The organism is Bradyrhizobium sp. Gha, assembly GCF_900113735.1.
Classification (GTDB): Bacteria; Pseudomonadota; Alphaproteobacteria; order Rhizobiales; family Xanthobacteraceae; genus Bradyrhizobium.
On sequence record NZ_FOQM01000042.1, the window covers coordinates 1 to 56,545 of the forward strand.

Consider the following 56,545-nt stretch of genomic DNA (forward strand, 5'->3'; position numbering starts at 1 on the left):
CGGCGCTGCGCCGAGGTGGTAAAGCCGCGACCCATGGCTCGAAAGAGCCGTCACAATCTCTCGCAGCCCCGAGGCTCCAGAAAGTTGGCCGTACAGCATCGCCACGAATTGCGACTTGGTCGGCAGCCGCCGTACCCGCGCATCCGCATCATGTTCTTCCACAAGCCCTTCAAACTGACGCCACGGCATCAGCTTCAGGACGTCGCGAAATACTGTATTGTGGTGCGGCATGGCGCTGATCTCCTGTCGTGTCCCGGAACGCTTGCAGACGTCCAGAACCGACTAGAATCAACGCCATGCGCCTTGTCCACAAAATCTAAACCGGACAGCCGTGGGTCAAGCCCGGCAATGACAATCGGTTCCCAATGCCGCTCCGCCTGTTTCTGACCTCCGGCGATCTCATGGCCGACCGCCGTTTCGAGTTCGCGCGCGACCTCCAGCTCAAGGGCGATCTGCCCGCTGCCGCCGACCTGATCGAGCAGGCGATCGAGCTCGCGCCGAACTTCACCTCGGCCTGGTTCACGCTCGGCGAGATCCGTCAGCAGCTCGGCGAGCGCGACAAGGCGATCGCGGCGTTCCGCAAAGCGCGTGAGTCCGATCCGGAGGATCAGCACGGCGCCGGCCTGCATCTGATCCGGCTCGGCGACGCCGAGATGGCGGAGATGCCGAAGGCCTATGTCCAGGCGCTGTTCGACCAATATGCGCCGCGCTTCGAGCACGCACTGATCAACGATCTCGGCTATCGCGCGCCCGCGCTGATCTTCAAGGCGGTGCTGGCTGCCCGCGTCGCGGCGAAGAAGCCGGCGTTCTTCAAGTGCACCATCGATCTCGGCTGCGGCACCGGGCTTGCGGCGGCGGCCTTCGCCAGACAAGTCGACCATTTCATCGGTATCGACCTGTCATCAGGCATGATCAAGGAGGCGCGCGCCACGGAGCTCTATGCCGAGCTCGAAGTCGCCGACATGATCGAGGGCCTGCGGGCCAGGGCAGACGGATGCGCGAACCTCGTCGTCGCCGCGGACGCGTTCGTCTATCTCTCGGAGCTCGGCCCCGTTCTCACCGAGGCGAGGCGCGTGCTCGTGTCGGGCGGCGTGCTCGCCTTCACGCTGGAGACGCATGACGGCGATGGCATCGTGCTCGGCGAAGGCCTGCGCTATGCCCACTCGGCGGAATATGTGCGCGGCGCAATCGCGAAGGCCGGGCTCAAGCTGCTGACGATGGAGCCGGCCTCGCCGCGCAACGAGAACAACGAGCCGGTGCGCGGTCTCGTCGTCGTCGCCGAGAAAACTTGAGTCCAGGCGCTAAACCGCCTGCAATCTAGCCGTCATTGCGTCGCAAAGCGACGACTTCCCACTTGCGAGCCGCTGCGCAGCCAGCACAATGGGCGCGTTAGGGAGAGAGACAACAATGACCAAGAATCCATCGCGGCGCGATGTCAGCGCCGCCGCGCTCGCCACCATTGCCGCGTCCGTTCTGCCCGCGCCCTATGTCCGGGCCGCGGAAAAGAAATACGATCCCGGCGCCAGCGACACCGAGATCAAGATCGGGCAGACCGTGCCGCATTCCGGTCCGGGCTCGCTGTACGGCGTGCTGGGCCGCGTCGGCGAGGCCTATTTCCAGATGCTCAACGAAGGCGGCGGCATCAACGGACGCAAGATCACATTCCTCACGCTCGACGACGCCTACAGCGCGCCGAAATGCGTCGAGGCGACGCGGCGCCTGGTCGAGCAGGAGGAGGTGCTGGCGCTCTACGGCTCGCTCGGCACTGCGCCGCAGACCGCCGTGCACAAATATCTGAACGCCAAGGGCGTGCCGCAACTGCTGCTCAACACCGGCGCCTCGAAGTGGAATAACCCGAAGGAGTTCAAGTGGACGATGGCTGGCCTGCCGCTTTATCCGACCGAAGCGCGCATCCTGGCCAAGCATGTCTTGGCTGTGAAGCCGAACGCCAGGATCGGCATTCTCTATCAGAACGATGATTTCGGCCGCGACTTCCTCGCTCCGTTCAAGAAGGTGCTGGCGGATGCCGGCGGCACCGCACAGGTGATCATGGAGCAGACCTACGATCTCACCGATCCCACGGTCGATTCCCAGCTGATCAATCTGTCGAAATCGGGCGCGGATGTTTTCTACAACATCTCAACCGGCAAGGCGTCGTCGCAGTCGATCCGGAAAGTGGCCGAGCTCGGCTGGAAGCCGCTGCAGCTGCTCTCGGCCGGCTCGACCGGCAAATCGATCCTCAGCGCCGCCGGCTTCGAGAATGCCAAGGACATCGTCTCGATCAGCTATGCGAAGGATGCCGGGCCGGGCCGTTGGGAAAAGGATCCGGGCCCCACGGCATTCGAGGAGCTGCGCAAGAAATATTTGCCGACCATCACTCCCGACAACACGATCGCCTATGCCGGCTACGGCCAGGCCGTCACCATGGGCGAGATCCTGCGCCGCTGCGGCGATGAGCTGACCCGCGCCAACGTGCTGAAGCAGGCATCTAATCTCAACGGCTTCCACTCGCCCTTCTTCCTCGATGGTGTCAGTTACAGCTACACCCCCGACGACTACACGCCGATGAAGACGCTGTTCACCCAGGTGTTCAACGGCAAGGACTGGGACGTCTCGGACAAGCCGGTGGTGGAATAGGTGCTCCTGTCTCTTCCCCTCTCCCCGCCTGCGGGGAGAGGGTCGCGGTGAGGGGCTCTCTCCGCGAGGGATGCGCTGGTTGGATTCTCGCTGACTCCTCAAACTCGTCATGCCCGGGACAAGCCCGGACAAGCCCGGCCATGACGCCGGAGATGCATCGCGCCCTTCACCCCTCGACGAACCCTGTCCCACGGCTTACCTGTGATGCCGTGCCGCCCCGCATCCGCAAAATTCCGGCCGAGCCGGCCTCCCTGCTGCCCGACCGCTTCGAAAAGTGGTTCGCGGCGCGCGGCTGGACGCCGCGCGAACATCAGCTCGCGCTGCTGGAGAAGGCGCGAGAGGATCGATCGGCGCTTCTGATCGCGCCCACCGGCGCCGGCAAGACGCTCGCCGGATTCTTGCCGACGCTGGTGGAGCTGTCTTCTTCTCCCTCCCCCCTTGCGGGGGAGGGTCGGGGAGGGGGGCGGCCACAAGCACCGCTCGTGGAGCTTCCCCCCTCCCGCCAGCCTGCGGCCGCTGACCCCCGCACGGGCGGAGGCTACAACAAGCTCGTCTCCACCGGCCGCTCCGTGCAGCGCAGCGGCGGCCTGCATACGCTCTATATCTCGCCGCTGAAGGCACTCGCCGTCGATATCGCCCGCAATCTGGAGCGGCCGGTCGCCGAGATGGCGCTGCCGATCAGGATCGAGACGCGCACCGGCGACACGCCGGTGTCGCGGCGGCAGCGGCAGCGGCGCTATCCGCCCGACATTCTGCTGACGACGCCGGAGCAGCTTGCGCTTTTGCTCTCGTCCGACGACGCGCCGTTCCTGTTCTCCTCGCTCAAGCGCATCGTGCTCGACGAGTTGCATGCGTTGGTGACGTCGAAGCGCGGCGATCTGCTCTCGCTGGGCCTTGCGCGCTTGTGGCGGCTGGCGCCGCAAATCCGCGCCATCGGTCTGTCGGCCACGGTGGCCGAGCCGGATCAGCTCGCGCGCTTTCTGGTGCCGCAGCCCGAGGGCAAGGAGCGAGCTGCTGATATCGTCGTCGCCGGCGGCGCGGCGCCGCCGGAGGTCGAGATGCTCGACACGCGCGAACGGTTGCCCTGGGCGGGCCATAGCGCGCGGCACGCGCTTCCGGAAATCTACCAGCTGATCAAGGCGAACAAGACGACGCTCGTGTTCGTCAACACCCGCAGCCAGGCCGAGATGCTGTTCCAGAATCTCTGGAGCATGAACGACGACAACCTCGCCATCGCGCTGCATCACGGTTCGCTCGACGTCGCGCAACGGCGCAAGGTCGAGGACGCGATGTCGGCGGGCAAACTGCGCGGCGTGGTCTGCACCTCCTCGCTCGACCTCGGCGTCGATTGGGGCGACGTCGATCTCGTCGTCAATATCGGCGCGCCCAAGGGCTCGTCGCGGCTGATGCAGCGGATCGGCCGCGCCAACCATCGGCTCGACGAAGCCTCGCGCGCCGTGCTGGTGCCGGCCAACCGTTTCGAGGTGCTGGAATGCCGCGTCGCCATCGACGCCATCGCCGAGAATGCACAGGACACGCCGCCGCTTCGCACCGGCGCGCTCGACGTGCTGGCCCAGCATGTGCTCGGCTGCGCCTGCGGCGAGCCGTTTCTCCCGGATGAGCTCTATGCCGAGGTCCGCACCGCCGCGCCCTACGCGGGTTTGTCGCGTCAGGATTTCGACGATGTCGTCGATTTCGTCGCCTCGGGCGGCTACGCCTTGAAGACCTATGAGCGCTTCGCCCGCATCAAGCAGGACAAGGAAGGACGCTGGCGCGTCGCCAATCCGAAGGTGCGGCAGAGCTACCGGATGAATGTCGGCACCATCGTCGAGGACGACATGCTGAAGGTGCGGCTGGTGCGCTCGCGCGGTGGTGGTGCGGGATCGACCGGCGTCATTGCGCGCGGTGGTCGGTTGCTCGGCGAGATCGAGGAGGCCTTCATCGAAGGCCTCTCGCCCGGCGATACGTTCGTCTTCAGCGGCGAGGTGGTCCGCTACGAGACCCTGGTCGAGGACCAGGTCTATGTCTCGCGCGCCAATGACAAGGATCCGAAAGTGCCGTCCTATATGGGCGGCAAATTCCCGCTCTCGACCTATCTCGCCGAACGTGTCCGCCGGCTGCTCGACGATGGGCGCGCGTGGGGCGGGTTGCCGGAACAGGTGCGCGACTGGCTGTCGCTGCAAAAGGACGTGTCGCGCGTGCCTGCGGTTCGTGAATTGCTCGTCGAGAGCTTTCCGCGCGCCAACAAGCACTACATCGTCTGCTACCCCTTCGAAGGCCGCCTCGCGCACCAGACCCTCGGCATGCTGCTGACGCGCCGGCTGGAGCGGGCCCGCGCCCGGCCGCTCGGCTTCGTCGCCAACGAATATGCCGTGGCGATCTGGGCGCTCGGCGATCTCTCCTTCATGATCAGGGACGGCAGGATCGATCTCGACGCTTTGTTCGACCCCGATATGCTCGGCGATGACCTTGAAGCGTGGCTCGCCGAATCCGCGTTGATGAAGCGCACCTTCCGCAATTGCGCGATCATCTCCGGCCTGATCGCGCGCCGCCACACCGGCGAAGAGAAGAGCCGCCGCCAGGTGCTGTTCTCGACCGACCTCGTCTACGACGTCTTGCGCAAGCATCAGGCCGATCACGTCCTGCTGCGCGCCGCCCGCGCCGACGCCGCCACCGGCCTGCTCGATCTGCGCCGCCTCAGCGACATGCTGAAGCGCATCCAGGGCCGCATCACCCATCGGGAACTCGACCACGTCTCCCCGCTCGCGGTGCCCGTGATGCTGGAAATCGGCCGCGAGTCAGTTTATGGCGAAGCTGCAGACGAGCTGTTGGCGGAAGCCGCCGACGAGCTGGTCAAAGAGGCGATGGGATAGAGCAGGTTTTGACGTGACGTGGGGCGCGCTGGTTTCGGGGGATGACGAGGACATGCGCGTATCAAGGGTCAGCATCAGCGATGTGACCTTCACCGCCGATCTCTCCGGCGCCTTGTTCTGGGACGAGCAGCGCCTGCTCGTCGTCTCCGATCTGCATCTCGAAAAAGGCTCCAGCTTCGCCATGCGCGGCGTGCTGCTGCCGCCCTACGACACGCTGGCGACGCTCAGCCGCCTCGCTGCTGTCATCTCCCGCCATAATCCAAAAACGGTCATCGCGCTCGGCGACAGCTTTCACGACCGCTCCGCGCATGAGCGGCTCTCCGCGGACGATCGCGACGCCGTCGCCGCGCTCCAGAACGGTCGCGACTGGATCTGGATCTCGGGCAATCACGATCCGATGCTGCCGCGCGATCTCGGCGGCACCATCGCCGACGAAGTCGCTGTCGGACCGATCACCTTTCGCCACGAACCATCAGGCGCGGCTGGCGAGATCGCCGGGCATCTCCATCCCAAGGCCCGCGTCTCCGCGCGCGGCCGTTCGATGGAGCGGCGGTGTTTCGCAAGCGACGGCCTCCGCGCCGTGATGCCCGCCTTCGGCGCCTATGCCGGCGGCCTCAGCATCCGCGATGCGGCCTTTGCGAAGATCTTTCCGAAGACAGGTTTTGTCGCGCATTTGCTGGGTGATCGCCGCGTGCATGCGATCGCCGCGTCCAGGTGTCATTGAGGCCGCGCTCTCGTAGGGTGGGTGAGCCGAAGGCGTACCCCCCACTTCTGTCTCTGCGGAAACTGAAGAGGTGGGTTACGCTGCGCTAACCCACCCTACGAGAGCTTTCGTTTGGCAACGGCAAGCGATCGCAACGGCTCACGCCGCCTTCGCCTGCACGTCCTCGCAGAACTCCGCCAGCCGATCCGCGAGCCGCAGCGTCGCCGAGCTCGCGTTCGGCGCGGCCATCAGCGCCACCTCGGTGCGGTTGATCGGCGCAAATCCATCCTTCGCCGTCAGCACGCGGTGATCTGACTGGATCGACATCTCCGACAGAATGCTCAGGCCCATGCCGGCGGCAACGGCGGCCTGGATGCCGGCGAGGCTCGATGACGAATAGGACATGTGCCAGGCGCGGCCCGCGCTTTCCAGTGCATGGATCGCGCCGGCGCGGTAGAGGCAGCCGAGCGGAAATCCGATCAGCGGCAGCGACGAGGCGTTGACGTCGATGGGATGGCTCTTGCTGGTGACCCAGTGCACCTCCTCGGGCCACACGGCGATCGCGTCCTTGCCACCGGCCTCGCGCTTGTAGAGCGCGAGATCGAGCTCGCCGCGTTCGAGATCGCGGGCGAGGTTCTTGCTCTGGTCGGCGCGCACGTCGAGCCGCAGGTTCGGATGCGAGCGCGAGAAGGCGCCCAGCAGTTTCGCCAGGCGATACGCCGCAAAGTCCTCGGGAATGCCGAGCCGGACCGCGCCCCCGTCGGGCTCGCGCAGCACGTCGCGGGCCTCTTCGGCCAGCGTCAGCAGCCGCCGCGCATAGGAGAGCAGCCGCTCCCCGGCCTCGGTCGGGCGCACGTCCTTGCCGTCCCGGTGCAGCAGCACCTGCCCGACATCCTCCTCCAGCCGCTTGATCTGTTGGCTGACGGTCGATTGCGTGCGGTGAACGCGCTCGCTGGCGCGGGTGAAGCCGCCGGCCTCGACCACCGAGACGAAGCTGCGCAGGAGCTCCAGATCGAGCATCTCAGCCTCCATTCGAAAATCCACTGGTTTCGAGTTAATCATTTAATTTCCAAATGGCAACCCGCCTCCCTAGATCGAGGGCTCAGGAGAATGCCCGCCATGTCCCTCGCCACCTCGCTTCCCGCCCCCCGCAGCCGTTCCAACACGCTGCCGCTCGCGATCGGCCTGTTTTGCCTGCTCTGGAGCTATGCCTTCGTCGCCGGCAAGATCGGCGTCACCCATTGCCCGCCGCTGATCCTGCTCGCCGCGCGCTTCTCGCTCGCCGGCATCCTGATCCTGGGTGCCACTTCCATCCGCGGCGACTGGTCGCTGTCGTGGCGCGATGCCCTGATTTTCGCCGTGCTCGGCATCGCCAACAACGCACTCTATCTCGGGCTCGGCTACACCGGCCTGCAATCGGTCTCCGCCGGCCTCGGCGGCCTCATCGTCTCGGCCAATCCGGTGTTCACAGCCGCGCTCGCCGCACTCTTGCTTGGCGAGGGCATGACCTGGCGCAAGGCGAGCGGCCTGCTGCTGGGAATCATCGGTGTCACGCTGATCGTCTGGCACCGGCTCACGGTCGGAACCGACTCATTGCACGGCATCATGTTCACGCTGGCCTCGCTCGCCTCCATCGTGGCGGGCACCATCCTGTTCAAGCTGTTCGCCCCGAAGGGCAGCTTGTGGATCGGCAACGGCGTGCAGAATCTCTCAGCCGGCATCGTGCTGACGCCGGTCGCATTCACCTTCGCCGATGTTCATGCCATCGATGTCACGCCCAGCCTGATCGGCGCCTTTGCGTTCCTCGTGCTCGGCGGTTCGATCCTCGCTTATTGGCTCTGGTTTCATCTCCTGAAAGTGTGTGGTGCGACCGCGGCCAGTGCCTATCATTTCCTGATGCCGCCGCTCGGCATGCTGTTCGCCTTCCTCGTGCTCGGCGAGCATGTCGAGGCGCGCGACTTGCTGGGGATCGTTCCCGTGGCGCTCGGCATTTACCTGGTGACGCGCCCCGCAAACCCGGCCGCGTAAGTAGGAGATCCTCATGCCTGTTTCCATCACCCTGATCGGCGGCCCCACCGCGCTGATCGAAATCGACGGCTTTCGCCTGCTGACCGACCCCACCTTCGATGCACCCGGTGCTTACGAGTTACCGCATGTGAAGCTGGAGAAGACGGTCGGACCGGCGATGAAGGCTGACGCGATCGGTCCGATCGACGCCGTGCTGCTCAGCCACGACCAGCATTCGGACAATCTCGACAAATCCGGCCGCGACTATCTGCTGAAAGCGCCGCGCGCGCTGACCACGGAGGCCGGCGCAAAGCGCCTCGGCGGCCATGTCGAAGGCCTTGCGCCCTGGGCGACCGCGCACTTGAGAGACGATGACGGTAACACGCTGACCATCACGGCCACACCGGCGCGTCATGGCCCTGCGGGTATTGAGCCGCTGTCGGGCGATGTGATCGGCTTCGTGGTGCAGTCGAGCCGGAAGGACACGCGTCCCGTCTATGTCAGCGGCGACACCACCTGGTTCGACGGCGTCGCCGAGGTCGCGCGCCGTTTCAAATGCGGCGTGGTGCTGCCGTTCGCGGGCGCGGCGCAAACCCGCGGGCCCTTCCATCTCACCATGGATACCAATGACACGATCGAGACCGCGCGCGCCTTTCCGGATGCGATGATCGTCCCGTTGCACACCGAAGGCTGGGCGCATTTCCGCCAGAACGGCGAAGATCTGCGCAAGACCTTCGACGTGCTGGGTTTCGGCCCGCGGCTGCGGCTATTGCAGCCCGGCGTGCCGACGGTGATCGAGGCGCCGTGATCTTGCTCCGCTGTCATGCCCCGGCTTGACCGGGGCATCCTGTACGCCGCGGCGGCTGTTGTGAGAGCCAGCTATCCGACGAAGGTCTCTGGAATACTGGGTCGCCCGGTCAAGCCGGGCGACGACGAGAGGAGAGAGCTTACCAAGCCAATCAATGCGCCGCTGACGCCGACCTCTTCACCGCGACCGGCTTCGGCACGGGCTTGGCGGCCGCTTGCGGGGCGCTGTCCCAGCCGCCGGCGGGTGCCGGGACGTTGACGGCGTCGTCGGGTTGCGGTTCGGCGCTGAAGGTCTGGATCGCGAGCTTGGCGGCGGCGAGCGATTGCGGGTCGAGGCGCTTGGCGACGTCGTCGCGCTTGCCGGCCGAATCCGCGTCGCCCTGTGCAGCGGCGAGGCTGAACCATTTGTAGGACTCAGCGAGGTTCTGTTCGACGCCGATGCCGCGGGCATAGAGGATGCCGAGGTTGAACTGGCTGTCGGCGACGCCGCGATCGGCGGCTTTCCGGAACCACTGCGCCGCGCTCTTGTAGTTGGCCCCACGTCCGCCGCCATCGGCGTCGAGCACCGCGAGATTGTGCATCGCCTTGGCGTTGCCGCGCTCGGCGGCCTGCGTGTAGTAGCGGCGGGCGATATCGGCGTCCCTTTTCACGCCCAGGCCCTTTTCGTAGAGCGTGCCGAGGCGGAAGGTGGCGGGCACCACGCCGGCCTGCGCGGCGCGGTCGTACCACTTCGCCGCTTCCTCGTAATTCGCAGCCACGCCCTTGCCCTCGGCAAAGCGCAGGCCGATCTCGTAGGCCGCCGTCGCATCGCCCTTCATCGCGGCGGTGCGCAGGGCGGGGCCGGCGATGCCGTCAGGCAGCTTCTCGCTCGGCGGGATCTGGATGAGGTTCAGCCGGGTGCGGCTCGTGCCCGACAAGGCGCCGGTGACGTCGCTGTTCGCCGCGGGCGGCGTCGGCGCCGCCGTGGCCGGCGCGGGCGGAATTTCGACCGAGGCCGTGCTGCCGGAACTCGTCGCTTGTGCCGGCGCGGCATTGTTCAGGGACTGCTTGCCGATCGGTGTCGGCGAGGTCATCGACGGTGTGACCTGTTCGGGCGCGGCGGGCTTGCTCTCGACCGGCGGCGGCGCCGGCGGCGCGGGCCGGCTCGACGTGTCTTCCATGGCCTGCGGCGCCGGCGGCGCGCTGCCGCCTTCGAGCAGGTTCATGGCCATCTTGAAGGTGCCGAGCACGATCACGACCACGCTCGCGCCGACCAGCAGCGAGCGGATTTTTGACGTGATGGTCGAGCCGCCGTCCTGACCCGTGGCTTGCCCTTTTGCCTGGCCCTTGTCCTTGACGCGGGCCGCGATCGCGGCCTTGGCGCCGCGGGCGGGCTTCTCCGGCGGTTGCGCGGCGGCAGCCTGCGCGGCGCGGCGCGCGGCAGCGATGAAGCTCGACGATGACACCGGCTCCTTCGGCGGGGCGGGGATTTCGCTGATCGCGCTTTCGGATGCGGCAATGCGCTCGGACGGGGTGGCGGGGCGACCGCCCGGACGCGTGCCGGGTTCGAGGGGATGATCCGGCGGCAGTTCGGGCGCAATCGCGGCACGCGCCGTGTGCGGCTCCAGGATCTCGCTGATCGCGCGCGGCGGCAACGGCGGTGCGGCTTGCGCGGCCATCGGCATCGGCGGCGGTGCTGCTGGTGCCGCGGCGTGGAATTCGCGCGGCGCGGCAAGGAAAGCAGAATGCGACGGCTGCGGCGCGGCCGGATTCGGCAGCTCGGGCTTCGGATCGTATTTCGGCTGCGGCGGCTGCGGCTGCCATTGCTCGCGCGCCATCGGCGCCGGCTCGACGGGAGCCGGCATCTGCATGGGCGCGGCCATCGGCATCGGCGCAGGGGCCGTGCGCACCGCGCGCAGATCGCCCTCGATCATGGCGAGGCGATCGACGACATGGCCGAGCGTGTTGTGCACGGCCTCCAGCGAATCCTGCGTGCTGCGGTTGGTCTCGGCCTGGCTGTAGCGGATGTCGGAAAGCTCGCGCTTGACGAGATCGACCACGCCGGCATCCGGCGACGGTGCCGGATTGCGGCTCTCGGCCAGCGCGGAATAGGTCGCCTGCTGCCGCTCCAGATGCCTGAGGATGTCGTGCAGCCCGTCCTCGACGCGGCCCAGATTGCCGCCGCGCTGGTCGGAGGCGGCTTCCAGCCGCTCCAGGAGATAGGAGACGCGTTGCTCGAGATGCGCGAAGGTCGACGCCGAATCGTTGCCGACCTGCATGCGGTCGAAACGGTCGGACAGCGCGCGGATCGCGGCTTCCAGATGCTCGGTGCTCTCGGCTGGTTGCGGCCGCTCGCGGCTTTCCAGTGCGGCGGTGAGCGCGGCGATGCGCTGCTCCAGCAGCGCAAAGCTGTCGCCGCGGTCCGAGGCGCGATTGATCTGGTCGACCTTGGACGACAGCAGCTGCACGTCCTCGGAGAGGCGTGCCAACGCTTCGTTGGAGGCGACGTTCGAGACGATGCCGCGGAGCGCCGAGATCGCGCCTTCGAGCTGGCGCACCGTCGAGGGATCGTCATTGGCGCGCAGGATCAAATCGAGCTTGGCGCCGAGATTGCGGATCGCCTCGTCATAGCCGGTGAGCTGCTCGGCCGGCGTCAGCGTGCGCAGCACCTGCTTGATGTCGGAGAGCGCGCGCTCGATGCCCGACAGCACCTGGCCGTCGGTGCCGTTGGAGCGGGTTTCGTCGATGCGACGATGCAGCGAGCGGATCTCGTTCTCGATCGATTCGATCGCGCGGCGCGGCATCGCCTCGGTGATGGCGTTGCGGATCTCGGCGAGCTCGGAGCGGAAGCCGTTGATCGCCTGCTCGGTATTGTCGGGCCGCTGCAGCGCCTCGATCTGGCTCGTGATCTTGAGCAGATGGCGCTCGAGCGACGAGAAATCCGGCCCCGGGGGCGGCGGAGCGTAGGCAGGCGCCGGCGGTGCCATCGGCGGCGGCGCCATCGGGGCAGCGTAGGGGGCCGCAGAGGGGGCGATCGATGGCGCAGCGCGCGGCGGGATCTGCCGCGGTGCGAATCCGTCGAGCTCGCTCTGGCGCGCGGTGATCTCGGCGACCGCGACGTCGAACGAGGCGGGGCTCAAGGGAGGCGAGTTGCGATACACCTGCGTGGCCGCGCGCTCGACCGCATCGGCCTGGCGCTGGCGTGATTCGCCGGGACTCGGTGCCGGTGGTGCTGGTGCCGGTCGCGGCGGCTGAAGCTGCGCTTGCGGCTGCGGCTGTTGAGGCCGCGAGATCTGCGACAAGCGGGCGTCGAGCCGCGAGATCGCGTCGTTGAGCTGGCGGGCGACGCCCTGCTCCCGTGACACGTCCGGACGCGGTGCTGCGGGCTTTGAAATACGTTCGATCTGCTGGGTGATCGCGTCGAGCCGCTGATGGATGTCGGCGACCTCGCGGCTCGCCTGACCAACTCCTTGGCTCGGCGTCGGCCCCGAGCGCGGATCGGGGCGCGGCTCTTGACGCGGCTGCTCGTAAGGTCCGCGAAAGTTCGGCGGAGCAGTCTCGCCGAGCGTGGAATTCAGCCAATCGTTGAGCGACATGCCGGCGCGGCGCGCGGCGGCTTCGGCCCGCTCCCGGACGGCTGGATCGATGCCGTCAACACTCCACGATACGCGCGAATTCATGACTCTGTCCGGTTCCGACCCGCGCCCCACCCCGGCGCCTCCAGACTCCCCACCCGTGCCGGTTGTAAAGACAATCGGATTTGGCGCGGGTCGTCTGCCTCGAATTCCGACTTTTGTCCGTTACGGTAAATAACGGGTTAAGGAACGCCTCACCGGTGTCTTAAAGTTGGGCGGCGGGAGCCGCGGGCTTGGCGTTCGGCGTCGCCTGGACGACCGGCGCTGCGCGCGGGCACCGCCGCCTGAGTCGAAACACAGCAGGGTACCGGCTGTATTTGGCCGCCCGCCTAGAGCGGCACGATGTCGACATGCATGACAGCGGCGCATCCTGTATCGACTGCGCAAAGGCAGCGCGTGATCGCTTCATCGAGCCCGTCCGGGTCTGTGACCCGCTCACCATGAGCACCGAAGGCACGGGCAATGTCGATGAAGCGCCGCTGCTCGTCTTGGCGTCCGGTCCGAAGCTTGGACTGGAACGCGTCAGCCCGCTGAGCCTCTCCGTCGGGATAAACCCGTTGAACCGCGGCCTTTACGGCCTGCCAGCCGCCGTTGTCGAGAATGACGGTGAAGATCGGCAGCCGATATTGCTGCGACACGGCGTAGACGGAATCCGGCGCGGCGAAGTGGAAAGCGCCGTCACCGACGATCTGCACGATCCGGCGCGCCGGATTCGCGAGCTTCAGTCCGAGCGCCATGCCGCCGCTGAAGCCAAGCCCCCCGCCGGCCAGACCGACATAGGTCAGAGGCTTGGTGCGGGGTAGCTGCTGCTGAAGGACGGGCGCATTGCGGACGGCCTCATTGAGGACGATGTCGTCCTTGGACAGGAGCGCCCGGAGACGCCCGAAGAGGAATGCAGGATTGATCGCGCCTGGTTCGCCCTTTTGCGCGGCCGCGGATCGTCGCTTTGCCTCGACGCTCTCGCGCATCGGCTGCCAGCTCTCGATCCGGCGACGCACTTTCCTTCGGTAGGCTTCATCAGCGCGAGCTTCGACGATCTCGAGCACCTGCTGCAGGATGGTCGCCGAATTCCCCTGGATGCGCAGGTCGGCGGCAAAGCCCCACATCGGAATGTCCACCTTCAGCGGATCGACATCGATCTGGATCCAGCGCAGCGTATCCGCAGCCTTTACCGATTGCGGGACGAAAGGCACGTCGGTATCGAGGAGCAGCCCGAGGTCGGCATGGGCCAACAGCGCGGATGGATCGCCACCAACGAAGCACGGCGAGTCCTGGGGAAAGTTCACCGTCACCGGATTGAACTCGGCGACGCGAATGCCGCAGGCAAGCGCCAGCCCCTCGAGCACGGCGACAGCATCTGGATTGCGTCCGAGATAGGCGGTCAGCGCGATCGGATTCTCGGCCGCCATCAACGCTTCAGCAACGGCATGCGCCCGCGCCGGTTCGATCCCGCCGGCCTTCACGGAGCCATACCGCGTCGGCGGATAAGCGGGCATTTGCTGCTCGTCCCAGCTCTCCGCGAGGGTTTCTCGAGGCAGCATCATGTAGACCGGCCCCGGCGGATCGCTGTGCGTGAACGCCGCCGCACGTGCCAGCGCCTCCTTCACGACCACGCCCGATGGCAGGGTGTATTCCCATTTCACGTAGGGGCGTACGATGCTCGCCTGGTCAAAGCTGTCCTGGAGGAAGTGGACATAGGTATCTCGCGATCCGGTGAGTTCGCCGTGGAGCGTGAACGGAGCCCGGCCGGCAAACAGCATGACCGGCAGGCGATAGCGAAACAGATTCTGGATCGCCATGCATGCATTGGCCGTGCCGGCATCGACATGGACGAACACAGCCTGGCCACGGCCCGTTGCGAACGCATATCCGGCCGCCATGTGAACCGCGACCACCTCGTGCGGACACAGGATGACCTCGGGATGCCGCCGTCCCTCACTGTCCCAGCGCGCGATCTCCTCGATCAGCGAGACGTGGTCGGTGCCGAGATTGGCAAAGATGTAGTCGATCCCGAGATCGACGAGGGCCTCGATGAAGTAGTGTGCGGTGCTGTAGGTCGCCATGATTCACTCGTTTCCCGCCTTAATGCAGCGCGTTCTGGCGGCCCGAACGCGAAATCAGATGTCGCCGTTCCTGCCACGGTGTACCGGGTCACCAGCAGCCCGCAGATCGGCGCCCAAGGCGAAAGCCGCCCTTCCGATCATGCAACGTGAGCAGGCGCTGCTTTTCCGGCCGGGTCGTGCTCAGGACTGGTCGGCTTGGAAACTGCTCCACGCAATCGCTCGAGCAGCCGATCAGGATCTGGCGGCGCCGCCCTACCGCGCCAGGCGATGTGCGAATCCGGGCGCACCATCAGGAGCGTCTCAGGAAAATCGAATCCGGCCTCGGCCCGATCGACGTCGAGGAGCGTCAAGGGAACGCCCGAACGCGCGGCTGCGTCCACCAGCGGTGCGACATCGCTGGTTCGATCGAATCGCAACAACGTGTAGGCAGGACCGAGCGCATCGAGCAGCGAGCGTCCATCAGAGAGCCAGACATGGGGCGCGCGGGCACCAGGCACGGTCGAGGCTGTGAAGCTGCCCATGCTGTAAGGCGGGGGCGCCTCGCCGTCATAAGCTATGGCCGGCGAGTGGTCATAATAGTAGCCGAAGTTCAGGCCTGCACAACAATACTGCTGGACGTTGAGATCGTAGGCGGCCTGGCCGATCTTGCTCCGCGCGGCGTCGCCGACTGAACCATCGATCTCGACCTCCGCGGGAACGGCGCGCCGCTGCCCCATGACTGCAAGCGCGTGGTTCATCGCGAAATGCGACACCTGCTCGGTGATGGGTTGGCGCTCGGCCTCGTAGGCGTCGAGCAGCGCAGGGCTGGCCCAGCCCTGCAGGACGCCGGCCACAATCCAGCAGAGGTCGACGGCATCGGCGATACCGGCATTCATGCCGTAGCCGGCATAGGGAATCCACAGATGGGCTGCATCACCGCAAATGAATGCACGGCCGTTCCGGAAGCGATCGGCTACCAGGCGGCGCCCGACCCAGTCCTCCTTGCTGATGATGTCATATTGGAAGCGTTCATCAACGCCGAGAATGGTGCGCAGTGCCCAATCGCGATCGACGCTGTCGAACTCGAGCTCTTCCGGCGCGAGATGGTTGTGGATCAGCCAGTTGTCGCGGCCGTCGATCGATACCGTCGTGCCGCAGCGGCGCGGATTGAGCGACATGGTCATCCAGGCCGGCTTCTGGGTGATCAGATCCTTCAGTGCGGGGGCGTGGATGTAGGTGGACTGCACGCGCTGCACGACGTCCGTGCCGCCAAGGCGCGAGCCGATCAGCCTGCGCACAGTGGACCGGCCGCCATCGCAACCGATCAGATAGTCGGCGGCAATGGTGATGTCCTCGTTCGTATCGAGATTCAGCGCCCGCGCAATGACGCCATCCGCGCCCTGCTCGAAATGCCCGACCTGGACGCGAGTGAGAATCCTGATCCTTGGCTGGGCCTCGGCGGCGGCGAACAGGATCGGCTCGAGATAGATCTGATTGATCCGATGCGGCGGCTCGGGCGTGGGCCAATCGGTATCAGGCCCGCCCGTCGCCGTGTAGCGATCCGCGCGACAGGGAATCGGGATGCGCGTCAGTTCGCGCCCGACGACCGCTGTGCGATAGGCGCAGTCATTCGGGAAGTCGGCCGGCAGTCCGCCTTCACGTACCTCATGGACGATGCCGAGGCGTCGAAACACCTCCATCGAGCGGGCGGACACGTGATTGCATTTGACGTTCGGCGGCTCGCCGGCGCGGCGGATCTCGGCGACGACGACATCGATGCCACGCGAGGCGAGGTCCATGGCGGCGGTCAATCCGACCGGCCCCGCACCGACGATGAGGACCTGGGTTTGGATGCTTTTCATCTCACTTCTCTGGCTTTTCTGGAACAGGCTCAGGCGCGCTCGGTTACTGGGAGCGCATCTCGCTGCGCTTGGCCGCTTGGCGCGCCGCCGCGGCGCATGCTGAGGAAGGCGAGACCGAGCGTCACCAGCGCCGAACAGAGCTGCGGCACCGCGCTCGCCTGGAACAGCGAGGGGATGCTCCATTGCGCGGCAAGCATCAGTCCGCCGACGGTCACGCCCAGAATCGAACCGAAGCGGCTCATGCCGAGCGCCCAGCCGATTCCGGTGGCGCGGATGTAGGTCGGATAAAGGCGCGCCGCGTAGGCGTTGCAGCCGATCTGACCGCCGATCACCGCGACGCCAGCGATGAAGACCGCCGGCACCAGGATCGGCAGCACGGCTCCGGCAAATCCGATGGTAACGATCGAGACGAAGCCGGCGACGTAGGTCAGGAACAGGACACGATGGAAGTCGAGCCGCTCGATCAGCAATCCGAGCGCGACAGTTCCGAACATTCCGCCGAGCTGGAACGCGACCCCGACGGCGATCGCAGCCTGGACGTCGAGGCCGACGCCATGCGTCAGCGTCGGCAGCCAGCTGTTGAGGAAGTAAATGTCGAGCATGTTCATGAAGAACATGATCCACAGGAGCAATGTCGGGACGAGGCGCCCGTGGGTGAAGAGCTGCGGCAACAGGAATCCCTTGCCGCTTTCCTCGATGACGGCGAAGCGCGCGTCATCCGCGAACTTTGTCGAGGGATCGATCTGGGCCAGGAGTGCGCGGATGCGGCCGTTCTTGCGCTCGTCAAGCGCCAGCAGCGACAGCGATTCCGGGAGCCAGACGATCAGGACCGGGCCGAGAAGGAGCGGAAGGACGCCACCGATCACGAAGATGGCCTGCCAGCCATAGGCCGAAATCAGCTTGGCCGCGACAGAGCCGCCGATCGCAGATCCCAGCGAGACCGTCATGAACATCAGCATGATCAGCAGCGTCCGGCGGCGCTGCGGTGAATACTCGCCGGTCAGCGCGATCGCATTCGGCAGGACGCCACCGAGACCGAGGCCGGTCAGAAAGCGCAGGACCACCAGGTCTGGGACGCTTGCGGCCCGGCTGGTGGCCAGCGACCCCAGCGCGAATACGATCACGCCCGCAATCACCAGCCATTTGCGGCCGAAATAGTCGGCCAGCGCGCCGAACAACAGCGATCCGATCATCACGCCGAACAGGGAGGCACCGAATACGGGTCCCAAGGCGCCGGGTGCCAGATGCAGATCCTTGCTGAGCGCCGGGGCGACGAAGCCGAGTGCCTGGGCATCGAAGCCGTCCAGCCCGATCACGAGCGCGCATAAACAGATCACGCGGATCTGGAACGCCGACAGCGGACGGTCATCGATGTAACGGCCAATGTTGATCGCCTGCGCCAAATCTCCCTCCCATGGCTTGTTGTCGTTCGATGAAGTGCCGCGCCACGGCGGCAAACATCGCGCTGGAATTATCTTGCACGCCCGCACTCTTTCGATTAGCCACAAAGTTCTCATCAATTCGCAAGGTTTTCTTATGAATCCGACCATGCGGCAGCTGGAGGCGCTGGTCCTGGTCTATCGCCTCGGCAGCATCACGAAGGCCGCGGCCGAGCTGCGCGTTACGCAGTCGGCGATCAGTCTGCTGATCCGGCAGATCGAGGAGAATTTCCAACTCAAGCTGTTCGATCGGACGACGCGCGCGCTGCATCCGACGGCCGCATGCAGGGAGGCGATTCCCGCGGCGGAGCGGATCCTGTCGAGCGCGCGGGGACTGTCGCAGCATATGCGCGACCTGGTCGAGGTGAGGACGGGCCGGATCGCCGTTGCAGTCTCCGCCGGCGTAGCCTCGGCCCTGCTGCCGCGCGTCCTGGCGAAGTACCGCTCCCGTCACCCCGCGGTGAAGATCGACCTGTTCGACATCGCTCCGGACGAACTGCTGCCGTTCGTCACGGCGGGGCACGCCGAGTTCGGCATCGGTAGCTTCGAGGACGACGGCAGGTCGGAGGCGCGGATCGAAACGCTCATGCAAAGCCCGCTTTCGGCGATCGGTATCAAGGACGGCCGCTTCGAGAAGCGTCGGCGCCTGACCTGGGACGACCTCACCGCCTCCGACCTGATCGCGATGCGCCGTGGAACGCGAATCCGTACCCAGATCGACGAGGCCTTGTCACAGACGGGGCAGGAGCTGAGGCCCGCCCTCGAAGTCTCGCTCATCACGACCGCCCTCGCATTGACCGCTGAGGGTGCCGGAATCAGCATTCTGCCGGCACACATGCTGCCCAAGGCGCAGTTTCCAACCCTTGCAGCCGTCCCACTGAGCCAGCCGGTCGTCAACCGGCACGTCTCGCTGCTGAGCCGGGCCGACTTTACTCTCTCGCCAGCAGCGGAGCAGTTTGCCGAGATCACAAGGCGCGTCCTGTCGATGAAGTAGCGACCTGAGCGCGCTGACGATTCATCCCGATTCAGATCGCTCTTTAAGCCTTCGCCGATCCAGTCTAGCCGTCGGCGTCCTCTCTAGCCCTTCTCCCGCTTGCCATCCTCCAGCGGCACCACGGTCGCCTTGCCTGACATCGCCGACAACGCCTCGAGCGCCTCCTCGCAGAAATCGGCCACCATCTGCTCATGCCGCGCGCCGAGGCGAAGCAGCAGCAGGTTGCCGAGGTCGAGCACGCTGGATGCCGTGCCGTCGGGGAATCGCTTTTTCAGGATCCGGGCGTAGTTCTCGTGCCGGTCGCGGTGATGCTCGAGGCGATCCATCAGATCGGTGCGGATCGGCTCGATGTCGATGCTGTCGAGCGCATGCAGCCGCACCAGCAGATCGTCCTTGATCGAAGGCGGCGTGCTCGGCCGCGCGGCCCAGTGCCGCAGCGCTGTTCGGCCTTCGGGAGTGAGCGTATAGATGAGCTTGTTGGGTTTGCCTGATTGCACGACCTCGCGGCCCTGGATGTAGCCGCGGTCGCGCAGCTTGGACAGCTCGCGGTAGATTTGCTGGTGGTCGGCCTTCCAGAAGAAGCCGACGGAGGAGTCGAACGTCTTGGCGAGCTCGTAGCCCGTCATCGGACGCTCCGTGAGACATGCGAGGATCGCGTCGCCCAATGCCATGTGACCTGCCTCCCTGTTCTCTCACCAACCAGCTTGACTTTATGCGCATCGGCGCATATGCGTCAATGTGCATATGAGGCGGGGCGCGAGACCCCCCGAAATAGGCCCTTCGCGCTACTGTGCATGGGGTTGTTTTCGCGTTTTGCCAAAGCTGTTTGGGAGGCACCTGACGATGACCGGCCTCGACTCCTGGTACGCTTACATGAAGTCCCACGATCACACGGCACTGTGGGACCTGCTGCATCCTGAGGCCGTGTTCGAGAGCCCGGTCGTGCACTCGCCGCAGCGCGGGCGCGACATCACGTTCAAATATCTCGCCAGCGCCGAGAAGGTGCTCGGCGGCCCGGGCTTCACCTATGTCGGCGAGTGGACCAGCGCCAACGGCGCCGTGCTCGAATTCAAGACCATGATCGACGGCATCGAGATCAACGGCGTCGACATCATCACCTTCGACAGCGAGGGACGCATCACCCATTTCAAGGTGATGGTGCGTCCGCTCAAGGCCATCAACATGCTGCACCGCCTGATGGCGGAGCAGCTCGCCGCCCAATCCTAGAGAGCTCCGGGAGACCGCCATGCCGATCTACAAAGCCCCCGTCGAAGACGTGAACTTCCTGCTCAACGATGTCTTCCAGATCGACCGCTACGACAACCTCGCCGGCTTCTCCGATGCCTCGAGCGACGTGCGCGAGGCGATCCTGGGCGAAGCCGCCAAGCTCGCCGAGGAGGTGCTGCAGCCGCTCAACCGCGTCGGCGATCTCGAAGGCTGCAAGCGCGCCGATGACGGCAGCGTCACCACGCCGAAGGGTTTCAAGGACGCCTTCCGGCAGGTGGCCGAGGGCGGCTGGCTCGGCCTGTCGGCGCCGACCGAGTTCGGCGGCCAGGGCCTGCCGGTGACGCTCTCGCAGGCGGTCAACGAATTCCAGATCTCCGCCAACATGGCGTTCTCGATGTATGGCGGCCTCACCATGGGCGCGACCGCGGCGCTGATCGTTCATGGCTCGCCGGAGCAGAAGCAGACCTACGTGCCGAAGATGGTCGCCGGCGAATGGACCGGCACCATGAACCTGACCGAGCCGCATTGCGGCACCGATCTCGGCATGCTCCGCACCAAGGCGGTGCGCCAGGCCGACGGCAGCTTCAAGATCACGGGCACCAAGATCTTCATCTCCGCCGGCGAGCATGACCTCGCCTCCAACATCATCCACCTCGTGCTCGCCCGCATCGAAGGCGCGCCCGCCGGCATCAAGGGCGTGTCGCTGTTCGTGGTGCCAAAATTCCTTGTCAACGCCGATGGTTCGGTCGGTGCCCGCAATGGCGTCGTCTGCGGCTCGATCGAGCACAAGATGGGCATTCACGGCAACTCCACTTGCGTGATGAACTACGACAACGCGACCGGCTGGCTGATCGGCGAAGAGAACAAGGGCATGCAGGGCATGTTCGTGATGATGAACGAGGCCCGCCTCGGCGTCGCCGTGCAGGGTCTCGCGCAATCCGAGGTCGCCTACCAGAACGCGGTCGCCTATGCCCGCGAGCGCATCCAGGGCCGTTCGCTCACTGGTGTGAAGGCGCCGGACAAGCCGGCCGATCCGATCATCGTGCATCCCGACGTGCGCCGCACGCTGCTCTCGATCCGCGCCTTCAACGAGGCCGCGCGCGCCTTCGTGATGTGGACCGCGCTGAAGAGCGACGTCGCCCATCGCTCCGAGGATCCGAAGGACAGGCAGGCCGCCGACGACCACATGGGCCTGATGACGCCGGTGCTGAAGGGCTTCCTCACCGATTACGGCTTCGCCAACGCGGTGCAGGCGCAGCAGATGTATGGCGGCCACGGCTACATCGCCGAGCAAGGCATGGAGCAGTTCGTGCGCGATGCACGCATCGCGATGATCTACGAAGGCGCCAACGGCATCCAGGCGCTCGACCTCGTCGGCCGCAAGCTGCCGCGCGACGGCGGCCGCGCCATCATGGCGTTCTTCGGCGAGGTCATGGCCTTCGCCAAGGAGAACGGCGGGGACGAGGCGCTGAAGCCTTTCATCACCCCGCTATCGACCTCGCTCGGGCATCTGCAGCAGGCCACGACGTGGCTGATGCAGAACGCGATGGCGAAGCCGGACAATGCCGGCGCCGCCGCAACCGATTACCTGCATCTCTTCGGCTTCGTCGCGCTCGGCTACATGTGGGCGAAGATGGCGAAGGTGACGCTAGGGAAGATTGCCGCCAGCGGCGCGACGCCCTATCTCTCCACCAAGCTCGTTACCGGCCGCTTCTTCATGGAGCGGATGCTGCCGGAGACCGCGGCCAATCTCGCGCGCATTCAGTCCGGCTGCGCCACCATCATGGAATTGCCGGCGGAAGCGTTCTGAGTCAGCTTCCGCGCTAACGAAATTCGAACAACAGATCAGGAGGGCATCATGCCTGAGGCATTCATCTACGATCACGTTCGCACCCCGCGCGGCCGCGGCAAGGCGGACGGCGCTCTGCACGAAGTCACCGCGCTCGCGCTCGCCACCGTGCCGCTGAAGGCGCTGAAGGACCGCAATCATTTGCCGGAAGATTCCGTCGACGACGTCGTGCTCGGCGTGGTCGATCCGGTCGGCGAAGCGGGCTCCGACATCGCGCGCTTCGCCGCGCTGAAGGCGGGTCTCGGTGAAGCCGTGCCCGGCGTGCAGATCAGCCGCTTCTGCGCCTCCGGCCTCGATGCGGTGAACTTCGCGGCCGCGCAGGTGATGAGCGGTCAGCATGACCTCGTGATCGGCGGCGGCGCCGAATCGATGAGCCGCGTCGGCATCGGCGCCTCCGGCGGTGCCTGGCCGATGGATCCGTCGATGGCGGTGCCCGCTTACTTCATGCCGCAGGGCGTTTCGGCCGATCTCATCGCCACCAAATACGGCTTCTCGCGCGATGACGTCGATGCCTATGCGGTGCAGAGCCAGCAGCGTGCGGCCAAGGCGTGGGACGAAGGCCGCTTCAACAAGTCGGTCGTGCCGGTGAAGGACATCAACGGCCTCACCATACTCGCCAAGGACGAGCACATGCGGCCCTCGACGACGATGCAGTCGCTGGCCCAGTTGCAGCCGTCGTTCACGATGATGGCGCAGATGGGCGGCTTCGACGGCGTCGCGGTGCAGTCGCACCCCGAAATCGAGCGCGTCAACTACGTGCACCATGCCGGCAATTCGTCGGGCATCGTCGACGGTGCCGGCGCCGTGCTGCTCGGCAGCAAGGAAGCGGGCAGCAAGTACGGCCTGAAGCCGCGCGCAAAGATCCGCGCGTTCGCCAATGTCGGCTCGGAGCCGGCGATGATGCTGACCGGCCCGGTGGACGTCACCGAAAAGCTGTTCGCCCGCTCGGGCATGAAGAAGTCGGACATCGATCTGTTCGAGCTCAACGAGGCCTTCGCCTCGGTCGTGCTGCGCTACATCCAGGCCTTCGACATCGACAACGCCAAGATCAACGTCAATGGCGGCGCGATCGCGCTCGGCCATCCGTTAGGGGCGACCGGCGCGATGATCCTCGGCACCGTGCTCGACGAGCTCGAGCGCACCAACAAGTCCACCGCTCTGGTCACGCTGTGCATCGGCGGCGGCATGGGCACCGCGACCATCATCGAGCGCGTCTAAGGGTAGGGAGCAACCAACATGGCTTACAAGAATTTCAAGGTTGAGACCGATTCCGACGGCATCGCGCTCGTCACCTGGGACATCCCGGGACGTTCGATGAACGTGCTCGACGAGACCTCGACCAGCGAGCTCGACGCGATCGTCAAGGAGACCACGGCCGACGCCGCGGTGAAGGGCGTCGTCATCACCTCGGCGAAGGAAGCGTTCTGCGCCGGCGCTGACCTCTCCATGCTCGAAGGCATGAACCAGGCCTACGCAAAGGTCTTCAAGGAGCAGGGTGAGACCGCCGCGAACCAGATGCTGTTCGAGCAGAGCCGCCGCTTCTCGCAGGTGCTCCGCGGAATCGAGACCTCAGGCAAGCCGTGGGCGGCCGCGATCAACGGGCTCGCGCTCGGCGGCGGTTTCGAGATCACGCTGTGCTGCCACTATCGCGTGGCCGCGGAGAATCCCAAGACCCGTCTCGGCCTGCCCGAGGTCAAGGTCGGCCTGTTCCCGGGCGCGGGCGGCACGCAGCGCGTGCCGCGCCTGGTGCCACCGCAGGACGCGATGACGATCCTGCTCAAGGGCGATCCCGTTACGATCGAGAAGGCCAAGGCGCTGAATCTGATCCACGCCATCGTTCCGGCTGCCGAGCTGATCAAGGCCGCGAAGGACTGGATCAAGGGCGGCGGCAAGGCGGTCGCGCCCTGGGACGAGAAGGGTTTCAAGCTTCCGGGCGGTCCGGTGTTCTCCAAAGCCGGCATGATGATGTTCCCGGCCGGCAATGCGATCTATCGCCGCGAGACCTACGACAACTATCCCGCCGCGCGGGCGATCATGAGCTGCGTCTATGAAGGCCTGCAGTTGCCGATCGACGCGGCGCTCCGCGTGGAGTCGCGTTACTTCACCTCGGTGCTGCGTTCGAAGGAAGCTGCCGCGATGATCCGCAGCCTGTTCCTGTCGATGCAGGAGCTGAACAAGGGTGCGCGACGTCCGAAGGACGTGCCGCCGACGAAGGTCAGGAAGATTGCCGTGATCGGTGCCGGCTTCATGGGCGCGAGCGTCGGCTACGTGTCGGCCCGCGCCGGCCTCGACGTCGTGCTGATCGATCGCGACCAGGAGAGTGCCGACAAGGGCAAGGCGCATGCGCAGAAGGTGATCGAGGACCAGATCAAGAAAGGCCGCGCCAAGGCGGATGATGCCGAGAAGCTGCTCGCACGCATCACGCCGACCGCGGACTATGCTGCGCTGAAAGACGTCGACCTCGTGATCGAGGCGGTGTTCGAGGACCGCAAGGTCAAGGCAGACACCTTTGCCAAGGCGCAGGAATACCTGAAGCCGGACGTGATCTTCGCGTCGAACACCTCGACGCTGCCGATCACCTCGCTGGCCGAGAGCTTCAAGGACCAGGGCAAGTTCGTCGGCATCCACTTCTTCTCGCCGGTCGAGAAGATGATGCTGGTCGAGATCATCCTCGGCAAGAATACCGGCGACGTCGCGCTCGCGACCGCGCTCGATTACGTCCGGCAGATCGGCAAGACGCCGATCGTGGTCAACGACACCAGAGGCTTCTTCGCCAACCGCTGCGTCGGCCGCTACGTTGCCGAAGGCAACGAGATGTTCCTGGAGGGCGTGCCGCCGGCGATGATCGAGAACTGCGCCAAGATGGCCGGCATGCCGGTCGGTCCGCTCTCGCTGTCGGATGAAGTCGCGCTCGACCTCGGTCTGAAGATCATGAAGGCGACGGAAGCCGATCTCGGCCCGAACGCCATCAACCCCGATCAGAAGAAACTGATGGTCGAGATGGTCGAGAACCAGGGCCGCCTCGGCCGCAAGAACAGCAAGGGTTTTTACGACTATCCCGAGAAGGGCAAGGGCTCGAAGAGCCTGTGGCCGGGGCTGTCGGCCCTGCAGCCGAAGCAGCTCGATCCTGACACGCTCGACGTCGAGGAGCTGAAGCAACGCTTCCTGGTGGTGCAGGCGGTGGAAGCCGCGCGCACGGTTGAGGATCACGTCATCACCGACCCGCGCGAGGCGGATGTCGGCTCGATCCTCGGCTTCGGCTTCGCGCCGTTCACCGGCGGCACGCTGTCCTACATCGACTTCATGGGCACGAAGAACTTCGTCGAGCTCTGCCACAAGCTCGAAGCCAAGTACGGCTCGCGCTTCACGCCGCCGAAGCTGCTGGAGGAGATGGCGGCGAAGGGCGAAACCTTCTACGGCCGCTTCGCGCCGAAGAAGGCGGCGGCCTGATCTAGCTCGTCATTCCGGACAGTCCGCAACGCGGACTGATCCGGAATCTCGATCGGCTTCGCTCGGCAACAATTGCGAGATTCCGGGTTCGCCGCGTCGCGGCGCCCCGGAATGACAGAGAATGACTACTTCGCCTGCGCCAGCCCTTCCTTGGCCAACGCCTCCTGCACCTTCGGCCGTGCCGCGACGCGGGCCTTATAGGCGGTGAGGTTCGGCATCGCGGAGAGGTCGAACTTCATGCGGTCACCCCAGGTCAGCATGGTGAAGAGATAGCCGTCGGCGACCGAGAACTGCTTGCCCATGAGGTAGTCCTTGCCGGCGAGCTGGCTGTCGATGTGCTTCAGCTTGCCCATGACGCGGTCCTTGAAGAACGCCTTGGCGTCGTCGTTCAGGGCCGGCGCGAACAGCGGGCCAAAGCTCTTGTGCACCTCGGAGGTCAGGAAGTTCAGCCATTCGAGCAGCTTGTAGCGCTCGGAACTGTCCCGCGCGGGGGCGAGTTGCTTGGCCGGGACCTTGTCGGCGATCATCTGGACAATGACCGGGCCTTCGGTCACGATCTCGCCGCTGTCGAGGCCAAGCGCGGGGACCTGACCCTTGGGATTGACCTTCAGATAGTCTTCGCCGTTCTCGAGCTTCTTGGCCCGGATATCGACCTTGACCAGCTCATAGGGTAGGTCGGCCTCCAGAAGCGCGATATGGGGGGACAGCGAGCAAGCGCCGGGCGCGTAATACAGTTTCATGGAATTTCCTCCTCTTGAGGCTTGGTAGGGGCGAAAGAACGCCTACATGCATCTGCATCCAATAGTCAAGATTGATGCAGGTGCATCGAGTGGGGTAAGAAGCGGACGACGAGCTTGAGCGGGACCATGAAACGCAAACCATCGACCGAGGCAACCAGTGCCTGGATCCGCCTGATGCGGGTGCAGAGCCGCGTGCTCGACTGTGTCGAACAGGACCTGAAGAAGGCAGGGTTCCCGCCGCTGGCATGGTACGATGCGCTGCTCGAATTGTCGCGCGCGCCGAGCGGAGAGCTGCGCCCGGTGGAGCTCGAGCGGCAAATGCTGATCCCGCAATACTCCACCTCGCGCCTGATCGACCGCCTGGTCGACGAGGGGCTCGCCTGCCGGCGCGAATGCAAGATCGACAAGCGTGGTCAATTCGTCGAGATCACGGAGGCCGGCCGCGAGTTGCAGAAGCGAATGTGGGGCGCCTACTCGGCTGCGATCGAGAAATATGTCGGCTCGAAACTCTCCGATGCCGATGCGGTCAAGCTCAGCGGTCTGCTCGACCGGCTGGGCTGCTCGTGCGGCGAGATGAAGCTGCCGCCCGTAGTCAACGTCACCGAACCTTCGCCGTCGCGATGATCGCGCGGCAAACCAGCACGTCTGCGCGCCCGGTGGGTTCGCGGACCATCCCCGCCACCCGCGCGCATTCGATCGAAGCGCTTTTGATTAGAGTTTGATATGGCGCGAGACCAGATCGATATGACGCCGCTGCAATCGCGCGACGAGCTCGTGGCGTGGTTCGAGGCCGGCAGCAAGGACCCGTCGGAATTCCGCATGGGTACCGAGCACGAGAAGACGCCGTTCACGCTCGAAGGCCATCGGCCGGTGCCCTACGAGGGCGCACGCGGCATCGGCGCGCTGCTCGAGGGCATGAAGCTCCTGCTCGGCTGGGAGCCGATCATGGAGAAGGGCAACATCATCGGGCTCTACGACGTCACCGGCGGCGGTGCGATCTCGCTCGAGCCAGGGGGACAGTTCGAACTGTCCGGCGCGCCGGTCGAGAACGTGCACCAGACCCAGAGCGAGCTGATGGCGCACCTGGCGCAGGTGCGCGAGATCGCGACCCCGCTGGGCATCGGCTTCCTTGGCCTCGGCATGACGCCCTCCTGGTCGCGCGCCGATGTCCCCGTCATGCCCAAGGGCCGCTACAAGATCATGAGCAATTACATGCCGAAGGTCGGCCGATACGGCCTCGACATGATGTACCGGACCTGCACGGTGCAGACCAATCTCGACTTCTCCTCCGAAGCCGACATGGTCAAGAAGCTGCGCGTCTCGCTGGCGCTGCAGCCGGTCGCGACCGCATTGTTCGCCAATTCGCCGTTCACCGAGGGCAAGCCGAACGGCTTCCTGTCCTTCCGCTCGGAGATCTGGCGCGACACCGACAATGCGCGCGCAGGCATGATGCCCTGGGCATTCGAGGACGGCATGGGTTTCGAGCGTTATGTCGACTACGCGCTCGACGTGCCCATGTATTTCGTCAAGCGCGGTGAAGACTACATCGATGTGTCGGGCTCCTCGTTCCGCGCCTTCTTCGACGGCCGCAACAACAACCTTCCCGGCGAGCGTCCGACGCTGTCGGACTGGGCCAATCATCTCTCGACGATCTTCCCCGAGGTGCGGCTGAAGCGCTATCTCGAGATGCGCGGCTCCGATGGCGGCCCGTGGGGCCGGCTCCCGGCGCTGTCGGCGTTCTGGGTCGGACTGCTCTACGACGACGTGTCGCTCGATGCCGCCTGGGACATGGTAAAGCACTGGACCGCGCCTGAGCGTCAGGCGCTACGCGACGACGTGCCTCGCTTTGGCTTCAAGGCGCGGATCAAGGACCGCTATCTGTTCGAGATCGCCAAGGAGTGCCTCATTCTCGCACATGCAGGCTTGCGCCGTCGGGGCCGCATCGACGCGATCGGCCGCGACGAAACGCGGCACCTGGAGCCGCTCGATCGCATCATCGATTCCGGCCGGACCCCGGCCGAAGAGATGCTCGAGAAGTTCAACGGCGCCTGGAACGGCTCGGTGGAACCTGCTTACGCGGAATACGCTTTCTAGAGCCACTATCGGGATTGGGCCGTTCATCGCCCGTACAGGTTTGCGGCGATCAAATGTCCGGCCGAAAAACCTGAGCGCCGTCAATAACTCGAAAGCTGTTCCGATGGGGAAGGGCCGCCTGTCCGGGGCCGTCATGGCCAAGGTCTTGGCAAGCGTCGTGGCCTGCGTCACGCTGCTGTCGCTCGTATTTGCGAGCGTACCCGCGCGTGCCCAGACGGCGTTCGACCGACCCGGCGGCGATTATTTCAACACGCCCGTCACGTCGGGCGATCCCGAGGATTGCGCGCTGCTCTGCGAGCGCGATCGCCGCTGCCGGGCGTGGAGCTTCAGCTATCCTGATATCGACGGCGCCGCGGCGGTGTGCTGGCTCAAGAACACCGTGCCGCCGCGACAGCCCGCCAATTGCTGCATCTCCGGGGTGCGCGGTGCCGGTGTGATCGAGCCACGCGTCGAGGGCGTCGAGACCTCGATCGACCGTCCGGGTGGCGATTTGCGGAATTTCGACCTGAAGGATGGCGAAGGCGAGGAAGCCTGCAAGGCCGCCTGCACCGCCGACAACAGGTGCCGGGCCTTCACCTATGCCCGTCCCGGCTATACCGGGCGCGAGGCGCGCTGCTTTCTGAAAAAGGAAATCAAGCCGCCGCGGCGGAAAGCCGGGTTCACCTCTGGCGTGGTGAGATAGGCCAGGATCACCGCGCCGCAATCACCGTGAGCTCCGGCCATAGCGCTTTCCATCGCCCGGCTTTCAAGGCGTAATTCGCGGCGGAGAAATTCGGGCCCGCATTGGGACGCACAATCAGGCCTGCGACATCATTGAAGCCGTGCGGTGCATAGACGTCGAAACCGTCGTCCGTGCGCCTCACGCCCACTTGCGTATTCTGCGTCAGGAAGCGGTCGATGCCGTCAGTGGAGCGCGATAGGGGCGGATAGGGCAGGCCGTGCTTGGCCGGATACCACAGATGCACGCGTGCCTGGTTGCGGGCCTCGATTTTGGCGTCGAGACGATCGAGCCGTCCTTGCAACTGGCGGATCACAACGTCCTCCGCGTCCCAGGACGTGTCAGGGTCGAAATAGAACACGTCGTAATCGGCAATGCCGTGATCGACGGCGCGCTTCGTGAGCACGTTCCACACGGTTTGCACCAGGCATCCCGAGACCAGCCACGCGTCGGGAAGCGCGAGGCGGTGGAGTTCATCAATGATTGCGAGGTTGACCGGGTTCTTCAGAGCCAGCGCAAGGAAGCGAGCCTCGTCCATGGCATCAGTCACGCGCCGACACGCGCATCACCTTAAGCGCGGGCCTGCCGTAGGATGTGCCGTCGTCGACCTCCGGCCACGTCAGCGCAAATTTTCTGACGTCGTCGAAGGTCATGGCAGCAGGCTCAGTGCACGGCAGTGAAGAACCGTGCGAGGCGGAAGCCGGAGAGCCAGGTCCAGACCGGCTGGCCGCGCATGCCGAGATCCCAGGAGCCGAGCACGGCATCGGCACGGCCGACCAGATTGTCGACCGGCAGCAGGCCGACGCCGCCGGAGCGCAGCGGCACGCGGCTGTCAGCCGAGTTGTCCCTGTTATCGCCGAGCACGAACAGATGCCCTGGAGGCACGGTCACTTCCGGCGTGTTGTCGAGCGGCCCGTTGTCGCGCATCTTGAAGATCAGATGCTTGACGCCGTTCGGCAGTGTCTCGACGTAGCGGTAGGCAGGCTCGCTGCTGCCATTGTCGTCCTCGGCGGCGCCAACGCCGTCCGGCTTCAATTCGGCAGGACGATCGTTGATGAAGAGCTGACCCTGTCGCATCTGGATGCGGTCACCGGGCAAGCCCACGACGCGCTTGACCCAGGCCTGCGAGCGATCGCCGGGCCAGCGGAACACCACGACATCGCCTTGCTTCGGCATCTCCGCGAACACACGGCCGGTTTCCGGGAGGTTGATCTGGATTGGCAGCGACGAGGTGCCGTAGCCATAGGGGAATTTCGAGGCGAGCAGCGCGTCGCCGATCAGCAGCGTCGGCTCCATCGAGCCCGACGGCACGTAGAACGGCTCGGCCAGCGCGCCCTTGGCGATAAAGACGGCGGCGACGATGCCGGCGAGCTGCATGAGCTGCCCGGCCCAGCCGCTGCTGCTCTTCCGCTTGGTGCTGAGGGTTGCTTTGTCTTCCACGTTCATGCGCCTGTTCCACCCACCGTAATGCGTTCCATCAGAAGCGACGGCTGGCCGACGCCGACAGGCACGCCCTGACCGTTCTTGCCACAGGTGCCGATGCCGGTATCGAGCGCGAGATCATTGCCGATCATGCGGATGCGATGCAGGTCGGTCGGCCCGTTGCCGATCAGCATGGCGCCCTTCAGGGGCGCACCGATCTTGCCGTTCTCGATCTTGTAGGCCTCGGTGCACTGGAACACGTATTTGCCCGAGGTGATGTCGACCTGTCCGCCGCCGAAATTCGCGGCAAACACGCCGTTCTTCACCGACGCGAGAATCTCGGCCGGGTCGCGGTCGCCCGCGAGCATGTAGGTGTTGGTCATGCGCGGCATCGGCACATGGGCATAGCCCTGGCGGCGGCCGTTGCCGGTCGGCTTCATGTTCATCAACCGTGCATTCTGGCGGTCCTGCATGTAGCCGACCAGGATGCCGTCCTCGATCAGCACGGTGCGATTGGTCGGGGTGCCCTCGTCGTCGATCGAGAGCGAGCCGCGGCGTGAGGCAATGGTGCCGTCGTCGACCACGGTGACGCCCTTGGCCGCGACCTGCTGGCCCATCAGGCCGGCAAACGCGGAGGTCTTCTTGCGGTTGAAGTCGCCCTCGAGACCGTGGCCGACCGCTTCATGCAGCATTACGCCGGGCCAGCCGGCGCCGAGCACGACGTCCATCTCGCCCGCAGGGGCGGGGATCGATTCGAGATTGACCAGCGCCTCGCGCAGCGCGCCGTCGGCGGCGTCGCGCCAGGACCGGGTCTCGATGAATTCGGCATAGCCGGCGCGGCCGCCATAGCCCTTGCTGCCGCTCTCCTGTCGATCACCCTGGCCGGCCACGACGGAGATGTTGACGCGCACCAGCGGGCGGATGTCGCGATAGCTCTCGCCGTCGGGCCGCAGGATCTCGACCACCTGCCAGGTCGCGCCCAGGCTGACGCTGACCTGCCGCACCCGCGGATCCTTGTCGCGCAAATACGCGTCGATCTCGGCCAGCAGCTTGACTTTGGTCTCGAAGCCGGGGGCATCGAGCGGGTTGTCGTCACCATAAAGCCGCACGTTGGTATGCGCTGGCGGCGCCGCGAAGCTGCCGGAATAACCGCCGCGCACGGCCGCGACCGCATCGGCGGCGCGAATCAGCGCCGGCAGCGACACGTCGGAGGAATGCGCATAGCCGACCGCATCGTCCTTGACGGCGCGCAGGCCGAACCCTTGCGAGGTGTCGTAGGTCGCCTGCTTCAGCCGCCCATTGTCGAACATCAGCGCTTCGGTCTGGCTGTATTCCAGAAACAATTCGCCGTCGTCGGCGCCGGCAAGGCCGCGCGCGACCTCGTTGCGAACCTGGTCACGGTCGAGATTGGCGCGGTCGAGCAGGGAGGTCGTGGCGGGGTTGGTCATGCGTCCGTCCATTATCGGGGGATGTGAGGCAAGATAATGGTTTCAGACCCGTTCCGCGAGAGCGCGACGCCTCACATTACGGAAACAATAGGTTCGTCGCGGGCCTGACCCTACGGCAGCTTGTCGTAGCCCTCGCCGAGGCCGTTCAGGCTGAGCGGGAAGCCGATGCCCTCTTCGGGCGTCTCGAAGATGATGAAGGTTGCGGTCTTGGCGCTGCGGAGCTGGCCGAGCAGCTTGTCGTCCATGACGACCTCGGCGACGCAGCCATTGGGCAGGCAGCGGACGAAGCCGGCGCGGCCGACGTCCTGGTTGTCGAGCTTCAAGCCAAGGCCGGAGGGCAGCAGGACCCCCAGGGGGGCGACCACCCGCATCAGGCGGCTCTTCTGGTCGGCGGTCTTGAGCACGATCACGGTGAGGCCGGCATTCGAGCGGTCTTCCGCCACCACGCTCTGGATCAGGGCGCATTGCTCGGCCTGGGCACCCGGCGGGGTGTCGCAGCGGATCTGCCAGTCGCCATGGACGGAGCGCACCGCGCCCTGGGCATGGGCGAGGCTCGGCAGGAACAGGCCGGGCAAGGCAAGGAAAACTGCGACAGCCACGAGGCCGACGAGGTTCCTGAGGCCGTCACCCGGCCGCAGAACCGATCTTGCCATGCATCTCGAAAGCCCCATCGGGGTCGGTCCCTCCGCTCGCTCGCGCTGACTGATACGGGAATGACGGCGTCTTGAAGGCAATTCACAAGCAAATTCCGCGCGGCCTTGGCTGCCATGGTCGCCACGAATCAGGTTCCTGCGCGGCCCTGCGCCTGTGCCTACAGCGGGCAATCCGGCTGTCAAGCCGCGGCATCCCGGGAAGCGGTATTTTTGTCTGATGTTGCTTGGAGATATCTTGCGGGTCATGGCTCACAGCAGGGCCGAAGACTGCATTGCGATAGATCAAGAATTATGGTTTGAGAGGCTTGATTTCGGCGTTCTAGCGATCCGGCCCGAATTCCTCCTTGAGGTATTCTTGCGCGGCGGTTGTCAGGCGGGCGGATCGAATAAGCGTTCCCCGCAAACAGGGGGGCGCACTTGGGGTGATTTCGTAAGGGGAGCGCGAACGGCATGAGGATGTCGATGAGTCGGGTGGGCCGGCAATTGCTGGGATTGGCCACCATCGCCTTGGTGGCGACTGGCATCACGCTGGTGACGGGCGGCACGGCATTCGCCGAGCTCGGGCAGCCGGCGCCATGGGAATGGCACCTGCAGGGCTCGGGTTCCCCGGTGATGGACAACATCGTCTCGTTCCACAATTTCCTGTCCTACCTGATCATCGCGATCACGCTGTTCGTCCTGGCGCTGCTCGTGATCGTCGTCGTGAAATTCAACGCGAGGGCCAATCCGGTGCCGTCGCGGACCACCCACAACACGCTGATCGAGGTGGTGTGGACCCTGGTGCCGGTGCTGATCCTGGTCGGCATCGCGGTGCCGTCGTTCCGCCTGCTGTTCCTCGAGCTCGACGTGCCGAAGGCGGATCTGACCATCAAGGCGACCGGCAAGCAGTGGTATTGGTCCTACGCCTATCCCGACAACGGCAAGTTCGAGTTCGACTCGCTGATGGCCCAGGACAAGCAGCCGCGCCTGCTCGGCGTCGACAACGAGATGGTGGTGCCGGTCAACAAGGTGATTCGCGTTCAGGTCACCGGCGCCGACGTCATCCACGCGTTCGCGCTGCCGGCCTTCGGCGTCAAGATCGACGCCATTCCGGGGCGTCTGAACGAGACCTGGTTCAAGGCCACCAAGACCGGCATGTTCTACGGCCAGTGCTCGGAGCTCTGCGGCAAGGACCACGCCTTCATGCCGATCGCGATTCGCGTCGTGAACGACCAGGAGTTCGCCTCCTGGGTTGAATCGGCGAAGAAGAAATATGCGAGCGGCGACACCAGCACCTTCGCCTCCGCGGCCGGCCCGACGCAGTAAGCGCCGGGGCGACGGCTCGAGGGACTGAAAGCGACATAAAGGGCGGGACCTCCAGGGGTCCGAACGGACGCAAGGCAGGATTTGAAAATGGCAACCAGCGCAGCGGCACACGGCGATCACGCGCAAGACCACGCACATGATCACGAGCACGCCCATCCGACCGGATGGCGGCGTTACGTCTATTCGACCAATCACAAGGACATCGGCACGATGTACCTGGTCTTCGCGGTCATCGCCGGCATCATCGGTGCCGCGATGTCGATCGCGATCCGTGCCGAGTTGATGTATCCGGGCGTGCAGATATTCCACGAAACGCACACCTATAACGTGTTCGTGACCTCTCACGGCCTGATCATGATCTTCTTCATGGTCATGCCGGCGATGATCGGCGGCTTCGGCAACTGGTTCGTGCCGCTGATGATCGGCGCGCCGGACATGGCGTTCCCGCGCATGAACAACATCTCGTTCTGGCTGCTGCCGGCCTCCTTCGCGCTGCTCCTGCTGTCGTCCTTCGTCGAGGGCGAGCCGGGAGCCAACGGCGTCGGCACCGGCTGGACCATGTATGTGCCGCTGTCGAGCTCGGGCCATCCCGGTCCGGCGGTCGACTTCGCGATTCTCTCGCTCCATCTGGCGGGTGCCTCGTCGATCCTCGGCGCCATCAACTTCATCACCACGATCTTCAACATGCGCGCGCCGGGCATGACCCTGCACAAGATGCCGCTGTTCGTGTGGTCGATCCTGGTGACGGTGTTCCTGCTGCTCTTGTCGCTGCCGGTGCTCGCCGGTGCTATCACCATGCTGCTCACCGACCGCAATTTCGGCACCACCTTCTTCGCCCCCGACGGCGGCGGCGACCCGGTGCTGTTCCAGCATCTGTTCTGGTTCTTCGGTCACCCCGAGGTGTACATCCTGATCCTGCCGGGCTTCGGCATGGTCAGCCAGATCGTCTCGACCTTCTCGCGCAAGCCCGTGTTCGGCTATCTCGGCATGGCCTACGCCATGGTCGCGATCGGCGGCATCGGCTTCGTGGTGTGGGCGCACCACATGTATACGGTCGGCATGTCCAGCGCGACGCAGGCCTATTTCGTCGCCGCCACGATGGTCATTGCCGTGCCGACCGGCGTGAAGATATTCTCCTGGATCGCCACGATGTGGGGCGGCTCGATTGAATTCCGCGCGCCGATGATCTGGGCGGTGGGCTTCATCTTCCTGTTCACCGTCGGTGGCGTCACCGGCGTCGTGCTGGCGAACGCCGGCGTCGACCGCGTGCTGCAGGAGACCTACTACGTCGTCGCGCACTTCCACTACGTGCTGTCGCTCGGCGCCGTTTTCGCGATCTTCGCCGGCTGGTACTACTGGTTCCCGAAGATGACGGGCTACATGTACAACGAGACGCTGGCCAAGGCGCATTTCTGGGTCACCTTCATCGGCGTCAACCTGGTGTTCTTCCCGCAGCACTTCCTCGGCCTGTCGGGCATGCCGCGCCGCTACGTCGACTATCCGGATGCGTTCGCCGGCTGGAACCTGATCTCGTCGATCGGCTCCTACATCTCCGGCTTCGGCGTGCTGATCTTCCTGTACTGCGTGCTCGATGCCTTCATGAAGAAGGTGCCCGCGGGCGACAATCCCTGGGGCGCGGGTGCCACCACGCTGGAATGGACGCTGTCCTCGCCGCCGCCCTTCCACCAGTTCGAAGTGCTGCCCCGCGTGCAGTAAGCAACGAGACTCCGCGGCGTCCGAGACGGGCGCCGCGGCTCTACAACGAAACGAGTAGGTTTAAGTGTCCGTCCTCGATCAGAACGCCATCGACATCAATCCCCGCATCTCCGAGGCGGAGGTTGGCGACTATCTCGCGCTGCTCAAGCCTCGGGTGATGTCGCTGGTGATCTTCACCGCGCTGGTCGGGATGGCGATGGCGCCGGGGCACTTCCACTGGGTTCTGGCGATCACCTCACTGCTCTGCATCGCCGTCGGCGCCGGCGCCTCGGGCGCGCTCAACATGGCGCTCGAGGGCGATATCGACGCCAAGATGTCGCGAACCGCGAACCGTCCGATCCCGCGCGGCCGCATCACCCGTCCCGAGGCGATGGCGTTCGGCATGACGCTCGCCTTCTTCTCGGTGATGACGCTCGGCATCCTCGTCAACTGGATCGCGGGCGCGCTGCTTGCCTTCACCATCTTCTTCTACGTCGTCATCTACACGATCGGCCTGAAGCGCTGGACCGCGCAGAACATCGTCATCGGCGGCGCTGCCGGCGCGCTGCCGCCGGTCGTCGCCTGGGCTGCCGTAACAGGCACCGTCAACGTCGAGCCCCTGCTGCTGTTCGCGATCATCTTCTTCTGGACGCCGCCGCATTTCTGGGCGCTGGCGCTGTTCCGCTCCGACGACTATGCCCGCGCCGGCATTCCGATGCTGCCCAACGTCGCCGGCCCGGACGCGACCCGTCTCCAGATCCTGCTGTACACCATCGTGCTGATCGCGGTCGCCGCTGCGCCCTGGGCGCTCGGTTATTTCGATGCCGTCTACGGCATCGTCTCGCTGATTCTCGGTGCCGGCATGCTGGCGCTCGCGATCAACGTCTATCTCCGCCGCGAACGCAGCCAGTCGCTGCGCGCGACGCGAAAGCTGTTTGCCTTCTCGATCCTGTATCTGTTCGCGCTGTTCGCGACCTTGCTGGCCGAGGTCGTGTTCCGGGCGGTTGCTCCGATGGCATGGGGCGCATGAGGCAGGGATGGCTGACAAACCCGAGCCAGATGGAATCGTCCTCACCGAGGCGCAGAAGAAGAGCCGTCGTCAGCGCTCGATCGCAATCGCGCTCGCCCTCGGCGTCCTCGTCGTCCTTTTCTTCGCCGTCACCATGGTCAAGGGACCGGCGGTTCTAGTTCGGCCGCTGTAGGGAAACATGGATCAGAAGCCGACCATATCGCAGGATCAGAGCCGAACGGCCACGAAGGGCCGTTCAGGGGGCTTGGGCCGCGATGTGCTGGTCGCCTCGATCTGCGGCGGCGTGGTCGCGTTCATGGTCGGCGCGTCCTACGCCGCGGTGCCGTTCTACAACTGGTTCTGCCGCGCTACCGGCTTCAACGGCACGACCCAGGTCGCGACCTCGGCGCCCGTCAGCGGTCCGATCGCCCGCAAGATCGCCGTGCGTTTCGATTCCAACGTCGCGCCCGGCCTGCCCTGGAAGTTCGTGCCTGAGCAGACCGAGATCGAGGTCAATATCGGCCAGGTCACGACCATCTATTATACCGTGACCAACCAGGCCGCCCGCACCACCTCCGGCCAGGCCGCCTATAACGTCGCGCCGCTGACGGTCGGGTCCTATTTCGAGAAGATCAACTGCTTCTGCTTCTCCGAGCAGACCATGGCGCCCGGCGAGAAGCGCGAGATGCCCGTGGTGTTCTATGTCGATCCGTCGATCGTCGACGATCATGACAATGACGGGCTGAGCACGATCACGCTGTCCTACACGTTCTATCCGGTGAAGGATCCGGTGGTGAAGCCGCTCGCATCCGGTGACGACGACAAACGCAAGGGTAATCTCCAGCCGCCGGGTTGATGCTCAGGGGGCTGGAATAAGGGGATAAGTGCCTGACAGGCACGGGATTGAGGAGACAGACCGCAATGGCTACCGCGCAAGGCAAGCATCACGACTACCATCTGGTCGATCCCTCTCCGTGGCCGGCGGTCGGCTCCGTCTCGGCCTTCATCATGGCGCTCGGTGCGATCTCCTGGATGCACCACATGTACGCGGCCGCGCCGATCGTGTTCGGTGTCGGCACCGTCGGCGTGCTCTACACCATGGCGAGCTGGTGGGGCGACGTGATCAAGGAAGCCCAATACAAGGGCGATCACACCCGCGTCGTGCAGCTGCATCACCGCTATGGCATGATCCTGTTCATCGCCTCCGAGGTGATGTTCTTCGTCGCCTGGTTCTGGGCCTATTTCAACGCGGCGCTGTTCCCGGCCGATGCCGTCCATGCCACCCGTGATGCCGTGTTCGGCTGCGGCCTCGGCACCGCGCCCGGCGCCTGCTCGGTGCCCGGCACCTGGCCTCCTCACGGCATCGAAACCTTCGATCCCTGGCATCTGCCGCTGCTCAACACGCTGATCCTGCTCACGTCGGGCACCACGGTCACCTGGGCACATCACGCCCTGCTCGAGAATGATCGCCAGGGCCTGAAATACGGCCTGATCCTCACCATCCTGCTGGGGGCGACCTTCACCTGCGTGCAGGCCTATGAGTACAGCCACGCAGCTTTCTCGTTCGCCGGCAACGTCTATGGCGGGACCTTCTTCATGGCGACCGGCTTCCACGGCTTCCACGTGCTGGTCGGCACCATCTTCCTGATCGTGTGCCTGGCGCGCGCCTATGCCGGCCACTTCACGCCGAAGCAGCACCTCGGCTTCGAATTCGCCGCCTGGTATTGGCACTTCGTCGACGTGGTCTGGCTGTTCCTGTTCCTGTGCATCTACGTCTGGGGACACGGTGCCGAGACCATGGCCCACGGCGCGCACTAGCTCGCGACGGATCGATCTGGAAAGGGCGGCCGCAGGGCCGCCCTTTCGCTTTCCAGGGCCAGAGGCCCCGGCCAAAACTGTGATAGAAGTGTGCGTCATGAACGAAACTGCCGGCACCCCTGAACCAAAGCCAACTGCCGAGCCAACTGTCCTGCAAAGCGCGCTGCGCGGGCTCGCCTGCAAATGCCCGCGCTGCGGCGAGGGCAAGCTCTATGCGGGCTTCCTGACTCTGGCGCCGTCCTGCGACCGCTGCGGTCTCGACTACGCCTTCATCGATGCCGGCGACGGCCCGGCGATCTTCATCATCATGCTGGCCGGCGCGATCGTGGTCGGCTGCGCGCTCGTCGTCGAGGTCAAATATCAGCCGCCGTTCTGGCTGCACGCCGTGCTGTGGTTGCCGCTGATCCTCGCCACGACGCTCCTGCCGCTCCGCGCCATGAAATCGCTGCTGATCGCGCTGCAATTCCACCACAAGGCGGCACCTGGCCGGCTGGTCGACCGCGCGAAATGAACGAGACTGCGCGCACGCCCCGCGTGGCCGGCTTCGCGCTGTTCACGCTCCTGCTGACCGCGGTCTTCGTGGCGCTGGGAGCCTGGCAATTGCAGCGCCGCACTGCCAAGCACGAGCTGGTCGCCGCGCTGACCGAGCGCCTCGCGGAGCCGCCGGTCGCGCTGCCGCTGCCTGCGCAATGGGCCACGCTGACGCCGGCGCGCGACGAATTTCGCCGTGTCAGCTTCACCGCAACCTATGCAGCGACGCCGGATGCGATGGTCTATTCCTCCGGCTCCGCCGTGCGCAAGGATGCATCCACCCCCGGCACCTGGGCCTTCCTGCCGGCGCGGCTGCCGAGCGGCGAGATGGTCGTGATCGATGCGGGTTTCGTCGAGAACACGATGCAGGATCGCAGCGTCGAGGATCGCGCGGTGAAGAAGCTCGTCACCGGCGCCCCCGTCGTGCTCACCGGCTATCTGCGTTTTCCCGAAGCACCAAGCTGGCTCACGCCGGCGGCGAACCGGGACAAGCGGCTGTGGTTCGTGCGCGATCATCCGGCGATGGCAAGCGCGCTGGGTTGGGGCGCGGTGGCGCCGTTCTACGTCGATCTCGAGCAGCCGGTGCCCGAGAACGGCATTCCGCGTCCGGGGCCGCTCGATGTGCACCTGAAGGACGATCATCTGCAATATGCCATCACGTGGTTCTCGCTTGCCGGCGCTGTGCTGATCGCATTCGGCGTCTGGCTGAAGGGCCGTCGGCACACCGTCGCAAAGCCGTAGGTTCCCGGCAGGAACCCGGAAACGCCCGGGGTTTATTATTCAGCACATATTCACGAGGGTGGCCTTAAGCCGCCTCTCGCCTTGTTCTCGCGGCAAACAGGATTGCTGGCGTTGCGCGATTTCGATCAGATGGGACTCGTTGTCGATTGGGTGGATGCCTGCCGGAAAGGCGCCCTCGCGACGCTGCTTGACCTCTATGCCGATGACGGCGAGGTGGAATGCATGTGCAACGGCACGCATCTCTATCGTGGCCGGCGCGAGCTCGAGACGTATTGGGGACCTAAGCTCAGCGCCTTCTCCTCGGTCGGCTTCGGCCTCGAGGAAATCCATCCTGCGCAGAACGGCATCGATCTCGAATATTCGGTCGCAGGCGCGCTGCGCGTCCGCGCCTCGTTTCGCTTCAGTGCGGAAGGCAAAATCCACAGCATGGTGTGCGAGCCGGCGCAGCAGGGATCGCACGATTGCGCAGCGTGCTAGCCGGATACCGGGTCGCGGGCTTCACCGAGCGGTAGGCTACAGCGCACGTAGGTTCGCTCTTCCGCGCGCAGAAGTGCTAGCGATCCGCTGAGCGCGCGCACACGTTCATGCATGCCGGTCAGGCCGCGGCCAAAGACATTGTCGGCCGGAAAGCCGCCACCGTCGTCGGAAACCTCCACCGCAAGCGCATCGCCCGATATCGCCGCCGCCACATGGACGTTGCGTGCTCCCGCGTGGCGCAGCACGTTGGTCAAGGCCTCCTGGATCACGCGGTAGATGGTCTGGGCCAGCGGCCCGTCGATCTCGTTGATTCCCGGATCGATCGTCGCGGTGAGGCCGATATGCGGCGCCTGCCTGCGAAAGTTGCCGAGGAGCGTCTGCACGCTGCCCTCGAGCCCCAATTCCGCGATGTAGAGCGGCCGCAACCGGTCGAGAATACGACGATTGGTCGACTGCAGTGTCTCGATCGATCGCAACACCTCCTGTGCGGAATTGCCGAGATGTCCTGCTTGCGGCGAGCCTTCGCTCAATGCGATCGTGCCCGCGCGGATGCTGAACAACAACGGTCCGAGCTCGTCATGCAGCTCGCGCGCGAGATCGCGCCGCTCATCGTCCTGGACCGACACAAGTCGGTGCAGCAGATTGCGATTGTCCTGGCTCAATTGCGCGAGCGTCGTTGCCAGCGCATTGGCCTCCTCGCAGGCTTGCCGGATTTCCGGCGGCCCCGCGACCGGAATTGGCGTCGTATAATCGCCACGCCGGATACGGGTCAGGCCTGCGCCGAGATTCTGCAGGGGCCCCAGCGTCGACGTCGCAAACAGATAGGCGATCGTTCCGGTCAGCAGCATCAGCAGGGCAATCATGCTCATCAGCGCCACAAAGCCGATCCATTTTTCGAACATGTCGGCCGACAGGTTGGGCATGAACACGATGTCGCCGACGGGCTTGTCATCGATGAGGACCGGAGACGCCGCCTCGATGTCGGGGATGCCGATCAGGTCCACGAACCATCGCGGAACGCCATGCACCTCGTGCAGGCCCTCCTTCATCGAAGGCGGGGGACCCGCTTGTAAGGGACGGAATTGGATATCGGAGGACGTGCCCAAGGAACTGACAAATGCGTCGAGCATCCTCCGCGGATTGTCTGACGCCCTCAGAGTGCTGTTGAGCGCGACAGCGACGGCCCGCGCCGAACGTCGGCCGGGTTCAGTCTCGTCGGCCAGCTGGCCTGTCGCAAACGCTTGCAACAGCACGCCGCCCATGGCCAGCGCGGCGAGAAAGCTGAGGCCGAGCGGAAGAAACAGCCAGGTTCTGAAGGAGAGTCGTTGCCACATTAGGTCAATTCTAACGTGCATTGGCGGATTTCTCTCTTTCCATCTGTTCCCGTCGGTCTATGAGTGCCACAACAAGAGAGTGCGCGATGCAAGATACCGCTAAGCCGGGGACCCGGATCCTGATTGTTGACGACCATCCCGTGGTGCTGTCAGGTTGTCGCACCCTGTTTTCGTCCGACCATTCGATCCGGATCGACGAGGCGAGCGACGCCAAGTCCGGCCACCGGGCCTTTGTCAGCAGGCGTCCTGACGTGACCGTTATCGACGTCAACCTGCCTGATGTCTCCGGCTTCGAGCTGATGCGCCGGATCCGCAAGGACGATCCGGATGCCAAGATCATCATGTTCAGCATGAACGACGATCCGGCTTTCGTGGTGCGCGCGGTCGAGCTCGGGGCGCAGGGCTATGTCTCCAAGGGCGACGATCCCCGGATCCTGCTCAAGGCGGTCCGCAGGGTGGTCGCAGGCGACCATTTCATTTCGCCGCAGCTCGCTGAGGCCGTGACGTTCTCGGGCGCCGCGATCAAGGCCAATCCAGCCTCGCAGATGACGCCGCGGGAGCTCGAGATTCTCCGCCTGCTTGGACGCGGCAACAAGATCGTCGAGGTCGCCGAGGCACTCGGCATCTCCTACAAGACCGTTGCCAACACCACCTCCCTGCTCAAGCAGAAATTAGGGGCCAAGAACCATTCCGACCTGATCAGGATAGCGGTGGAAATCGGGATGAACTGACACACGGTCAGGGACCGAACCGGCTGCTGCAGGATGCAGCCGGTTCGGCCGACGGATCGATGCCGCCGCGCGTTCGGGCAATGAGTGGACGGCGGCTGGGTACGCTTCCACCGACACAATGGACGGTTGCAGTGTTTGTTCCTGGTCCAGCGCGGCAGATCAGGAAAAAGCGGAAATTGGGCGAGGCTCCGGGCGACCTGATCATCGGCTTTGCTGTGGCATACCGGGAAAAACAGGAACATTTGCCGTCGCGCACCGTTGTTTGTCCTTGACGTTTCCGTGACAGCTGACGATAGCTCGAACGAGCAATTTTGGGGCAGGCGCCCCAGCGTCGAAAACCGGTCTGCACACATCAACGACAGACCTTCCAAGCGAGGGCTGCGGCATCGCCGCAGCCCTTTTTCCTTGGGCATGGTGTGGCCCCGCAAAACACTCTATGGTGCCGGAAGCCTCTGGCTGAACAACTAGGAACATCGTGAAATCAAAGGCTTAAGGCCAGAATTCGGCTCGGGCCAGCCTTTGGAGGGCAGTTTGACTCGTTATATCTCGACCCGGGGCGAGGCCCCTGAGCTTGGCTTCTGCGACGTGATGCTGACCGGGCTCGCCCGTGACGGCGGCCTCTATGTGCCGGTGACCTGGCCGCAATTGTCGGCCGAGACCATCGCAAGCTTCTTCGGCCGCCCTTATTGGCAAGTCGCGGTCGAAATCATCCGTCCCTTCGTCGGCGGCGAGATTTCCGACGCCGAGCTCGGCCGCATGGCGAACGAGGCCTATGCCACCTTCCGACATCCGGCCGTGGTGCCGCTGCGCCAGATGTCGCCGCATCAATTCGTGCTGGAGCTGTTTCACGGTCCGACGCTCGCCTTCAAGGACGTCGCGATGCAGCTGATCTCGCGGCTGATGGATCATGTGCTCGCCGAGCGCGGCCAGCGCACCACCATCGTGGTCGCAACCTCCGGCGACACCGGCGGGGCCGCGGTCGATGCGTTTTCGGGCCTGGAGAATGTCGATCTCGTCGTGCTGTTTCCGCACGGCCGTGTCTCCGAGGTCCAGCAGCGCATGATGACGACGACGGGCGCGGCCAACGTGCATGCGCTCGCCATCGAGGGCAATTTCGACGACTGCCAGGCGCTCGTGAAGGGGATGTTCAACAACCACCGCTTCCGCGATGCGACGTCGCTGTCCGGGGTCAACTCCATCAACTGGGCGCGCATCGTCGCGCAAGTGGTCTACTATTTCACCTCGGCGGTCGCCCTCGGCGCGCCGGCGCGTGCGGTGGACTTCATCGTGCCGACAGGGAATTTCGGCGATATTTTTGCAGGCTACGCCGCCAAGCGCATGGGCCTTCCCGTGCGCACGCTGCGGATTGCGGCCAACGTCAACGACATTCTCGCTCGCACGCTCAAGACCGGCATCTATGAGGTGCGCGAGGTGCACGCCACAGCATCGCCCTCGATGGACATCCAGATCTCCTCGAATTTCGAGCGGCTGCTGTTCGAGGCGAGCAAGCGCGATGCGGCGAGCGTCCGCCGCCTGATGGACTCGCTGAAGCAGTCGGGCCGCTTCGTGCTGCCGGATGTGACGCTCGCCGCGATCCGCGAAGAATTCGACGCCGGCCGCGCCGATGAGACCGAGACAGCGGCTGCGATTCGCGCCGCCTGGCGTGAGGCCGGCGAGCTTGTCGATCCGCATACCGCCGTGGCGCTCGCGGTCGCCGATCGCGACACCACAGACACGACCGTCCCCAACATCGTGCTCTCGACCGCGCATCCTGCCAAATTCCCCGACGCCGTGGATGCGGCGTGCGGTCAGCGGCCGCTGCTGCCGGCCTGGCTCGACGGTCTCATGACCAGATCCGAGCACATGAAGGTGATGAAGAACGACCAGGGCGAAGTCGAGCAGTTCGTGCTGTCGGTCAGCCGCGCCGCAAAGCAGGGAGTTGCCGGATGAGCGTCGAGATTTCCAAGCTTGCGTCCGGCCTGACCGTCGTCACCGACAACATGCCTCACCTCGAGACCGCCGCGCTCGGCGTCTGGGCCGGCGTCGGTGGCCGCGACGAGAAGCCCAACGAGCATGGCATCTCGCATCTCCTGGAACATATGGCGTTCAAGGGCACCACCGGGCGCTCCTCGCGCGAGATCGTGGAGGAGATCGAGGCGGTCGGCGGCGACCTCAACGCGGGCACCTCGACCGAGACGACGTCCTATTATGCCCGGGTGATGAAGGCCGACGTGCCGCTGGCGCTCGACGTGCTGGCCGACATCCTCGCCAATCCGGCCTTCGAACCCGACGAGCTCGAGCGCGAGAAGAATGTCATCGTGCAAGAGATCGGCGCGGCCCAGGACACGCCTGATGACGTCGTGTTCGAGCACCTCAACGAGCTCTGCTATCCCGACCAGCCGATGGGGCGCTCGCTGCTCGGCACCGCCAAGACGCTAAAAAGCTTCAACCGGGACTCGCTGCGCGATTATCTCTCGACGCATTACCGTGGCCCCGACATGGTGGTGGCGGCGGCTGGCGCCGTCGATCACAAGCAGGTGGTCGCCGAGGTCGAGAAGCGCTTTGCAAGCTTCGAGGCGACCCCAGGGCCGAAGCCGCAGGCCGCCAAATTCGGCCAGGGCGGCACCAAGGTGGTGCATCGCGAGCTCGAGCAAGCGCATCTGACGCTGGCGCTGGAAGGCGTGCCCCAAACCGACCTGTCGCTGTTCTCGCTCCAGGTGTTCACCAACGTCCTCGGCGGCGGAATGTCGTCGCGCCTGTTCCAGGAGGTGCGCGAGAAGCGCGGCCTCTGCTACTCGATCTACGCTTTCCACGCGCCCTATACCGACACCGGTTTCTTCGGCCTCTACACCGGGACCGATCCCGCCGACGCGCCTGAAATGATGGAAGTCGTGGTCGACATCATGAATGATTCGGTCGAGACCCTGACCGAGGCCGAGATCGCCCGCGCCAAGGCGCAGATGAAGGCGGGTCTGCTGATGGCGCTGGAGAGCTGCTCCTCGCGTGCCGAGCAACTGGCCCGGCACGTGCTGGCCTATGGGCGGCCGCAAACGGTGCAGGAACTGGTGGCCCGGATCGATGCCGTCAGCGTCGAATCGACCCGCGATGCGGCGCGGGCACTGCTTTCGCGCAGCCGCCCTGCAGTTGTCGCATTGGGCAGTGGCAGGGGTCTGGACACGGCGGTGTCTTTTGCGGAAGGATTGACCAAGGCGCGTGCCAAGGCGCGGCTGCACTAGGGAGCCGCGTACGACCCGCCTCCGGGAAGCATCACTATGGCCCTCTTTCGTCTGCCATCCAGTGGACCTGCTGCTCTCGCGCCTCGTGGCAACGGGTTGCTGCTGCGCGCGCCGCAGATGTCGGACTTTCTGCAATGGGCGCATTTGCGCGAGACCAGCCGCGATTATTTGACGCCGTGGGAGCCGATCTGGCCGTCGGACGATCTGACCCGGTCCGGCTTCCGCCGCCGCCTGCGCCGCTATTCCGAGGATATCGCCTCGGATCGTTCCTATCCCTTTCTGATTTTCCGCGAGCTCGACGGCGCCATGGTCGGCGGCATCACGCTCGCCAATGTCCGGCGTGGCATCGTCCAGGCCGGTACCATCGGCTACTGGGTCGGCCAGCCCCATGCCCACCGCGGCTACATGACGGCGGCGCTCCGGGTGCTGTTGCCGACGCTGTTCGGCGAGATCAATTTGCATCGGGTCGAGGCCGCCTGCATCCCCACCAACGCGCCGTCGATCCGGGTGCTGGAGAAGTGCGGCTTCTCCCGCGAGGGGCTGGCCCGCCGCTATCTCTGCATCAACGGGGTGTGGCAGGACCACCTCCTGTACGGCTTGCTGCATGAGGATTTCCGCGGCTGAGCCGCGCTTGCTTGCGCGCCGAGATCACCCTTTTCCGACCTGGATTTCTCGCCTTGGGATCGCCGATTTTGGCGATATAACCCGCACGAGCCGGCGACAGGCCGGGATGTTGTGATGGAGTACTGGCGTTCATGAAGGAGCTTCGATCATTGCGGAATGCGCTGCGGCGGGGTCCGATGATCGCGCTGGCGCTGTCGGTGTTATCGGCGACGGTCTCGCCGGTCGCGGCGCAATCGCTGACGGACCGCTTCAAGAGCCTGTTCGGGGGCAAATCCGACGAGCCTGCCCAGCCGACGCCTGCGCCGGGCCAGCCGGCCGCGGATGACGATCTCGATTGCCCGCAGGTCACGGTGCGTTCGGGAGCCTCTACCTATGGGGTCGGGGCGACGGGCAAGGCGGCCGTCGGCAACGACGTGCGCTTCCAGGCCTCGATCACCAAGATGGCGCGCGAATGTGTCCGCAACGGCGGCGAGATCACTGCGCGGGTCGGCATCCAGGGCCGCGTCATCGCAGGCCCCGCCGGCGCGCCTGCCACGGTCGAGGTGCCCCTGCGCGTTGCCGTGGTCCAGGGCGGCGTCGGCGAGAAGGTGATCGCCTCGAAGGCCTACCGGACCACCGTCGCGATGTCCGAAGGTGGCAGCGTGCCGTTCACCTTCGTCGCGGAGGATCTGTCGTATCCGGTGCCCTCGGCTGCGGTCGCCGATTCCTACATCTTCTATGTCGGCTTCGACCCCCAGGCGCTGGCGCCCGAGCCGAAGGCGCGGAGGAAGAAGTAGGGCGAGGCCGCGCCACACGCTCGACTGTCGTTGCCTGCGAAGGCGGGCAATCCAGTATTCCAGAGACGCCAGTGATTTATCGAGAAGCCACGGCGTACTGGATGCCCCGCCTTCGCGGGGCATGACACCGGATTTTTGCCTACAGACCGCCCAACAAAAAAGCCGGCGCTCGTCGCGCCGGCTTTTTGATGGGTGAGGCGTCCGCCCTCAGTTCAGCTTCTGGCGAACTTCGGTGATGCCTTTGGCGAGCAGATCGTCGGCGACCTGACCCTTGACCGACTGCGACAGGATCGTCGAGGCGGCCTGGACGGCGGCTTCCGCGGCTGCGGCGCGGACATCGGCCAGCGCCTGAGCTTCGGCCAGTGCGATCTTGCTCTCTGCGGTCTTGGTGCGGCGGGCGACGAAGTCTTCCATCTTCGCCTTGGCCTCGGTCGCGATGCGCTCGGCTTCGGACCTGGCATTGGCGATGATGTCGGCGGCCTCGCGTTCGGCCGAGGCACTGCGCGCCTTGTAGTCGGCGAGCACCTTCGCGGCTTCCTGCCTCAGGCGCGTCGCGTCGTCGAGCTCGGCCTTGATGCGGTCGGCGCGATGGTCGAGCGCAGCCACCGCCTTCTTGAAGACCCCGAGATAGGCGAACACGACCATCAGGATCAGGAAGGCGACGGCGACCCAGGTTTCAGGTTCGAAGAACATATCGACTAACCCTTCAAGGACGCATCGACGGCGGCATTGACCGACGCCGTGTCAGGAACGACGCCGGTGAGCTGCTGCACGATGGTGCCTGCCGCATCGGCCGCGATGCCGCGGACATTGCTCATGGCGGTCGCACGGGTCGAGGCGATGGTCTTTTCCGCCTCGGCGAGCTTGGCCGCCAGCTGCTCTTCCAGGCTCTTGCGCTCGGCTTCCGCCTGCGCATTCGCCTTGTCGCGGGATTCGTTGCCGATCGCCTGTGCCCGCGAACGCGCCGAAGCGAGCTCGCCCTCATAGGCCTTCAGCGCAGCCTCGGACTGATCCTTCAGCTTCTGCGCCTCGGCGAGGTCACCCTCGATCTTGTTCTGACGCGCTTCGATCGCACCGCCGACCTTCGGCAGAGCGAGCTTGGACACGATCACGTAAAGCAAGACGAAGAAGATCGCGAGCGACACCAGCTGCGAAGCAAAGGTGCTGCTCTCGAACGGCGGAAACGCGCCGGCGTGATGACCGCCGTCGGCTTCGCTGTGGGCGTCAGTCGCCGGAGCTTTCGCTCCGCCATGACTCTCGGCCATGGAGTACTCCTGTTGCTGTCACGCGCCGCTCCTGATGAAGCGGCGCGGAAGAAGTCGTCCTTTAGAAAACGAACAGCAAAAGCAGCGCGATCAGCAGCGAGAAGATGCCGAGCGCTTCGGTCACGGCGAAGCCGAAGATCAGGTTGCCGAACTGGCCCTGAGCAGCCGACGGGTTGCGGACGGCTGCGGCGAGGTAGTTACCGAAGATCACGCCCACGCCGACGCCAGCGCCGCCCATGCCGATGCACGCGATGCCCGCGCCGATAAGTTTTGCTGCTGTCGGATCCATTTTAGACTCCTTGGAAGAAAGATTGGGTTTGGGTGGAAATTCCCCGGACCGCTTAGTGTCCCGGATGAATGGCGTCGTTGAGGTAGATGCAGGTCAGGATCGCAAACACATAGGCCTGCAGGAACGCGACCAGAATCTCGAGAGCGTACAGCGAGATCGTGAGCGCCAGCGGCAGCACGCCGCCGACCCACCCGATGGCGCCGAGCGAGAAGCCCAGCATGGCGACGAAGCCCGCAAACACCTTCAGCGCGATGTGGCCGGCCAGCATGTTGGCGAACAGACGGACGCTGTGGGAGACCGGCCGCAGGAAGAACGACAGGATCTCGATGAACATCACCAGCGGCAGGATGTAGCCGGGGACGCCGTGAGGAATGAAAATCTTGAAGAACTTCAGGCCGTTCTTGGCGACGCCGTAGATCAGCACCGTGAAGAAGACCAGCAGCGCCAGCGCCACCGTGACGATCAGATGGCTCGCGATCGTGAAGGTATAGGGGATGACGCCGACGAGATTCGACACGCAGAGGAACATGAAGATCGAGAAGACCAGCGGGAAGAACTTCATGCCTTCCGAGCCGGCGGTCGAACGGATGGTGGAGGCGACGAACTCGTAGGAAATCTCGGCGACCGACTGCAGGCGGCCCGGAACGAGCTGCGTGCCGCTCGCAAGCATCAGGATCGAGATGATCGCCACCGCCACCAGCATGTAGAGCGATGAATTGGTGAAGGCGATCGTGTGATTGCCGATATGGCCCAGCGTGAAGAGCGGCTCGATGTTGAACTGGTGGATCGGATCGATTTTCATCGGCGCGGCATCTCTTGGTCTGCCGGGCTAGCCGGCGTGTCTCGGTCTGCCGGCCGGGCCGGCCCGCACCGGCGAAACCGGCGCGATCAATTCCTCTCTTGTCCGGATTCGCTCAAGAACCACCGCGCCTGTTCTGACCTGCGCCCGCGGTTCTCACCACATTCACCACGCCGGCCACGAAGCCCAGCAGCGTGAACACGATAAATCCGAAAGGCGATGTCGACAGCAAGCGGTCGAAACCCCAGCCAATCCCCGCTCCGACGACGACCCCGGCGATCAACTCGGAGGATAACCGGAAACCAAGCGCCATCGCCGAGGCTCTGGCCGCTCCGTCTTCACCGTCACCTGCAGGTTGCTCGGTCTTGATGTGGCGGCCGCGAATTTCGGACAACCGCTGATCAAGACTTCCGAGCCGTTCGGAAAGCGCAGCTTCCTCGGGCGATCTATCGCGATCTCCATCCCCGTTGTGTCCCGTGTCCTGAGCCATGCCACGAAGACCCGAAACGCCGCGGTTGAATGGAAATTACGCCCGCCACCCTCAAAAGCCGCGCGGACCATACTGACCGCACATAATCAAGTCAAGCCAAGTCACGATTGCGTCGTGATCCTTTATGTTACTGATTTCGTTGAGGATATTTCCTTGTACGCCAGCGCTGCACACAGCGTGACGCCGCACCGCAGCAGCTGTTGCTGCGATCCGCCGATGCGTCGTCGCCCGCCGGGGTGTAGAATTCTTCTGATGTGGCACCTGCGCGGCGTGGCGGAGAGCGCGATGAGACCTGCGAAATCATCCACAACATCAAGGCTTGCGGCCGTTGTCGTCGTCTCGGCTTTCAGCGGCACCCTGGCTGCCGCGCAATCGGCGCCCGACGGCGAAAACGGCCGGTACAGCATGACGCCCATCCCGGAAGGCGTGCTGCGGCTCGACACCCGCACCGGCACGGTCTCGACCTGCACCAGGAATGATGCCGGCTGGGCCTGCTACGCCCTGCCCGACGAGCGCGCGGCGCTCGATACCGAGATCGGCCGTCTCCAGGCCGAGGTCGAAAAGCTCAAGGGGCAGCTCGCAGCAGGGCCGACCGTCTCCGGCAAGATCGACGAGGCGCTGCCGAAATCCGATTCCCTGAAGAAGGCCGAGCCGCAAGCACGAGAACCAAAGGCCGCCGAGGGCGACCGCAAGCTCGAGATCCCGCTGCCGAGCGACCAGGACCTCGATCGCGCGATGTCGTTCCTGGAAAAGGCCTGGCGGCGGCTGATCGACATGGCCAATCGCGTGCAGAAGGACGTGTCGGGGAAGATATGACGTGACGCGAGATGTTTCATGACATCGGCCAGATCAATCACACGCTCGGTGCCATCGTCGGTGCAGGCCACGACGATCGTCTCGTCGCAGCTCGCCGTGCAGACGAAGGGCCGCGGCTTCACCGATCTCACCAGCGAACTCGTGAGATTCATCGTCGAGGCTCACGCCCGCGATGGCGCGCTGACGCTGTTCATCCGCCACACCTCGGCATCACTGACGATCCAGGAGAATGCTGATCCCTCCGTCCTCGTCGATCTCACCACCGCGCTCGCTCGGCTCGCGCCGGAAGACGTGCCGTGGACACACGACACCGAAGGACCCGACGACATGCCCGCGCATATCAAGACGATGCTGACGCAGACGTCGTTGCACGTGCCGGTGCTGGGCGGCAGGCTTGCGCTCGGCACCTGGCAGGCGATCTATCTGGTCGAGCATCGCGCGCGCCCGCACCGCCGCGAAATCGTGCTGCAATTCATCGGCAGCAATCAATAGGCCTCAAAAGCAGACCGGCCGCGGATCGTTCCGCGGCCGGTCGCTTGTCGGTGTCGGGCGAGGCGATCAGGTCTTGGTGATGTCGACGTCCTTGGTCTCGGGCACGAAGAAGAAGCCGACCACGGCCGTGATGGCTGCGAACACGACCGGGTACCACAGGCCGGAATAGATGTCGCCGGTCGAGGCGGTGATCGCGAAGGCGGTCGCGGGCAAGAGGCCCCCGAACCAGCCGTTGCCGATGTGATAGGGCAGCGACATCGAGGTGTAGCGGATGCGGGTCGGGAACAGTTCGACCAGCATGGCCGCAATCGGGCCGTACACCATGGTGACGTAGATCACGAGGATGAACAGCAGGCCGATCAGCGCCGACACTTGCGGACGGAATATGTCGAAGGGGTTCGACATCTTGACGATGCCCGGGTCACCCGCCTTCGGATAGCCCGCCGCCTGCGTCGCCGCGGTGATCGCGGCATTCGAGGTCTTGGCGTCCGTGTAGGGCACTTCCTTGTCGTTGACGAGGATCTTTACTGCGCCCGCCGGTCCCGGAACCGTGGTGTACTTCACCGACGATTGAGCGAGGAAGGCGCGTGCCGTGTCGCAAGGCGCGGTGAAGACGCGGGTGCCGACCGGGTTGAAGAGATCGCCGCAGCTTGCGGGATCCGCCACCACTTGCACCTTGACCGTCTCGTAGGCCTTTTCCAGCGCCGGGTTGGCGTTGGACGAGATCATCTTGAAGATGGGGAACAGGGTCAGTGCGCCGATCAGGCAGCCCGCCAGGATGATCGGCTTGCGGCCGATCCGGTCGGACAGCGCGCCGAACACGAGGAAGAAGCCGGTACCGAGCAACAGCGACCAGGCGATCAGGAGATTGGCGGTGTAGCCGTCGACCTTCAGGATCGATTGCAGGAAGAACAACGCGTAGAACTGGCCCGTGTACCAGATCACCGCCTGGCCCATCGTGAGGCCGATCAGGGCGAGGATCACGATCTTGGCGTTGGTCCAGTTCGCGAAGGCTTCCGTCAGCGGCGCCTTGGACGTCTTGCCTTCATCCTTCATCTTCTGGAAGACCGGCGACTCGTTGAGGCGCATCCGGATCCAGACGGAGATGCCGAGCAGGAAGACCGACACCAGGAACGGAATGCGCCAGCCGCCCCAATAAGCGCCTGGAGCGCCCGCAAAGCCGGGCTCGCCCGTCGCGGTGCGGGTGAACAGGATGACGAGCAGCGACAGGAACAGGCCGAGCGTCGCGGTGGTCTGGATGAAGGAGGTGTAGTAGCCGCGTTTGCCGGGCGGTGAGTGCTCGGCGACGTAGGTTGCCGCGCCGCCATATTCACCACCGAGCGCGAGGCCCTGCAGCAGGCGCAGACCGATCAGGATGATCGGGGCCGCGATGCCGATCTGCGCGGCGCCGGGCAGCAGGCCGACGATGAAGGTCGACATACCCATGATCAGGATGGTGACGAGAAAGGTGTATTTGCGGCCGACGATGTCGCCGATACGCCCGAACACGATCGCGCCAAACGGGCGAACGAGGAAGCCCGCCGCAAAGGCCAGCAGCGCGAAGATGTCACGCGTGGCCTGGTCGAACATCGGCTTGCCGTCGGCACCGGCGATGGTGAAAAACTGCGTGCCGACGATGCCGGCCAGCGACCCGTAGAGATAGAAGTCGTACCACTCGAAGACGGTGCCGAGCGACGACGCGAGGATGACGAACCGCTCATCCTTTGTCATGCCGGTCGATCGAGCCGACGTTGCAGCCATTGTGGACATTGTGAGCGCGCTCCCCGAAATTCGTTTCCTCGCGTCCCGGCAGTCCGGGCATGCCGGATCAACCCAGGTCTTGCCCCAAGGTAACATCGACGTGAAACCCGCCCCAATACGACTTTTGGCCTTGCGCACTGACACGCAACTGACGGCGCGGAGTTATAGTGCAGCGCGCCGGCACGATTTTGCGGATTAACCGCTTTTCCGGCGCAGGGATAATGTGCCCTTGCATGCCACGGCCGACCGGGAAAGAATTGACCATCGCTCCGGTCCGGATTACTGGCGCTGACGTGAACGACAGCAAGAGAACGATGAACGCTCCCTCAACCCATCTCGTCATTGCCGACGATCACCCGCTGTTCCGTGATGCGCTGCGGCAGGCGGTGGCGGGGGTCCTGAGCACGGCGAAGATCGATGAGGCCGGGTCGTTCGAGGACCTGACGAAACTGCTGGAACAGGCCTCCGACGTAGACCTGGTCCTGCTCGACCTCTCGATGCCCGGCATCTCCGGCTTTTCCGGGCTGATCTATCTGCGCGCGCAATATCCGGCGATTCCGGTGGTGATCGTCTCGGCCTCCGACGACAGCGCCACGATCCGCCGTTCGCTGGATTTCGGCGCCTCCGGCTTCATCCCGAAGCGCTTCGGCGTCGAGACGCTGCGTGATGCCATCCTCAAGGTCATGGAGGGCGACGTCTGGGTTCCCGCCGATACCGACCTGACGGCCGCTTCCGACCCCGACATGGCCAAGCTGCGCGACCGCCTGGTGACGCTGACGCCGCAGCAGGTGCGGGTGTTGATGATGCTGTCGGAGGGACTGCTGAACAAGCAGATCGCCTATGAGCTCGGCGTCTCCGAGGCGACCATCAAGGCCCACGTCTCGGCCATCCTGCAAAAGCTCGGCGTCGAAAGCCGGACCCAGGCCGTGATCGCCGCTGCCAAGATCTCCGGCGGCCAGTGGAAACAGGGCACGCCGACGGGGTAGGTCGCGTGCTCGCGAACAGCCGACCGTGAGTGCCGGCCGGCACCCGACCTCCCTGCGTCCTTTCGTTCTGAGCGGCGTGAAGCGAGAGGAAAATCCGGGCGGAATGCGCCGCGACAGCGCGAAGCTTGCTTGCGTCAGGGGAGTGGCAGCAGCCTGCCAATTCACAAGTGAGTGCGTTGACGCGGGTTCGCGAAGCCCTAGCAAGCTTCGTTGCAGATTCTTGCAAACAATGGACATGCGTCCTGCGAGGCACACTGATGGTCAGTTGCGTCATTGCAGCGAGGCAATCATGAGCCAAACTGAACATCGGGCCGCGAACTCGGTAACTTTCAAAGGACCAAGACCATGACACAGATCATCGACCCGCATCGCCGCCGCTTCCTCGGCATCGCAGCCGGCAGCGCTGCCGTCGGTCTTGGCGTGATCGACCTCGCGCGCGCCGAAACGGCAGCCGCGCCGTCTTCGGCAACGGCTTCCTTCGGCGCGATCAAGCAGATCAATGCGGGTGTGCTCGACATCGGCTACGCCGAAGCCGGTCCATCGACCGGTCCGGTGGCGATCCTGCTGCACGGCTGGCCTTACGACATTCACAGCTTCGTCGACGTCGCGCCGATCCTGGCGCAGGCCGGCTATCGCGTCATCGTCCCCTATTTGCGTGGCTATGGGTCGACGCACTTCCTCTCCAGCGAGACGCCGCGCAACGGCGAGCCTGCCGCGCTGGCCGTCGACATCATCGCCCTGATGGATGCGCTCGACATCAGGAAGGCTGTCATCGCGGGCTTCGACTGGGGCGCGCGGACCGCCGATATCATCGCGGCGCTGTGGCCGGAGCGCTGCCGCGCGCTGGTCTCTGTCAGCGGCTATCTGATCTCCAGCCAGGCATCGGGGAGCGCGCCGTTGCCCCCTTCGGCCGAACTGCAATGGTGGTACCAGTTTTATTTTGCGACCGAGCGCGGCCGCGCCGGCTACGAGAAGTACACGCATGACTTCGCAAAGCTGATCTGGAAGCTGGCCTCGCCCCAGTGGAAGTTCGACGACGCCACCTTCGATCGCAGCGCCAAGGCGTTCGAGAACAAGGATCACGTGGCGATCTCGATCCACAATTATCGCTGGCGGCTCGGGCTCGAGAAGGGCGAGACGAAGTACGAGGAGATTGAAAACAAGCTCGCGGCGGCTCCCATCATCAGCGTGCCTGCGATCACGATGGAAGGCGACGCCAACGGCGCGCCGCATCCCGATCCCGGCGCCTACGCCAAGAAGTTTTCGGGCCGTTACGATCATCGCCTGATCACGGGCGGCATCGGCCACAATCTTCCGCAGGAAGCACCGCAGGCCTTTGCCAAGGCCGTCATCGATGCCGACGGCAGCGCCTGAGCCGTTACTCCGCCGCGACCATCTGCTGCGTGCGCCACTGCCCGAGCAGGGCACGCAGCGAAGCCGGCTTCACCGGCTTGTTGAGCACCGCGATCTTCTCGTCGCGCGCAGCCATCTGCACGGCGGGGCTGCGATCGGCAGTGATCAGGATCGCGGGGATGCCGTCGCCGAAGCGGCGCCGGATCTCGCGGATGGCGGCGATGCCGTTGCCGCGGTCGAGGTGATAGTCGACGAGCAGTCCGGTGACGCGCTTGCCGGCGGCCTGGATCGCCGATATCGCGCCTTCGGGATCCGCGACCGCGATCACCTCGGCGTGCCAGGCCTTCAACAGCGTCCGCATGCCGTCGAGGATCGCCGCGTCGTTCTCGATGCAGACGATCAGAGCGCCAGATATCGGCGCGCGCGCCAGCGGCGTTGCGCTTGTTAACGCCGCCGTCAGCGTCACGGCCTTGGCCGTCGGCACGATCACGGTGAACAACGAGCCGCCGCTTGCATTGGCGTCGATGGCGATGCCGTGGTTGAGCACGCGCGCCAGCCGTTCGACGATCGAGAGTCCCAGCCCCAGCCCGCGCGCGATCCGCGCACCTTGCTCGAGGCGGTGGAATTCCTTGAAGATCTCACCGCGTTTGACCGCGGGAATGCCGACGCCGGTATCGTAGACGCAGATCTTGAGCGAGGCGCCATGGCGCCGGCAGCCGACCAGCACGCGGCCGCGCGGGGTGTATTTGATCGCGTTCGAGATCAGGTTCTGCAACAGCCGCCGCAACAGCAAGCGGTCCGACTCGACCGGCAGCGAGCAGGGCACGAAGGTGAGCCCGAGGCCCTTGGCGCGTGCGATCGGCGCGAACTCGATCTCCAGCGAGCGCATTAGATCGGCCATCTTGAAGCTCGAGATCGAGGTCGTCATCGCGCCGGCGTCGAGCCTGGAGATGTCGAGCAGCGCGCCGAGGATCTCCTCGATGGCTTGCAGCGATTCGTCGATGTTCTCGACCAGCCGGGTCTCCTCGCCATCGTGCTGGCGCTCGACCAGGCTCGTGACATAGAGCCGCGCCGCGTTCAGCGGTTGAAGAATGTCGTGGCTGGCGGCCGCGAGGAAGCGCGTCTTGGAGATGCTGGCGTCCTCGGCGGCGCTCTTGGCTTGCGCAAGCTCCGAGTTCAGTCGCGTCAGCTCCTCGGTGCGGTCGCGCACACGCTTTTCCAGCGTCGCATTGGCGCGCTCCAGCGCTTCCGCCGCCTCGAAGGTCGGCGTGACGTCGGTGAAGGTGATGACGAAGCCGCCGCCGGGCATGCGATTGGTGAGCACCTCGATGACCATGTGGCGTTCCGGCAGGCGCTCCAGATAGGGCTCGCTGTCGGTGGTGTAGGCCACGAGCCGCTGCTCGATCATCGCTTCGCGGTCACCCTGGGCGGGGGGATC

At 65.0% G+C, this 56,545-nt stretch carries 52 protein-coding genes and 1 pseudogene (1 of these 53 cut by a window edge); 32 read left to right on the forward strand and 21 right to left on the reverse strand.

The annotated features are described in order from the left end of the window. The coding region (locus BM222_RS33250; protein ID WP_143105991.1) for a DUF4372 domain-containing protein at positions 1 to 231 on the reverse strand (231 nt) is incomplete at its 3' end. Positions 232 to 365: 134 nt separating this feature from the next. Here BM222_RS33250 and BM222_RS33255 point away from each other — a divergent pair. The 4 genes from BM222_RS33255 to pdeM all read left to right on the forward strand — a co-directional run bounded on the left by BM222_RS33255 (position 366) and on the right by pdeM (position 6,234). Then, entirely contained in the window at positions 366 to 1,292 is a 927-nt protein-coding gene (locus BM222_RS33255) for a class I SAM-dependent DNA methyltransferase (RefSeq protein ID WP_092238123.1), read from the forward strand. Between the two features lie 115 nt (positions 1,293 to 1,407). After that, positions 1,408 to 2,637: an ABC transporter substrate-binding protein gene (locus BM222_RS33260; RefSeq protein WP_092238126.1), complete on the forward strand. Its 1,230-nt coding sequence runs from the start codon at positions 1,408 to 1,410 to the stop codon at positions 2,635 to 2,637. A gap of 209 nt (positions 2,638 to 2,846) precedes the next feature. Beyond that, positions 2,847 to 5,510, forward strand: a complete 2,664-nt coding sequence (locus tag BM222_RS33265) for a ligase-associated DNA damage response DEXH box helicase (protein ID WP_092238129.1) — start codon at positions 2,847 to 2,849, stop codon at positions 5,508 to 5,510. Positions 5,511 to 5,562: 52 nt separating this feature from the next. Then, positions 5,563 to 6,234: a ligase-associated DNA damage response endonuclease PdeM gene (pdeM, locus tag BM222_RS33270; RefSeq protein WP_177243611.1), complete on the forward strand. Its 672-nt coding sequence runs from the start codon at positions 5,563 to 5,565 to the stop codon at positions 6,232 to 6,234. A 138-nt stretch (positions 6,235 to 6,372) separates the two neighbouring features. Here the strand turns inward: pdeM and BM222_RS33275 are convergent, their stop codons facing one another. Then, complete coding sequence (locus tag BM222_RS33275; RefSeq protein ID WP_177243614.1) at positions 6,373 to 7,233, reverse strand: LysR family transcriptional regulator; 861 nt, start codon at positions 7,231 to 7,233, stop codon at positions 6,373 to 6,375. Between the two features lie 99 nt (positions 7,234 to 7,332). Between BM222_RS33275 and BM222_RS33280 the strand changes: the two genes are divergently transcribed. Both BM222_RS33280 and BM222_RS33285 read left to right on the forward strand, forming a co-directional pair. Continuing rightward, a complete protein-coding gene (locus tag BM222_RS33280) occupies positions 7,333 to 8,241 on the forward strand; it encodes a DMT family transporter (protein ID WP_092238138.1) in 909 nt (302 codons plus the stop codon). A gap of 13 nt (positions 8,242 to 8,254) precedes the next feature. Beyond that, positions 8,255 to 9,028, forward strand: coding sequence for an MBL fold metallo-hydrolase (locus BM222_RS33285; protein WP_092238141.1), 774 nt, complete (start codon positions 8,255 to 8,257; stop codon positions 9,026 to 9,028). 151 nt (positions 9,029 to 9,179) lie between these two features. Here the strand turns inward: BM222_RS33285 and BM222_RS33290 are convergent, their stop codons facing one another. The 4 genes from BM222_RS33290 to BM222_RS33305 form a co-directional block, all read right to left on the reverse strand. Continuing rightward, positions 9,180 to 12,686, reverse strand: coding sequence for a tetratricopeptide repeat protein (locus BM222_RS33290; RefSeq protein WP_092238145.1), 3,507 nt, complete (start codon positions 12,684 to 12,686; stop codon positions 9,180 to 9,182). 284 nt (positions 12,687 to 12,970) lie between these two features. After that, on the reverse strand, positions 12,971 to 14,704 hold the full coding sequence (locus BM222_RS33295; RefSeq protein ID WP_092238148.1) for a thiamine pyrophosphate-requiring protein: 1,734 nt from the start codon (positions 14,702 to 14,704) through the stop codon (positions 12,971 to 12,973). A gap of 137 nt (positions 14,705 to 14,841) precedes the next feature. Then, positions 14,842 to 16,545 (reverse strand): FAD-dependent oxidoreductase, encoded by a 1,704-nt coding sequence (locus tag BM222_RS33300; RefSeq protein ID WP_092238151.1) that lies wholly within the window; start codon positions 16,543 to 16,545, stop codon positions 14,842 to 14,844. Between the two features lie 29 nt (positions 16,546 to 16,574). Beyond that, a complete protein-coding gene (locus BM222_RS33305) occupies positions 16,575 to 17,948 on the reverse strand; it encodes an MFS transporter (protein ID WP_092238279.1) in 1,374 nt (457 codons plus the stop codon). A gap of 133 nt (positions 17,949 to 18,081) precedes the next feature. Between BM222_RS33305 and BM222_RS33310 the strand changes: the two genes are divergently transcribed. Next, positions 18,082 to 18,978, forward strand: coding sequence for a LysR family transcriptional regulator (locus BM222_RS33310; RefSeq protein ID WP_092238154.1), 897 nt, complete (start codon positions 18,082 to 18,084; stop codon positions 18,976 to 18,978). Between the two features lie 83 nt (positions 18,979 to 19,061). On the opposite strand, the gene BM222_RS33315 is transcribed toward BM222_RS33310, so the two are convergent. Next, positions 19,062 to 19,649, reverse strand: coding sequence for a PadR family transcriptional regulator (locus tag BM222_RS33315; protein ID WP_092238157.1), 588 nt, complete (start codon positions 19,647 to 19,649; stop codon positions 19,062 to 19,064). Between the two features lie 172 nt (positions 19,650 to 19,821). On the opposite strand from BM222_RS33315, the gene BM222_RS33320 reads away from it, so the two are divergent. From BM222_RS33320 to BM222_RS33335, 4 genes are read left to right on the forward strand one after another with little or no spacing between them, the layout of a single operon-like run. Then, a complete protein-coding gene (locus BM222_RS33320) occupies positions 19,822 to 20,205 on the forward strand; it encodes a nuclear transport factor 2 family protein (protein ID WP_092238160.1) in 384 nt (127 codons plus the stop codon). Between the two features lie 19 nt (positions 20,206 to 20,224). Further along, on the forward strand, positions 20,225 to 22,015 hold the full coding sequence (locus BM222_RS33325; protein WP_092238163.1) for an acyl-CoA dehydrogenase C-terminal domain-containing protein: 1,791 nt from the start codon (positions 20,225 to 20,227) through the stop codon (positions 22,013 to 22,015). A 48-nt stretch (positions 22,016 to 22,063) separates the two neighbouring features. Continuing rightward, on the forward strand, positions 22,064 to 23,272 hold the full coding sequence (locus tag BM222_RS33330) for an acetyl-CoA C-acetyltransferase (RefSeq protein ID WP_092238166.1): 1,209 nt from the start codon (positions 22,064 to 22,066) through the stop codon (positions 23,270 to 23,272). Positions 23,273 to 23,290: 18 nt separating this feature from the next. After that, the gene (locus tag BM222_RS33335; protein WP_092238169.1) at positions 23,291 to 25,504 is read left to right on the forward strand and encodes an FAD-dependent oxidoreductase; all 2,214 of its coding nucleotides are present in this window, start codon (positions 23,291 to 23,293) and stop codon (positions 25,502 to 25,504) included. Between the two features lie 125 nt (positions 25,505 to 25,629). Here BM222_RS33335 and gstA read toward each other — a convergent pair whose 3' ends face one another. Then, entirely contained in the window at positions 25,630 to 26,244 is a 615-nt protein-coding gene (gstA, locus tag BM222_RS33340; protein WP_092238172.1) for a glutathione transferase GstA, read from the reverse strand. A 126-nt stretch (positions 26,245 to 26,370) separates the two neighbouring features. Here gstA and BM222_RS33345 point away from each other — a divergent pair, with 126 nt between their 5' ends. The 3 genes from BM222_RS33345 to BM222_RS33355 all read left to right on the forward strand — a co-directional run bounded on the left by BM222_RS33345 (position 26,371) and on the right by BM222_RS33355 (position 29,020). Next, on the forward strand, positions 26,371 to 26,868 hold the full coding sequence (locus BM222_RS33345) for a MarR family winged helix-turn-helix transcriptional regulator (protein WP_092238175.1): 498 nt from the start codon (positions 26,371 to 26,373) through the stop codon (positions 26,866 to 26,868). 99 nt (positions 26,869 to 26,967) lie between these two features. After that, positions 26,968 to 28,338: a glutamate--cysteine ligase gene (locus tag BM222_RS33350; RefSeq protein ID WP_092238178.1), complete on the forward strand. Its 1,371-nt coding sequence runs from the start codon at positions 26,968 to 26,970 to the stop codon at positions 28,336 to 28,338. Positions 28,339 to 28,441: 103 nt separating this feature from the next. Continuing rightward, positions 28,442 to 29,020 (forward strand): PAN domain-containing protein, encoded by a 579-nt coding sequence (locus tag BM222_RS33355; protein ID WP_092238181.1) that lies wholly within the window; start codon positions 28,442 to 28,444, stop codon positions 29,018 to 29,020. Between the two features lie 7 nt (positions 29,021 to 29,027). Here BM222_RS33355 and BM222_RS33360 read toward each other — a convergent pair whose 3' ends face one another. From BM222_RS33360 to BM222_RS33380, 5 genes and pseudogenes are all read right to left on the reverse strand, one after another. Then, a complete protein-coding gene (locus BM222_RS33360; protein WP_092238184.1) occupies positions 29,028 to 29,594 on the reverse strand; it encodes a nucleotidyltransferase family protein in 567 nt (188 codons plus the stop codon). A gap of 22 nt (positions 29,595 to 29,616) precedes the next feature. Continuing rightward, positions 29,617 to 29,709 (reverse strand): annotated as a pseudogene (locus tag BM222_RS33365) (MmcQ/YjbR family DNA-binding protein); the annotation flags it as partial. A gap of 10 nt (positions 29,710 to 29,719) precedes the next feature. Then, positions 29,720 to 30,502: a signal peptidase I gene (gene lepB / locus BM222_RS33370; protein ID WP_092238187.1), complete on the reverse strand. Its 783-nt coding sequence runs from the start codon at positions 30,500 to 30,502 to the stop codon at positions 29,720 to 29,722. After that, entirely contained in the window at positions 30,499 to 31,926 is a 1,428-nt protein-coding gene (gene tldD, locus BM222_RS33375) for a metalloprotease TldD (RefSeq protein ID WP_092238282.1), read from the reverse strand. The genes lepB and tldD overlap by 4 nt, the downstream gene beginning before the upstream one ends. 110 nt (positions 31,927 to 32,036) lie before the next feature. Next, positions 32,037 to 32,597, reverse strand: coding sequence for an invasion associated locus B family protein (locus BM222_RS33380; RefSeq protein WP_092238190.1), 561 nt, complete (start codon positions 32,595 to 32,597; stop codon positions 32,037 to 32,039). A 432-nt stretch (positions 32,598 to 33,029) separates the two neighbouring features. On the opposite strand from BM222_RS33380, the gene coxB reads away from it, so the two are divergent. From coxB to BM222_RS33425, 9 genes are all read left to right on the forward strand, one after another. Further along, on the forward strand, positions 33,030 to 33,884 hold the full coding sequence (gene coxB, locus BM222_RS33385; RefSeq protein WP_092238194.1) for a cytochrome c oxidase subunit II: 855 nt from the start codon (positions 33,030 to 33,032) through the stop codon (positions 33,882 to 33,884). A gap of 87 nt (positions 33,885 to 33,971) precedes the next feature. Then, positions 33,972 to 35,600, forward strand: a complete 1,629-nt coding sequence (gene ctaD, locus BM222_RS33390) for a cytochrome c oxidase subunit I (RefSeq protein ID WP_092238197.1) — start codon at positions 33,972 to 33,974, stop codon at positions 35,598 to 35,600. Positions 35,601 to 35,664: 64 nt separating this feature from the next. Further along, positions 35,665 to 36,609, forward strand: a complete 945-nt coding sequence (locus tag BM222_RS33395; protein WP_092238200.1) for a heme o synthase — start codon at positions 35,665 to 35,667, stop codon at positions 36,607 to 36,609. 7 nt (positions 36,610 to 36,616) lie between these two features. Next, complete coding sequence (locus BM222_RS33400) at positions 36,617 to 36,781, forward strand: cytochrome c oxidase system small membrane protein (protein ID WP_092238203.1); 165 nt, start codon at positions 36,617 to 36,619, stop codon at positions 36,779 to 36,781. A 6-nt stretch (positions 36,782 to 36,787) separates the two neighbouring features. Beyond that, a complete protein-coding gene (locus BM222_RS33405) occupies positions 36,788 to 37,444 on the forward strand; it encodes a cytochrome c oxidase assembly protein (RefSeq protein ID WP_092238206.1) in 657 nt (218 codons plus the stop codon). 65 nt (positions 37,445 to 37,509) lie between these two features. Beyond that, the gene (locus BM222_RS33410; protein ID WP_092238211.1) at positions 37,510 to 38,406 is read left to right on the forward strand and encodes a cytochrome c oxidase subunit 3; all 897 of its coding nucleotides are present in this window, start codon (positions 37,510 to 37,512) and stop codon (positions 38,404 to 38,406) included. 97 nt (positions 38,407 to 38,503) lie between these two features. Beyond that, positions 38,504 to 38,917 carry a DUF983 domain-containing protein gene (locus tag BM222_RS33415; protein WP_092238216.1) on the forward strand — a complete coding sequence of 138 codons (414 nt, stop codon included), beginning with the start codon at positions 38,504 to 38,506 and terminating at the stop codon, positions 38,915 to 38,917. Further along, complete coding sequence (locus tag BM222_RS33420) at positions 38,914 to 39,678, forward strand: SURF1 family protein (RefSeq protein WP_092238219.1); 765 nt, start codon at positions 38,914 to 38,916, stop codon at positions 39,676 to 39,678. Before BM222_RS33415 ends, BM222_RS33420 begins: the two co-directional genes overlap by 4 nt. 111 nt (positions 39,679 to 39,789) lie before the next feature. After that, on the forward strand, positions 39,790 to 40,155 hold the full coding sequence (locus tag BM222_RS33425) for a nuclear transport factor 2 family protein (protein WP_092238221.1): 366 nt from the start codon (positions 39,790 to 39,792) through the stop codon (positions 40,153 to 40,155). Here BM222_RS33425 and BM222_RS33430 read toward each other — a convergent pair. Further along, positions 40,152 to 41,489: a histidine kinase gene (locus BM222_RS33430; protein ID WP_092238223.1), complete on the reverse strand. Its 1,338-nt coding sequence runs from the start codon at positions 41,487 to 41,489 to the stop codon at positions 40,152 to 40,154. The genes BM222_RS33425 and BM222_RS33430 overlap by 4 nt on opposite strands. Before the next feature lie 86 nt (positions 41,490 to 41,575). Between BM222_RS33430 and BM222_RS33435 the strand changes: the two genes are divergently transcribed. The 5 genes from BM222_RS33435 (at position 41,576) to BM222_RS33455 (ending at position 46,856) form a co-directional block, all read left to right on the forward strand. Next, positions 41,576 to 42,220, forward strand: coding sequence for a response regulator transcription factor (locus tag BM222_RS33435; protein WP_092238226.1), 645 nt, complete (start codon positions 41,576 to 41,578; stop codon positions 42,218 to 42,220). Between the two features lie 531 nt (positions 42,221 to 42,751). After that, positions 42,752 to 44,170, forward strand: a complete 1,419-nt coding sequence (thrC, locus tag BM222_RS33440) for a threonine synthase (RefSeq protein ID WP_177243612.1) — start codon at positions 42,752 to 42,754, stop codon at positions 44,168 to 44,170. Continuing rightward, on the forward strand, positions 44,167 to 45,456 hold the full coding sequence (locus tag BM222_RS33445) for a M16 family metallopeptidase (RefSeq protein ID WP_092238232.1): 1,290 nt from the start codon (positions 44,167 to 44,169) through the stop codon (positions 45,454 to 45,456). The genes thrC and BM222_RS33445 overlap by 4 nt, the downstream gene beginning before the upstream one ends. A 36-nt stretch (positions 45,457 to 45,492) precedes the next feature. Next, complete coding sequence (locus tag BM222_RS33450) at positions 45,493 to 46,080, forward strand: GNAT family N-acetyltransferase (protein ID WP_092238235.1); 588 nt, start codon at positions 45,493 to 45,495, stop codon at positions 46,078 to 46,080. A 131-nt stretch (positions 46,081 to 46,211) separates the two neighbouring features. Then, positions 46,212 to 46,856, forward strand: coding sequence for a hypothetical protein (locus BM222_RS33455; protein ID WP_092238238.1), 645 nt, complete (start codon positions 46,212 to 46,214; stop codon positions 46,854 to 46,856). A 207-nt stretch (positions 46,857 to 47,063) separates the two neighbouring features. Here BM222_RS33455 and BM222_RS33465 read toward each other — a convergent pair whose 3' ends face one another. From BM222_RS33465 to BM222_RS33485, 5 genes are all read right to left on the reverse strand, one after another. Beyond that, the gene (locus tag BM222_RS33465) at positions 47,064 to 47,549 is read right to left on the reverse strand and encodes a F0F1 ATP synthase subunit B family protein (RefSeq protein ID WP_092238244.1); all 486 of its coding nucleotides are present in this window, start codon (positions 47,547 to 47,549) and stop codon (positions 47,064 to 47,066) included. A gap of 5 nt (positions 47,550 to 47,554) precedes the next feature. Further along, on the reverse strand, positions 47,555 to 48,121 hold the full coding sequence (locus BM222_RS33470) for a F0F1 ATP synthase subunit B (RefSeq protein WP_092238247.1): 567 nt from the start codon (positions 48,119 to 48,121) through the stop codon (positions 47,555 to 47,557). A 61-nt stretch (positions 48,122 to 48,182) separates the two neighbouring features. Next, entirely contained in the window at positions 48,183 to 48,410 is a 228-nt protein-coding gene (locus tag BM222_RS33475; RefSeq protein WP_092238250.1) for a F0F1 ATP synthase subunit C, read from the reverse strand. Between the two features lie 52 nt (positions 48,411 to 48,462). Continuing rightward, positions 48,463 to 49,212: a F0F1 ATP synthase subunit A gene (locus tag BM222_RS33480; protein WP_092238255.1), complete on the reverse strand. Its 750-nt coding sequence runs from the start codon at positions 49,210 to 49,212 to the stop codon at positions 48,463 to 48,465. A 112-nt stretch (positions 49,213 to 49,324) separates the two neighbouring features. Beyond that, positions 49,325 to 49,699 (reverse strand): AtpZ/AtpI family protein, encoded by a 375-nt coding sequence (locus tag BM222_RS33485; protein WP_092238258.1) that lies wholly within the window; start codon positions 49,697 to 49,699, stop codon positions 49,325 to 49,327. Positions 49,700 to 49,984: 285 nt separating this feature from the next. Here BM222_RS33485 and BM222_RS33490 point away from each other — a divergent pair, with 285 nt between their 5' ends. Continuing rightward, entirely contained in the window at positions 49,985 to 50,515 is a 531-nt protein-coding gene (locus BM222_RS33490) for a hypothetical protein (protein ID WP_177243613.1), read from the forward strand. Between the two features lie 18 nt (positions 50,516 to 50,533). Continuing rightward, positions 50,534 to 51,007 (forward strand): secondary thiamine-phosphate synthase enzyme YjbQ, encoded by a 474-nt coding sequence (locus tag BM222_RS33495; protein WP_092238264.1) that lies wholly within the window; start codon positions 50,534 to 50,536, stop codon positions 51,005 to 51,007. 66 nt (positions 51,008 to 51,073) lie between these two features. Here BM222_RS33495 and BM222_RS33500 read toward each other — a convergent pair whose 3' ends face one another. Next, on the reverse strand, positions 51,074 to 52,777 hold the full coding sequence (locus tag BM222_RS33500; RefSeq protein ID WP_092238267.1) for an MFS transporter: 1,704 nt from the start codon (positions 52,775 to 52,777) through the stop codon (positions 51,074 to 51,076). Between the two features lie 305 nt (positions 52,778 to 53,082). Here BM222_RS33500 and BM222_RS33505 point away from each other — a divergent pair, with 305 nt between their 5' ends. Together BM222_RS33505 and BM222_RS33510 are read left to right on the forward strand one after the other, a co-directional pair. Then, complete coding sequence (locus tag BM222_RS33505; RefSeq protein WP_092238285.1) at positions 53,083 to 53,754, forward strand: response regulator; 672 nt, start codon at positions 53,083 to 53,085, stop codon at positions 53,752 to 53,754. 345 nt (positions 53,755 to 54,099) lie between these two features. Beyond that, entirely contained in the window at positions 54,100 to 55,128 is a 1,029-nt protein-coding gene (locus tag BM222_RS33510; protein WP_092238270.1) for an alpha/beta fold hydrolase, read from the forward strand. Positions 55,129 to 55,132: 4 nt separating this feature from the next. On the opposite strand, the gene BM222_RS33515 is transcribed toward BM222_RS33510, so the two are convergent. Beyond that, on the reverse strand, positions 55,133 to 56,545 hold the end of the coding sequence (locus tag BM222_RS33515) for a PAS domain-containing hybrid sensor histidine kinase/response regulator (RefSeq protein ID WP_092238273.1). 2,097 nt of this gene lie beyond the right edge of the window; the window shows 1,413 of its 3,510 coding nt (coding positions 2,098–3,510); the start codon falls outside the window, past its right edge — the gene reads right to left on this strand; the stop codon is at positions 55,133 to 55,135.

What these genes read in the sequence shown, in the direction of transcription:
- BM222_RS33255 (WP_092238123.1), top strand. Translation starts at nt 366, where the DNA reads ATGCCGCTCCGCCTGTTTCTGACCTCCGGCGATCTCATGGCCGACCGC.
- BM222_RS33260 (WP_092238126.1), top strand. Translation starts at nt 1,408, where the DNA reads ATGACCAAGAATCCATCGCGGCGCGATGTCAGCGCCGCCGCGCTCGCC.
- pdeM (WP_177243611.1), top strand. Translation starts at nt 5,563, where the DNA reads ATGCGCGTATCAAGGGTCAGCATCAGCGATGTGACCTTCACCGCCGAT.
- BM222_RS33275 (WP_177243614.1), bottom strand. Translation starts at nt 7,233, where the DNA reads ATGCTCGATCTGGAGCTCCTGCGCAGCTTCGTCTCGGTGGTCGAGGCC.
- BM222_RS33280 (WP_092238138.1), top strand. Translation starts at nt 7,333, where the DNA reads ATGTCCCTCGCCACCTCGCTTCCCGCCCCCCGCAGCCGTTCCAACACG.
- BM222_RS33285 (WP_092238141.1), top strand. Translation starts at nt 8,255, where the DNA reads ATGCCTGTTTCCATCACCCTGATCGGCGGCCCCACCGCGCTGATCGAA.
- BM222_RS33290 (WP_092238145.1), bottom strand. Translation starts at nt 12,686, where the DNA reads ATGAATTCGCGCGTATCGTGGAGTGTTGACGGCATCGATCCAGCCGTC.
- BM222_RS33295 (WP_092238148.1), bottom strand. Translation starts at nt 14,704, where the DNA reads ATGGCGACCTACAGCACCGCACACTACTTCATCGAGGCCCTCGTCGAT.
- BM222_RS33300 (WP_092238151.1), bottom strand. Translation starts at nt 16,545, where the DNA reads ATGAAAAGCATCCAAACCCAGGTCCTCATCGTCGGTGCGGGGCCGGTC.
- BM222_RS33310 (WP_092238154.1), top strand. Translation starts at nt 18,082, where the DNA reads ATGAATCCGACCATGCGGCAGCTGGAGGCGCTGGTCCTGGTCTATCGC.
- BM222_RS33315 (WP_092238157.1), bottom strand. Translation starts at nt 19,649, where the DNA reads ATGGCATTGGGCGACGCGATCCTCGCATGTCTCACGGAGCGTCCGATG.
- BM222_RS33320 (WP_092238160.1), top strand. Translation starts at nt 19,822, where the DNA reads ATGACCGGCCTCGACTCCTGGTACGCTTACATGAAGTCCCACGATCAC.
- BM222_RS33325 (WP_092238163.1), top strand. Translation starts at nt 20,225, where the DNA reads ATGCCGATCTACAAAGCCCCCGTCGAAGACGTGAACTTCCTGCTCAAC.
- BM222_RS33330 (WP_092238166.1), top strand. Translation starts at nt 22,064, where the DNA reads ATGCCTGAGGCATTCATCTACGATCACGTTCGCACCCCGCGCGGCCGC.
- BM222_RS33335 (WP_092238169.1), top strand. Translation starts at nt 23,291, where the DNA reads ATGGCTTACAAGAATTTCAAGGTTGAGACCGATTCCGACGGCATCGCG.
- gstA (WP_092238172.1), bottom strand. Translation starts at nt 26,244, where the DNA reads ATGAAACTGTATTACGCGCCCGGCGCTTGCTCGCTGTCCCCCCATATC.
- BM222_RS33345 (WP_092238175.1), top strand. Translation starts at nt 26,371, where the DNA reads ATGAAACGCAAACCATCGACCGAGGCAACCAGTGCCTGGATCCGCCTG.
- BM222_RS33350 (WP_092238178.1), top strand. Translation starts at nt 26,968, where the DNA reads ATGGCGCGAGACCAGATCGATATGACGCCGCTGCAATCGCGCGACGAG.
- BM222_RS33355 (WP_092238181.1), top strand. Translation starts at nt 28,442, where the DNA reads ATGGGGAAGGGCCGCCTGTCCGGGGCCGTCATGGCCAAGGTCTTGGCA.
- BM222_RS33360 (WP_092238184.1), bottom strand. Translation starts at nt 29,594, where the DNA reads ATGGACGAGGCTCGCTTCCTTGCGCTGGCTCTGAAGAACCCGGTCAAC.
- lepB (WP_092238187.1), bottom strand. Translation starts at nt 30,502, where the DNA reads ATGAACGTGGAAGACAAAGCAACCCTCAGCACCAAGCGGAAGAGCAGC.
- tldD (WP_092238282.1), bottom strand. Translation starts at nt 31,926, where the DNA reads ATGACCAACCCCGCCACGACCTCCCTGCTCGACCGCGCCAATCTCGAC.
- BM222_RS33380 (WP_092238190.1), bottom strand. Translation starts at nt 32,597, where the DNA reads ATGGGGCTTTCGAGATGCATGGCAAGATCGGTTCTGCGGCCGGGTGAC.
- coxB (WP_092238194.1), top strand. Translation starts at nt 33,030, where the DNA reads ATGAGGATGTCGATGAGTCGGGTGGGCCGGCAATTGCTGGGATTGGCC.
- ctaD (WP_092238197.1), top strand. Translation starts at nt 33,972, where the DNA reads ATGGCAACCAGCGCAGCGGCACACGGCGATCACGCGCAAGACCACGCA.
- BM222_RS33400 (WP_092238203.1), top strand. Translation starts at nt 36,617, where the DNA reads ATGGCTGACAAACCCGAGCCAGATGGAATCGTCCTCACCGAGGCGCAG.
- BM222_RS33405 (WP_092238206.1), top strand. Translation starts at nt 36,788, where the DNA reads ATGGATCAGAAGCCGACCATATCGCAGGATCAGAGCCGAACGGCCACG.
- BM222_RS33410 (WP_092238211.1), top strand. Translation starts at nt 37,510, where the DNA reads ATGGCTACCGCGCAAGGCAAGCATCACGACTACCATCTGGTCGATCCC.
- BM222_RS33415 (WP_092238216.1), top strand. Translation starts at nt 38,504, where the DNA reads ATGAACGAAACTGCCGGCACCCCTGAACCAAAGCCAACTGCCGAGCCA.
- BM222_RS33420 (WP_092238219.1), top strand. Translation starts at nt 38,914, where the DNA reads ATGAACGAGACTGCGCGCACGCCCCGCGTGGCCGGCTTCGCGCTGTTC.
- BM222_RS33430 (WP_092238223.1), bottom strand. Translation starts at nt 41,489, where the DNA reads ATGTGGCAACGACTCTCCTTCAGAACCTGGCTGTTTCTTCCGCTCGGC.
- BM222_RS33435 (WP_092238226.1), top strand. Translation starts at nt 41,576, where the DNA reads ATGCAAGATACCGCTAAGCCGGGGACCCGGATCCTGATTGTTGACGAC.
- BM222_RS33445 (WP_092238232.1), top strand. Translation starts at nt 44,167, where the DNA reads ATGAGCGTCGAGATTTCCAAGCTTGCGTCCGGCCTGACCGTCGTCACC.
- BM222_RS33450 (WP_092238235.1), top strand. Translation starts at nt 45,493, where the DNA reads ATGGCCCTCTTTCGTCTGCCATCCAGTGGACCTGCTGCTCTCGCGCCT.
- BM222_RS33455 (WP_092238238.1), top strand. Translation starts at nt 46,212, where the DNA reads ATGAAGGAGCTTCGATCATTGCGGAATGCGCTGCGGCGGGGTCCGATG.
- BM222_RS33465 (WP_092238244.1), bottom strand. Translation starts at nt 47,549, where the DNA reads ATGTTCTTCGAACCTGAAACCTGGGTCGCCGTCGCCTTCCTGATCCTG.
- BM222_RS33470 (WP_092238247.1), bottom strand. Translation starts at nt 48,121, where the DNA reads ATGGCCGAGAGTCATGGCGGAGCGAAAGCTCCGGCGACTGACGCCCAC.
- BM222_RS33475 (WP_092238250.1), bottom strand. Translation starts at nt 48,410, where the DNA reads ATGGATCCGACAGCAGCAAAACTTATCGGCGCGGGCATCGCGTGCATC.
- BM222_RS33480 (WP_092238255.1), bottom strand. Translation starts at nt 49,212, where the DNA reads ATGAAAATCGATCCGATCCACCAGTTCAACATCGAGCCGCTCTTCACG.
- BM222_RS33485 (WP_092238258.1), bottom strand. Translation starts at nt 49,699, where the DNA reads ATGGCTCAGGACACGGGACACAACGGGGATGGAGATCGCGATAGATCG.
- BM222_RS33490 (WP_177243613.1), top strand. Translation starts at nt 49,985, where the DNA reads ATGAGACCTGCGAAATCATCCACAACATCAAGGCTTGCGGCCGTTGTC.
- BM222_RS33495 (WP_092238264.1), top strand. Translation starts at nt 50,534, where the DNA reads ATGACATCGGCCAGATCAATCACACGCTCGGTGCCATCGTCGGTGCAG.
- BM222_RS33500 (WP_092238267.1), bottom strand. Translation starts at nt 52,777, where the DNA reads ATGTCCACAATGGCTGCAACGTCGGCTCGATCGACCGGCATGACAAAG.
- BM222_RS33505 (WP_092238285.1), top strand. Translation starts at nt 53,083, where the DNA reads ATGAACGCTCCCTCAACCCATCTCGTCATTGCCGACGATCACCCGCTG.
- BM222_RS33510 (WP_092238270.1), top strand. Translation starts at nt 54,100, where the DNA reads ATGACACAGATCATCGACCCGCATCGCCGCCGCTTCCTCGGCATCGCA.